The following is a 57,671-nucleotide window of genomic DNA, read 5'->3' on the forward strand; positions in this document are numbered from 1 at the left end:
GCCCTTGAAAAGACTGTAGAGGACACAAAAAAACAGATTTTGGAGGTTGATATGTCCGATTGCAAGTTTGGGCAAGACGAGGACAAGATGATTTATTTCTTCTTGCTATCATCCCTCCGCAAAGAGCATTTCGAAGCGGTAGGTATCGAGGAAAAAAAGCCTTATTCCTACCTTACAGATGAAGAAAAGATAAACATCATTGCCAACCTCACGAGCAAGCAGAAAGCGATTATTCGCAGGGATTTTCTAATTGCTAATTTCAAGAACGCATACGGCAACAATGCCATTGCATCCCTCTTGCTTGACTTCGCACAAAAACATATGCCCGACCTGTTGGCAGACATCAAGAACGGACATAATGAAGTGTATGAGAAGCGTCACCAACGTATCGAAGAGAAAAAAGCCGTTCTTTTGGTGCAGGAACAAGCAAAGCAGGAAGCGGAGCAATCTGACAAACAGCAATCCGAAGTAGGGATGCAGACCGAAGAACAGCCACAAGAGGAAGATATTGCAGCTTAACCATAATCAGTAACCAACGAATAGAGGGTGGAGTAATCTGTCCTCTATTCGTTCCTAATTTGTAATTAGATTAAGGTGAAGATGTTCACGGACAACTGCTCCAAACCGTTGTCGGGCGGCGCGTCTGCCGGGCAAACCCGCCATCCGCGCGATTATGCCTTTTCTATCCCATTTATAGCTACCTCCCGATACCCCGCCGCCACCCGTCTTCATTTATACCTATCAGTTTCCTCCTTTTTATCTTTTCCATCTTATTCCTTCTCCGGTTCCTTCCTGTCCTCGCCGGTTGGTTTTCCAGACGCGAAGGTGGACTGCCGCGCTTGATTCCATCGCTTTGAAGTGCATTTTTATAAAATTCTTCCTTTCTGTGAAAGAGTAATTTTCCAAAAAAAGCGTTGGAAGTAGCTTGTTCGTCAGTCCTGTAAAGCATCTGTAAATCCCAAGCGGTTCAGACAGAATATAGAACCGAACAGAGGGAAGAAAAATAAATCATTAAAATTTCATGACAATGGACAACATCAAAGAAAGCAAAGAGTACAAACTTGCCAAAGAATGGGAAATGGCAGTGAATAGTTTTAGTTTCAATCCCAAGCGTTTTGCAGCCGCTATACCTGATATGCACCCCACACTGCAACAGAGCCTCTATAGATTGTTTAAGGAGTGCATCATTGTGATGGCGGATGAGACACGTCGCTATGATGACCGCAATCGTGCGTCACATGAAGAAGCAAAGTGTCTTATGGAATACCTCAAGACAAATGGAAAGCATATCCCATTAAAATAACAAGCGTATGAAAACACAAGAAGTACAATTTGGCGGCAATAACTATCCTTGCCGTGTGGTGGAATCCAACGAGGGTGAAGAACTCCTTATCGGCTCGATTACCTTGCTTGATGCCCTTCAGCCCGGTAGTTTCAACGATGAAAACGAAGGCTTCGCAAGCAAGGAAGCCGAAAGAATCTATGACGAGGTTTTCTTCTTTACCGACATGGCAAACCTGCGACTGACAGACGTAGAATTGGTTGCCGAACTGAAAAAGGACAACCCGGAATGGTTCGAATAAAAAAACAATAATCATCTTAAAAATAGCATAGTTATGGAAAAAGAGTATGTAATACAAATAGCACAGACCATTCAAGAGCAGTTGATAGGACTTACCCCTATGCCCGTCCTCATGTCATGGGGTATCGCAGAGTTTGCAGCCACCATCTTCAAAGACCTGCCTGCACTTCGTATCAAAGTAAACGGACTGTTACACACCGGATACGTCATTATTGCACTTAATGGGTCGGACTATTATGAGGTATATCTGTTGAAAGGCAAAGATGCAGAGTGTGTCAATGAAGAAGTTTGTTACAACGAGTTAGGGGATGTCATTGACAGGGCAATTGAATGCGGTACTGACAAAGAGGAATACGAAAAAATTGCCATCAGCAACTCACCCAATTATTAAGCAGGTAGCTCACCTGATAAACCAGAAGAAGAGATTAGTTAGTAGTAAACCGCCAGTACGATTGTACTGACGGTTTTTGTTGTTTTTATTTACATTATATGTCAGACAGCCGGATTTTTATTTCGCGTTGCGCTTATTTTGAACGTCTTTTATCATCTCTTTCACATCTTGCCCCACTTGTACGAAGTTTTTATATAGGATGCGCTCCCGTTCCTCTCTCGACTTGAAAGTGTAGAACTTCGGCAGCGGCACATACGCCGCTTCTTCTTTCTTGATTTCTGCCATATCAAAATCTGTTTTGCAGAAGAACTTTGTAGTCTTGAACTCTTCCGATTCTTGAATATTCATTGAACCGCCCATACCTGTTTTCGTCTTCACAAAGTCCCGTGCCGTCTGACCGCATATCCATCCGGTTGCCATATCCGAGATTTTCGAGGCAGGCACAAGGTTGTCCATATTCTCATTGAGATTGATACTTGTTTTGTCCCGGTCAATAGTCACGCCTTTTTTGACCTGGACCACCTTGCCGAAGATGTCATTGGACAACCATTCCAGCGTTTCTTTGGCACGTGCCGAGCCGCTTACCACATTACCTACCGTCGTAATGATCTTTTGCATACCTACCTTACCATAATCGGCTTCCAGTTGCGGTAGTTCCTGAAAGCCGAGCGTTACACTCACCTTATTGCTTCGCGCTGTACCTATCAGACGGTCTATTTTGTGAAAGTAGAGTGTCGGTAACTCGTCCACTATAATACTCACAGGAATATTTTTCCCCTGCCCGGTATTCACACGGGTAACGAGACGGTTTAGGATAAGAGCGTTCAATGCACCGATGATGGATTCCATTTCCGGGTCATTTGCAATCAGCAGGTAACTCGGATTCTTCGGGTCACTCACCTTCAGGTCGAAGTCATCGCCATCCCGGTGGAATATCCAGTAGCTCTCTTTGGTTGCCAGACGCGAGGTATAAACACGTAACGTGCCAATCATACCCTCCAATTGTTCCATTGCCTTATTTTTGAAAGCTGTCTGGAATGGACCAAGCAGCGGAGCAACCTCATTGTCAGTTTCCAGTACCTCGAAAATCGTCTGATAACTTTCATTCAAGAATGACAGAATATGTGGCATGTCCGAATACTTTCCCAGCCAGTAGGCAGGTTCCACGATATTGCCGCCTTCACGGTCGCGCACGATACCTGTCGGTTTCCAGAATTTGGTCTGCGGATCTTGCTGTCTTTCCGCATATAGAGGCTTGCCGTTGGCATCGTAGGGTTCACGTTCATAATTCACGAAGAAGTAGATACAAGCGGCAAGGAAGTTTACCGCCGAGGTTTGGAAGAACTGGTCGCTTCCGCCGCCTCCCTCTTTCTTACCCTTTTGTAGGCTTTCCAATAATGTTTCCGCCGTTTCGCTGGCCGCCGCAAGATTGTTGATGTACTTTGCCTGAATTGGATTCACCCGACGGCTGTACTCCACATCCACAAAATTAATCATGTTGAACTTGCACCCTTGGGGTACTCTGCCCAGTTTCTCGTTCTTCTTGTAATGGTAGTAGAGCTTGGTCGCCAATGTAGGAAACTTGTAGTCATACACCACCATGGCGAAACCTTTGGCCGAATGCTGTCGGATAAACGGCTCTATGATACTGAAAGTCTTACCCGATCCCGGTGTTCCAACTACCCATGTTCCTCGAAAGCAGTTGCTTACAGAAATCCACCCCTTACGGAATTTACCCTTATAGTAGTATCGCATGGGGATATTTACGCTGTATTCATTCTCGACTTTTTCTTCACATTGTTCAAAACTTTCATTCTCGAAGTTGAAACGGTCTTTCATCAATCCCTCCTTGATGAACTTTGAAATGTTGTCTAATGCGATATGTACCAGTACTACGCCAGCAATGGAGGCAATCATATAGAGAATGATATTCAGAGGTAAGGTATAAAGCCTTGTTTCCATCGTATGGCCGAACAGCCATACGGAGAGTACGAGCAGCAATAACCCACTCGTCAATGGATACACCACCTGCCGGCGTGCGTTGAACTCCAGATGCTTCTTGTTCCGCGTTCCGACACAAGTGATGCAGATAAGCAGTACCGTTGCGATTTTGCTGTACACAAGATTGCCGTCGTGGTAAATCATCCATTGTTTGATGCGTCCGTGAATGTCGGTCAGTATGCCGCCCCAGTGGTCAAGCATTGCAGGGTCAATGGCATATTCAAAGAACTCCAGCAGCACGGACACATATACCACTGTGCGGAATATTTTATAGAACCCTTGCAATTCCTTACTTTCTTCCATAAGTCAGTCTGTTATTAGTCCTTGTTTTCTACGATACCAATGATTACCTACTCTGATTACATCCATACCGAACCATGCACCATTCTCGTTCAGTTTTGTTTTTATCTTATCAAGTGTTACCGGACCGATACCCCAGATTTCCATGAGATATTGCTCGTTAAGATGAATCAGGTCTCCGATATATAATATTCCATGAGATTCAAGATGGCTTTTGATGGATGGGGTAATACCCAAACTGAATACCGGTTCCGAGAGATAGTGTACTTCTTCTGCCTGAATGTTATTCAGGGCTATTTCAAGCCCCACTTTGATTCTTTTGAGAGAATCAAGGCGTTCTTGCATCTTTTGGATGACAAGCTCGTCTTGCTGTATCTCATTGCGTAATTGGGTTGCTCTCTTTACAAGTTCGGCATTACTTCTTTTCAACTCTCCGTTAATATCCGCCATTGACAGATTACTTGTTTCAAGCTCGTTTCGTGTGCGGTCTAATTGCGTGACAAGTTCCTCCAGTCTGTCGGCATGACGCTTCAAGATTGAATTTTTTTCATTATCGGCAGTCATTTCGTCCAAAAGGTAGCCGAACCTTTTAATTTGAAAATTAATATCTTCTTTATCCGATGCTATGGAATCTGCGAGTTTTGCCAGTATTTGTCGGCATGAATTACCTTTCATGGACTTATACATGAGGACAATTCCCAATATCATCAATGCTATGCTGAAAAATATATCCGTATCTTTCATATCTTTCTATCTTTTATTCGTTTATGGTAATTATAGGGCGTACTTTGTGCGCCTGTACTTTAGGTGTTTCCTGCATTGCGCCGCTCCCCATGGAATAGAGCCATGCCTTGGCTGTCTGTTGCTTTTCGACTTCTGTGGATGTCCAGTACCAACAGTCGTTTTCATCCAGTGGTAACGGCTCACCGCCACATTGTTCGATGACAGGGTTGATTATCTTTCGCATGGTGTAGAGCAGCCGCATCTCTGCCACGGACGGTACATAGGCACTCTGCCCGTACCGCCATAGGTCGAAAACCGCTTCTGCCATTGGCGAAGCGGTTTCTTGTGTATCATACAGTGCGAATGTATTCTCATTGCCATCATAAGCCATGATGTCAGCCGATGTGCCTTGTGCGATGCCGAGGCTGTCGGCGAATGCCTGTGGAGCAATGTCCCACAGGTAAACTGCATAACCGTCCCCCTCCGTATCTCCGCGTTTTTCGGTATCGAAGACAACCGCTATCGCTTTTTTCCCCGATTGTTCATATTGTGCGTAAGGCAAGGCTGTTCCATCCTCGCAGAGGATATGTCCTGGACGAACTGCTGTATCGGGTACGTCTATATGCGTGTCACAGGCAGCGCAAAGCACGGCAGCCGTTGCCGCTGCCACCAAATGTATCTTTCGTATCATATTGCTTTCTTTTTTGTTTCCCTATTTTATAGGTAGTTTCACACCCAGCACGACACCTGCTCGCAGCACGTCCGCACCTTTTATCATCACATCGCTTTTCACTTGCCAATACAGTGTCCATCCGGCCCGTAGCACATAGTTGTGTTCGTAACCGAAGTGCAGGCCACCGAGGAACTTATTCATGTCGCTTCCGGCTGAAGCTCCGATACGCAGACTGCCATAGTGGTTGCGTCCCCGCGTCATGCACGGCTTGTAGGCCACGCCAAAACCGTAGCTGCGGTAGTTTCGCCAAAATGATTCCGGGCAGATATGCCCGCACGAAGCGCACTCTGCCCATTGTAGATAGCCGTTGACGAAGAACTCCCACGTATGGCGATAGTTCATTTCGTGTTCGTAGGCGAGCGTTATATCCATGCCGTTCTTGTAGAGTAGCCCTGTGCCAAGCGAGAGGCGTCCGCTACCTTGTTGTGCATTTGCACTTGCAGCGATACACACGCAGGTAATTATCACGATGATTGTCTTTTTCATAGTCATTCCTCCTCCAATAAATCTGCATGGAACGAATCTGCCGCCAGTATATCCTCATAGTCGATGTTCAGACTGATGTTACGGCCACTAATCTGTTTCTCCGTCATTTCGATGGTCAGTAGCTTGTCATTGGGAAAGGTCATCTTTTTCACGACAATCACATTCCGATAGCCGTGTCTGAATGTCTTGCCCGATTCCAGAACCAGGGCAGGTGTCAGTTCGATAGTCTGTGCGTTGGTTGCCTTGGCGAGTTTCTTGTCTGTCAGCTTTATCCGTATCTCATCAATGTCAAAACGGATGTTCGTCTTGTTCTCGATGGAAAAGTCTATGAAGAAGTAGTCACCCACCGAGTAGATATTGTTCAGACGCATCACCATGCGGTGTGCTTTGGTAGCTACGTTGCGGATTTTTGCAGGTGAGTTCCAGATGCGCCGTGCATGATGTGTCATGTCGGCAGTGGACATTGAGACTGCCGGATTGTTGTACGCATTACGCTCTTGTAGCAATATCTCCTTATCTGTTACTGCCTCTTTCATCCTTGTGGTATAAATCAGTGCGTATTGTGTGCGGTATCGTTCCGTCACAATGGTGACGATGGCGAGTATTTCACCATCCTCGTGTCCGCTTTCCTTGGGCTTTAGGCGAATGATGTTGTCAATGGGCTGATCGCCCGCCACCTTGTCAGTGGAAATATCCACGAAACGCACCGGTTCCGATGCCGTGATGACAGTTGTTATCTGTTCGTTCACCGTCAGTTGTTCCATTTCTTCGTAGGTAGTTTGTGCGTTAGCTTTCGGTAAAATGGAAATACCTGATAGAAGCATAATGCCAAATAAATTCCTTTTCATTGAAATACAGAGTTATAATTGAAAATTCATGATTGCTTTATTCTCTTGCGAATTGATATTTGCCTTATCTGGGATGTCATCCTGCATACAACTTGGAGATTTGTCCGTAACATCTATCTGTTCGAATATGATTTGTTTCGGAAGTATTTTATGGCAGAAATAGCTGCTGTTGAACGGTACGTTTTTCCCTTTTCCGAACTGAATACGTTTATCGAACATGAGTAATTCCAGATCAGTATTCTGGAAAAGTCGGCAGGGTGCTACGTTGTTCAGCCAATAGTTGGACATCAGCAAGGCGAATGGTTTTCCGAGTTTCAGACAGCGTTCAAAGACTTCCACCTTCCGGCTGAAAGGAGGATTGGATACGAGTATATCCCATTGGGACGGTTCATAGTTGAAAAAATCCTGTCCGTTATAGATATGGGAATACACGACATGGAAACCGGCATCCTTGAATTTCTGCACAAACTCACTGCGCTTCGTATCGAAAGGACACCAGACTATCTTGCCTTCGGGTATATATTTGATAATGGGTAATACACCATATCCCGGTGTATATTTTTCATCTGTCGGATTCCCGTATAATTTTTTTAAGTAGTTTGAAGATTTCATAGGCACATGATTAAAAATATTTATATTGATTTCTTTTCCCTATTTCGCTTCATTTCTTTATCTGCCTGGCACGCGCCCAAGTACAACGTCCCGTCCGGGTCATTTGGATTTCACATTGCCAAAGAGTGCCCTTCTCCACTGTTTTGAAATTAACATTCCCGTATCTTGGTCCGTAAAAACCGGTATGTTTTTGAAAAGCGAATAAGGCAATCCTCCGTCTGTCTTCTGTTCGGAAGTTGCATATTAGGGCAAACTGCCCTCTGTGATGCCACCATTCGGTACTCACAAGTTTTCCGATAAATGTTTCGGCTTTATTGGGGGCTATATAGTCCGCATAATAAAGCCCATCCGTACCTTTGTGATATTCTGATAAATCTGTTTCCATGTCATCATCGTTTTAATTCCTTTTTTCCTGTCCGTTCACTAAATACACGAAAGTTCCGTATTTCAACTTGACTTTGTTTTTCTTGATAGCTTTGCTAATGGCATTGCTTGTTTTCTGGTAGGCATTGTTCACCGCCTGCATCCCCCATTGTGCAAGGCTGTTTCCTGTTGTACTTCCCATACTCATGTTCATATTGCCCGACATTGCCCCGCTTGCTACATCCTTGCTCGTTTCCCGGAATTGGCTGTTGGGCACATACAGCCCCTCCATGCCATCTGTATCATAGAGTGAGAGACTCACTTTCACCAATTCGTCATTCACGAGGATGCTGCTGATATTACCTTTCACGCGCCCGGATGAGAATCCGCTTACCGTAGCGTACAGGTATGTTCCCCTTGCTATCACACACTCGCCGATCTCCACATCGTCAAGCAGGCGCAACCTCACGCGCGAGCCGTCCACCGCTTTGATGTTCTCGTCAATGATGGCTTGGATGAGTTTCGGTTCACGGACATTCTTCGACAGTGTGTTAAAGTAGTCCGAGGTTGTCTTCACCTTGCGTACCACCTCGCTGGGCGGTTCGTCCGCTGATGGCGTTTTCACAGCCCGGCTCTCTTCGTTGATGGTTCCGGAGGCTGCTGCTCCTTGTGGTGGAGCAATGTTGGCCGTGTCCGTTTCTGCCGGGGGTACAGTCGCGTTTTGCCCTCTCAGTCTCGCCTCTGCGAGTGCTTTCTCCAGTTCGGCAAGTGCTTCCTGTTCTCGTGTCTTGGCAGAGGCAATTTCCGCTGCCGCAGCTTTTTCCTGTTGTTCTTCCGTGAGCAGGTCGATGTCGTCCTGCGTGTATTTCGATTCATACTCTTCCTTGTTTTTATCGGGTTCTTCCCGGTCTATGTTATCTACAGCGGAGTAGTCTTGTATCTTACCCCATGATTTCGCCATATTCTCGTATTTGCTGCCTATGCCATCGTCCTTGATCTGTGCCCCCGGCAATTCGGGGTTCAGGAACTCCGTCGTCTGCAACGCCTTGTCTTGTATTTCTATCGTTTCTGTCTGAAACAGGTCGAAGATGAAATAAGACGTGCCGAGCAGGGGGAAATAAAGGATGGCGGGAAGCATATATTTCGGCTGGCGAAAATTGATTTTCTCCAATATCTTCATTATACATCTTTTAATTGAGTTGTACATATTTGCCTTCAATGGCACAATTTCTCAGTATCTCTGCGTTGTCTTCTCCGAAAGCTAATAGGATGCTACCGCGACTGGGAGAGTCACCTCGTGCTCCGCCTGGTCGGTAGAATCGGATGCGGTGGCGTAGGAATTTCATTCCCGTCGCTTTTGGAAAGATGACGTCCTGAAACATTTTGGAATCGCAACGGTTGAATAATAATGCAATGCCGTTGCCATGTTCTGCCAATTTCCGGACGAATAGCTCGATAAGAGGACGCGAATAGGGAGGATTGAGCCACACACGCCCTTCCCATATCTGGGACAACCCATCTATGTTCTGGTCATACATGACCTCGGCAGTCGGCCACAACGGATGGATGGGAGCGCAAGGGTCAAGGTCGAATTTGCCCAATGCGTCCAGTATCTCCTTTGGCGTGTACCATTCGTCTGACGAACGGACTGATTTTTCAAGCCGTGTATTCATAAGTACTCTTTTTACTATGGTTTGTCCCCTCTGTTTTTATGTTCCCTTATTTCGACTTCCTGCAACAGCTTGTGCCGTTCCCGAAGCACTGAATCCTGCTTTTCCGTCGCCGTGCGACTTACCGGACTGTGTCTGTACACAGTTACCAAGCGGTAGGCGTTCCATACGAAAGCTCCGATGACGAATGTAAAGACGATGACCAGAAACAGCGTCCGGTGTGCGTTGGCAAAGCCCTGCACCTTGGCCGCCGCTTGGTCGATGCGTGTCGCCTTGGCGAATTTATGCCCGGCCTGCACCTCTCGCTCGTAGCGTTCCTTGTACTGCGGGTCATCTTTGTCCGGCATCTTCTCGCCGAACAACATCCGTTTGAATCCTTTGATATTCATATCTTTGGTGATTTAATAGTTACTCTTTGTTTTTTGCTCGATATCTTTGTTCAGCAATGTGCGCCAGTTTACTATGAGCAGTCCATGCGGATTATTGTCCGTTCTCGGCACACGTTTAAGTTGCCCTGCCGTAACCAGTTCGCGCATCAGGATATTACTCCGGCGCTCGATTCGCTGCCGACCATAGTAGGTGAACTCCATATTCTTTTTGTCAAAGGAGATACTGTCACAGAATATCGAGAACACCGCGCTCGTACCCAATATATTGGAGTAAAATCCCTTTTCCTTGAGGGTATTGTACTGTGCCAGTCCCGTCTCATCGACCAGGTACATCGCTTTTTCCATCGTATAGCGGATGTATTTGTCGTCCGGTGCGAGAGTAAAAAAGTAATGGTGGAACATTTCTACGTGGCTCTTGGCCTCCACGTCCAGTGTTTCGTCCATCGTCGTGCGGGTTACGAGTATAGGTACATTTCCGTCCAGCACATACACCTTTTTCTGCGCGTCCGTCACCATTGTCCGGGCAGTCCAGATACTTGATACGCTGATGATGATACACCCTGCAAGAAAAGCAGTGCAGATGATGCCCACCAGTCGGATTTTATTCTCCAAATGTTTGATGACCATATACCTTTATTTTTTCTTGTTAGACAATCGTGTGTATTCGTCATGTAACATTGTCATGACTGTATCATGCAACTCCGTCAGAAATTTTTCGAACTTCCCGTCAAAAAGCTGTGTGTAATCTTCCCGCATGATTACATGCACGAATATCCACCAGACACGGCGGTTTCGATTCTTGGCATTTTTCTGCAATTTGACCAGTTGCAGACGATAGGTAAGGTAAGTCATCATAGGGACAATATATCGGTTGTCCCATGTAATGGCTTCGTCCAGTTCTTCATATTCCGGATCAATTCGGTGGTTAGGTGCATAAACGAGTTCTTCGCTTATGCGTTCATTTGCATAGTGCACGAAACGCTCGTTCCTGCACCATTTCTCAATTTTCTGTTGTACATTCATCTTTTGGATATTTAATATTAGGTTTATCATTATCTCATCATCGAGCCGATACCGCCCGTAGCCGTCATTTTGGCCTGCTGCGCCACACCTTCTCCAAAGTTCCGTGTAGAGAAGGCCGTGTCGCCTTCAGGTATCATCCATGCTGCCAAGTCCGGCACGAGGTTTAGGCATTTCAGTGCCACGATACTTGCCGCCATCAAGTAGCCGGCGGAGAAGAAGCTGTTTTGCAAGTAGGCCGCCATTGTCTGTTCGCTTGCTGTGATTGCCGTCAGGTTTTCTACCTGTATGCACAGTACAATGTCGAATAACAGTAGCACATAGAAGCCGACGAAGTAGAGCATTGCACCATAGAAATGTACTGTCAGATACCTTATAAGCCACTTCGCCCATGCACCTTCCCATTTGGGCAACAGCGAGAACGCCCATTGTATAGGTCCGAATATTGTTAACATGCCCAGTAGGATTTGCTGGCAATAGATGGTCGCCCACCATCCGATACGATACACAATCAGAGCGATAAGCATGATGATTTTGTCGATACCTACGATGACTCCTGCCGTCAGTGAGGTAAACCACAGTTCGGCTGCGTCTTTCTCCATCTTCGTCACTTCGTCCACTCCGGTTTGTTCCATGGTCGCTTCTACCAGGTTCGGGTCGGAGGTACCCGTGTGAGCGACATCTGCCTGTGCTTGCAAGCTTTGGTACATCGTGTCACGTACATGGATAAGTTGCTGCACTTCCTCGAATTTGTCCGCTATTTGGGTGGCTTCTGCCTCGTACAGGTCATGCGTGTACGAGCCGATGCAGTTCGGGATGTAAGACAGGAAGTCAAGGAAACACCAACTGCTCCCACTGCCAGCCATACCCGTGTCTGCTGGCGGATACCACCAACAGAGGATGATTGAAACAGCCAAAGGACGGAACAGCTTCAGCACATCCAGTGGCTCATGTTTCACCATCATCTTGTACGCCATTCCCGCTGCCATCACAATAGCGAACAGGGCAGCCAGTGCCATGCACATTTGTAGTATCCACCAGAACGGTCCCTGCGAGCCGGTAAAAGTCGCATCAGTCAGGAACTCGTTCGTTTGAAAAATCACATCGTCAATTTCTTCTTCAAGGATATTAATACCGAAATCCGAGAGTATATTTCCGTCTGCCATACGTTTTTGTTTTTTCAGTTCCCTTTGTTTACTGTTTCATCTCCGTCGCCGCTGCCACCCGTGTTATTGCCTGATTGCGGGCCGCGCACGGCAAAGCGCGATTCGTACCATCGGTTCACCGCATCGCGGACAATACTCTCCTTATCCAGAGTACGGTCAGCGGTAGCATTCAGTAGCGTACTTGTTATCGTAGTATTCTGCCGTTTGGCAAGGTAGCCGACAAGGATTTCGTTCTGTCGAGTTATATCCTCGTAGATGCGCAGATACTCTTTCTTCCGCTGTGCGTTGGGCATATAGGCATCTTTCGTTGCATCAATGGCGCACTGGTAGATATGGTAATATTCCGTCCATCTGTCTTTATCCTCCGGTGTCCCCCCGACAGGCAAGATGCGGTCTATGTTTCGTTTGAGCCGTACCATCTGTCCGTTGACCTTATCGCCTTCAGCGACCCATGCGATGTCCGCTTGACGGTCAGCCACGTTCAAGGCTTCTATCTTTGCCCGGCTCACCAATGCCGAGTCGATGGCTTCAGCTTCGTCCGTTTGGTTGTATAGGTTGACGCCCGCCAGTGTGCGGAATGACAGTTTGTTCTTGACTGCTGCCGACTTCTTATACTTGTTGTGCAGTATGGAATAGTAGAGGTCGGGCGAGAGTGCTCCCGTACCGGTTTCCATTACTGTTACTTGGTTTTGTTTCGGCGAATCGTGGTTATAGGTCACGGATTGTGCCTTTGCCGCCGTGGTTGCAATTATTGTAACCGTCACGAGTAAGAGTATTCTGTCCATATTTACTTTCGGTTATTTGTTATTAATCTTTTAATACTCAATGTGTTTCAATCAGTTAATCACCAGGATTATTCCACATTTCTTTTTATATTATATTCATTTCTAATCCTTTCCTCTCCCCGCAAGAAGTGCATATCATCCTTTTCAATACAAATACATTTTCTATTCGTATGAATACAGGCGATTGCAGTGCTCATGCTTCCAGAGGCAAAATCAAGGACTGTGTCACCCTCTTTCGTGTATGTTTTTATCAGATATTTCAACAATGCGACTGGTTTTTGATTAACATGAATCGTTTTGCCCTCTGATTCCGCAGTTTTAAAATATTTCACACTTCGTGGGTATCTCGTTCCTTTGTTTTCATTTCTGAATGTAGGATTTGGTACCTTGTTTACTCCTGTCCAGTTACTTCCTCTCTTTGTACGATTCTCATAAGGCTCACCTTCCTCCATGATTGGATAATAAGGAGTTCTGCCGTTACAAAAGATACTGATTAGCTCATGCGCTTTTAGAGGTTGCTTTTTAGCAAGAAGGAAATTGCTTGCTTTTGACTTTTCCCATACCCAGTCATATTTAAATTCGGCTAAATTGCCACAGCGTAAAAGGCTGCTGAACGGTTCGCTGCCAAATAAAGCCGTAGGCGCATTATCCTTTCTCACTCTTCTAATCTCCTCCCACATTTTCGAGAATGGTATTATCTTATCCCATTGCGAGGCTGTAATTCCAAAAGGTGGGTCGCATAGAACTAAATCAATACTTGATTCTGGGAGAAGAGGCATTACTTCAAGGCAATCGGCTTTATATAGCGTAATGTCTTTTTCAAAAACGATCTTTTTCATTACATCTTTTATTAATGTCCATTTGCCTCTTGGTTATAGGCCAGATAGACTTGTTTGTACTTAAAGTTTCTTTCTCTGTTTGTACTTCTCCGAACATTCAGGACGAAACGCTTTTCCTGCGTTTTAAGATATTCCTTATCAATTTTGGTACATAGAAGTCATAATCTAACTTGTGGCATTATTTACCTCCTTCCTCTTTTACCGTCAATAATCCAGTCGCCCCGCATTGCGCCATCGTCCGAAAGCACCGTCAATAATTTCCCGTTTGGTACGTTCCCGGTAAATCTTCGATTTCCAGTAGCCGATACGTACCTGTATGTATCTCCATGTCTCGATGTATGCCCGGTTCAAGTGTTGCTCAATGCTGTCCAGCGACTTGTTCACGGACTCCAGTACCATAAGCAGGTCGCTGGTCGAGCAGGCCGCTGCGCCCGTGGCATACAGTACGAGGTCGCTCACCGACTTATAGAGGTGTTCGCCCTCGTTGGCGATGTCCCGTATTGCTTTTTCATTGATAGTCAGTATCAGTGCGTCTGACGGCTCGATGTTCCCATGTTTCAGGATTTTCTCATGGAAAGCCTCCAGCATGGTCTTATAGTCACCGATACGGTCACTTACCGAGCTGTAGGTATCCTTCACGTTCAGCACCGTCCGCAGGGATTGGTACATCACGTCGATGACATCAAAGGCACGGGTATAGCGGTCAAGGTCGATATTTACTTCCTTGTATTTGCCCGTCTCCTCACGGCTGTACTCATGCAGCAGTTGGTTGCTGTATTCCAGCGTGCTTCGGGCCAGCAACAGGCTGCGTTGTTTTTTGTGGTCATTTATGTACGCTTCCACCGACACGATATCGAATGTCCATTGGCCCTTGGCGACATCGGGTAGTAGCGCAAGCAACGTAATGGCTATCAGTATAGTGCGTTTCATGGCCGTACCTCCTTTCTGCCACTTCGGGATGTCCGTGCGTTTTCTACCCAGCGGTCATGGCACTCTTCCACGAGTGTCAGCCTACGACCCTCGTCCGTATCGAGTCCCGGTAGCACATCCTTCAGTACGTCGATGATGTTCCGCTTGTAGTGCATCATCTTCTCCAAGGATACGAGGTCGGCGTATATTTTCGTGATACGTGAATCCACTTCTCGTGCGATTTCGAGGCGGTCACTTGACCAAAGCAGGTGGTACACGTCGCTGTTCGGTACTTCTTCCATAGGTTCTGTACGGGCATACTCGGTAGTGATTTTACAGTTGGGATATTCCCGTGCGATTTCCGATATGCGATTATTCACGATTTTAGTCTTTTCCTCGTTCGGCAGGTTCGGATCGAGTGTCAGTACATCGGCAACGTGCGTGTCTGTGTATGCCGAAGTCAATTCCCAACTGATTTGGATAATGGCACGGTGAATCTTGATACCCAGAAAGTATTTCGGCTTCCGTGCGATAGAAATAGTCGCACGGAACGTAATGATACCATTGATGTTCGGCATCGTCGCCTTACGGACGAACGTATAGCCGCTCCATGTACCTCCGTCCTGCCAAGTGAGGCTATAGGCTGTCTTGCAATCCTGCATGATAGCCGGTAGGCGGTAGTAATCATCTGTCGGCACATCGTTCTCTGCTTCCGCTTCCTGCTTCGCATCTGCGTACTCCTTCTGTTTTTGTTGCCACTCGGCAAGTTCGCTTTTCAGTTCCTCGATACGTGTCCGGTTGGAGTTATATTGTTGCCGATAAGCTGCTGCGTCTTCCACGCTCGCCTCGGCAATTTTTTTCAGAAGGTCGGCGTTTTCCTTTTCCAAGGCACTAATCTGAGATTGAAGAACGGCGACTTGATTGTCCGCTTCCCGTATCAGTGCGTCCAGTTCTGAAAGATCCAGTTCGTTCTCCGTTACCGAGGTCTGCATGACGCACTCTTTGGAATGGGCGTCCAGTGAGCCGCCACACTTGCGACACTTGTATTGTGTCGAGCCTTGTCCCAGCGTCGCCCCGTCTGAACAGGTTACACTGATGGTCACGCTTTCGCATCCCTGCAATTTTGCGGCGTCCGTCGCCTGATAATAGTTCCGTGCATCGGATGCTATGTAATAGACATAGCCTTCCTCGTTGTCATTGAACTCCGAGAGGCGGGCATTGAGTTGCGCTTTGAACGTATTCAAATCCATCGAATAGGAGTCGAAGACATCCTCATAGACCACCTCCGTCCGATTCCAACTCTGTGTCACGTGTATCTCGTAGGCGTATGCCTTCTTTGTCTGTTTGTTACCCTTACTGATGATATAGGCCTGTTGTCGGGTATTGATAGTATAGGTGTAGCCATCGTTGCTATTGTTGAGCTGTTGCACTCGGCTTCTTGACCATCCGGCATACCGTTCTGAATTGGCGAGGGCCTGCTCCCGTTGCGAAGCGTTCGGATAAAATCCCGGATCACTCGTGTTAAAGCGTGTCCATGCGCCCCCATTCAATATGCTGTTGTCGTCTGTCGGTGGGTAGTAGTCGCATAGAGAAATGCTTCCTTGATCACGCCGTGCGATATACCACCGTTGCGTGTAATAGTTCCCGACAGCATTGTCCATATAGTCGGTCATCCACGATGTGAGGTCGTAGTTGCTGAAATTGAACAATGCGGCCACGCTATCCTGACCGCCCACCATGTCGATTAGCAGACTGCCGATGTCATGTTCCGCCTGCTCGAAGAGAGTACCGTAGTGTTCATACAGGTTGCCGATTTCATTGACTTTGCCACCCAACAGGTCATGGAACGCACTACTTTGCAGTAGAGCGTCACCGAGGTTCTCCATACCTGATGTTGCCAGCCCTACGCCCATGTTATAAAGGTTGTCAATGTCGCCCTTTAAGTTCTCAATCGTGAAATTGCCCGGCACTTTGGTAAAGTTGTCCAACATCCGTTGCCAATCGGTACCGCCCAGTTCTGCGAGGTTCAGCAAGGTGGCAATGTCGCGGTCAATTTCCAGAAAAGCGATGTCCGAGAACGACAGCGTGCTGTTTGTCACCACACTTTCGAACTGCATACACAGGCTCTTCGTATCGTCGCACACCTTCATCAGGTAGCTGCCCCAGTGGATTGCTGTTTGTGGTGAGCGCAGCATCAGCTTCGCCACCACCCATATTTTCGGCATGATTTTTTCTGCCACCATGTGGTAAATTCGACGATAGTAGTAATTTTCCGTGCTGCTGCACCAGATGCCAAGGTCGGACAGAGCCTTGTGTTCCAAAAATTTGGAAGAAAATATCCCTGCTGCCGCCACTTCTGCCGCCGTATAGTGTTTCAGAATATCATCCACCTGCTCGCGGTAGTAGCTTTCGGCTACTGCCTCCGTGCCGAATGCTGCGGCCATGGCCGCCACGGTACGAGCGTCATAGTTCACGCTGTAATATTGTGCGTGAACGTGCTGTGTCAGGGCAGGCAATAGGATAACCCAAAAGATAAACAGCCGTTTCATCGTTTCAGACCTCTTTTATGTATTCCGGTTCCTTGTGATTGAAATACCACCGTTCAGATTCGATACAATTCTCCGTGACAAGTCGGCAGAACATATCATGTATGATGGTAGTATCCTTGATGGCCCTTTTGATCCGGGCTTCTTGGGAGCCGAACCATCTCAAAAAGAAAGGCTGGTTTAGATAAGTTTCGCGCACGGTCTGATAACGTAGCCATCCCAAGTCACTTAGTCTTTTTTCACTCATCGGACTACTGTTCAGTTCCCTGAATAGTTCTTCTCGAAACCTGTTTTCATCGAAGACAGGTTTGCTGTTACATAGCCTGTCGCACATATCGTAAAACTCCTTTTCTTTGGGGTTTTCTTCATAATACCGGTTCAAATACGCTTCCAGTTCTACATCGGACATACCCAACCGAAGGGAATACTCTGCCAACAACCGTTCGATGGCGGCTACTTTGTCCGGTGTCATGTCATCCATGCGGAGCAGGTTCTCCTTGGACAGCATACAAAACTCCCGGAGGGACAAAACAGTGAGTTCCGGATTGCTGACAGAGATTTGTTCGCGCGTCAAGCTGCTTTCAAACCCCATCATATTTATCCCGTAGCCCAGTGACAGGGTGATTAAAATCCTTTTCGTTTTCATTATGATGTTATTTTAGTGGTTAAGTTCAGTACACATCCCGCTTCATTAACTTTCTGCGCAAACGGCAATGCCTTGCCGATACCGCTGGTATTCCAGTCGCGGCAATATGCCTCGATAGCCTCTTGGTGGCTGCATTGTAACTCGCGCTTGTAAAGCTTCAGAGCCTCTTTCTCCGCTCGTTCGGTCGTGTAAGTCATGTAGCACTCGCGTGGTTCTTCCACGCCATAAACACCGCTGGTCGTGCCCCGACGGATAAACACCTCGCGGAAGAAGCTGCGTCCTTCCTTGTTTTCAAGGCGGTTAATGGTGAAAATTTTCTTACAGTCCACGTCCGTTAGGCCAAGAATCGTCTTGATGGTGTCGAAACGTTCCTTGAATTTGCTCTGGTCAAGCAGCATCACCACATCCGAGTTATTGATGATGGCCTCTTTCACGATTTCGCTGCCGATGATGTCTTGTATTTCCTGTGTCACCACGCCCACACTGGCCCAGAATTTACGCGCTGTTTTGTACATAAATTTAATGTACTCCGCCATCAGCGGGCTGGCGATGGCTTTCCATGCTTCCTCGATGACAAGGACTTTGCGGTTCTTCTTGATGCGCATTTTTTGCAAGAAAACATCCATGATAATCAGCGTGACCAAAGGAAAAAGCAGCGGGTCATCTTTTATGCTGTCGATTTCGAAGACCACGAACGTCTCGTCGAACAGCGAGCTGTCCATGTTCTCGTTCAGCGTTTTTTCGTGGTTGCCGCCCAAATAGAAGTCCTTCATCATATAGCGGTATGTCGAGAGGTCGATGCCCGTGATACGGTTCTCCTCACAGATATCCGGGATGCGCTGCACGGAATATTCATAGAAAGAGTTGAATGACAGTTCCTCCACTTTCAGTTCCTTGCGTCGGCCCTCTATCTCGTCAATGATACCCTCGATGCGGACCGCGCGTTCCCGTTCGCTTTCGTGCCGCTTCTCACTGCTGTTGCGGTCATCAATAACGAGGCTCTTACGCAAGTCCTCACGCTGTTGGGGTGTGAAGCCCTCGAAACCATTGAAGTAGGCGTCGTAATATTCCGTGATGACGTGCTCTATCAGACGGTCTTCCGTCTTTGTGACCGTTCCCTGCGTACCTTTCCAGATAAGCAAGACGAGGTTTTTCAAGAATCCCGTTTTTTCTACGTTCATCTCTTCCCGATTGATGCGGAACGGATTCATCGTGATGGGCCGTTCCTCGGTATAGCTGATATACTTGCCGCCGAAATACTCGCATAGCCCCTCGTATGAGTTACCCGTATCGACCATTACCACGTCCGTCCCCTGTTCATGCAACTGGCGCACGACGGAGTTCATGTGGAAACTCTTTCCGCTGCCCGAAGGCCCCAGGCAGAAAAAATTCGAGTTGTCGGTCAGCTTGTTCTTTCCCTCTTTTCCCGTGATGTCGATAGCTACCGGAACACCTTGACGGTCAGTATAATAAATTTTTATCGGCGTTTCCTCACTATGCTGCACCCGTTCCTTGTACATCAGGCATACCGCAGCGTCGGAGAGGGTCAGAAAACGGTCATATTCCTCGTTCAGGCTGTAACAGTTGCCCGGAAATGAACTGACGAACAGTTCCAGTTGGTTGTATGCACGCTTACTGATATGTATGCCCATGCGCCCAAAAGCGTTTTCCAAGTGATTCGTGCATTTTTGAAGGTCGGTGTCGGCAGGCACGCCCACCACCATGTTGAAGTGCGTGTACACGAGCAGTTTGCTTTCACGGGCTATTACGTCCTGTACCTGCTTGATGTCCTCTACGGCCATTTGGTTACTCGGATTGGGGATGCTTGCGTGCCGGTTCTTCTTTTTGTCGAGTAATGCCAGTTCACGCTTCTGACTGGGCAGGAAAATAATTTGGTTGTACACCACCGTTTCTGCGTTCGGAATATTATCCACCACCGAGACAAGATCCACTGGCATCTCGGTATTATTCACCTCGATATTGGTATAGGGACGTATCAGCGAGGGGAGTGCGGCGCAGTCCACGTCCACGAGGCTGTACACCTTACAGCGTTTATCACCCATAGATACCGTTTCGTCGTCAGCCTTGACATTCGTCATCGAGACCGTACGGTCTTTGAAGTTCATCGCAAAGTAACGGTCCACATATTCGCTTGCCTCGGCTTTGTTCAGGAATTTCACTTGTACACCGCTGTCGCGTAGTAGGTCTCGAACCTTATAAATCTTCACGAGGAAATCGCGCCATTTCTTGCTATCGTAAGAGAAAAGACGGCTCTTCTTGGCTTCCTGTGTGATAGTCAGATAGCAAAGGCTGTCCGTGTACGGACGCCCATTAAAATAACGGAAGTACGATGCCGAAAGAAATTCTTGATTATGCTCCGGCTCGTTCGCGAACTGTTTTCTCACGAAGATGTCCTGTTTGTGTAAGGCATATCCTTCGCCCAGTGTTTGCGCAAGGGCAGAGAATAGATGCGTGAAATCGTAATAGCTGTCAATGTCTGCCGAATACTTCTGTACTGGATTTTCGATTTTCAAGACGGCGGAATATTCACCCGTCTTGGTGTACAGCACACCCACACCATCTGTATCTTCCACAGAGAAATAGATATTCTGAAAGATGTGCTTGCGCTTGCCGCCCGTACCGAACGTATAGACTGACAAGGCCATACCCGTACATAGGGCGATGAAAAATAAAATGATATATAGGGTCATTCCGATATTCGTTCATTAAATAGGGGCAGGTCTGCCTCGGCTGGAGGCGGACCCGCCCGCGTTCAACAATCAATCAGCCACACACATTGCCGTGATGGTTTTTCTTATAGTCATACTTTGTGCGAATAGGCATACACATACACTCCACGTTTTACATTTTTGCTGTGCAGCCCTTTTCGCTGTTTGAGGATGATAAGCACGATTCCCGCAGATAAGACAGTTGCCAATACGACCAGTCCGGCCACAAAGCCCATAAGACAGTAGGCGGCGATAAAGCCCACAATGGCTCCACCAGCCACGCCTGCCGCCCAATAGATGTAGCGGCCTTGTAATCCCATCAGCTCCAAAGGCCGTTGTAACCCCTTGAACAGCGGATAATCCGGATAACGTCCGTCATTAATCATTTCTTGACTGTTTATGCGTTAATTCCGAAGAACAGAGGTAATGCTTGGGCTGCCGCAATCAAGAAAAGGCACGCCCCAACTACCATCATAATCTTCTTCTTGACATCCTGTTCCTCGTTGTTCATGGCGATATACACCGAAATGGCTCCGATGATGGCCACGACACCAGCAATGGCATAGCAGAGTTTGACCATGACAGGAACGTATTTCACAATTTCCTCCGCTACGGTTGATAGAGCTGTCGTACCGGCCGAGTAATCGCCTGCCGTACTTTGAGCCATAGCAGGTATGCCTCCCAACAGGGCAATGATTAACATTCTTACTTTGGTGGAAACTTGCATGATAGTTTTCTTTGCCTTTCGGCACATTCTTTTAAATTTCTGAAACATATTTATTACATTTTTGTGGTACTCTTGTTTTTGAATTTATTTTACACTTCTATCAGCCACCTATATGCGGTAGCCGAAGAAAGCAGGGAACACGATTGAAGCTCCAATGATGAAGAGGCACGCACCGACAAGTGATACGATAGACTTCACCACGCCGTCCTCGCCTGTGTTCATTTTGATATAGATCTGGAGCGCGGCAACGACTACGAAAACCGAGGCGACAGCGTAGCAGATGTACAGCACGTACAGCATCATCGTCACCACGAAGTCGTGCATCGTTGCCAGTGCGTCTGCACCCCAACTGTAGTTTACGCTGCCACTTTTGGCGAATGCCGCATAAGGGACAAAGCACAGTGCACATAATATTTTTTTTGCTTTCGACATTTTACAATCGGTCTTTGAGAGGTTTCCATACCAGTTTCGGACGGTTGCCCGTCTTTCCTTTGGCAAGCATTGCTTTGTATAGTTCGTCTGCCGTGTATGCGTCCGACAGGTAGGTCTCGGTTTCTTCCATCTGTTCCTCCGCTTGGGCTTTCAGGCGTTTTAGCTTCTCCGCCACGGCTATCTCGCCATTATTGTCTGCGGTTTCCGTCTCCTGTGGTGCAGGCGAAGCGGTAGGGGCAACATCTGTTTCATATTTCTCATTACCCACATTGAATCCCGTATCGCTCTCCGTCACGTACACACTCTGTTCATCTTCTGGCGCACCGAGGTCAAATACCTCTTCTTCCGGCTTGCCATTTCCTTTTTTTCCATAAAGGTCCTGCACGATGATAACTGCATAATAGACGAGATAGGCAACCGTCAGGACAATGGTGAAAATAAAATATGATTTCATATATTTTTGTATAATATGATTTTTATATTTGGTTGTGTGTGCAAAATAAGAATGGATAATTTGAAAGATAAAATTATTGATTATAAAACGTATCGTTTCAATATAATATTTTTTCAAAATCCAAAAATCATATTTCAAAATCATATTCAAATATGATTTTGGATAAGAAAACAGGAAAAGTCGGGATATAAAAAAAGCCCTCCGTGATGAAGGAGGGCTTAGGGAGCGGGTTGTTCATTGTTTCTTCCCACGTAAGTAGTCGTTCAGGTCTTTGTAACCGGCATAACAGTTTGATTCGTTATAGACGCATCTGCCATACATCCCGGCTATGGTTTCCACTGTCTTTTGTCCGGCAAGGTCATTGTCAAGGTAACAGTGAATATACGTGTATTTTTGCAAATACGTCAATGTCCTTTTCAGATTACTGACCGAGTTCATAACAAGGTAGTCACAGGGGGCATTAATGCAAATGGCACTATCGTCCGTCTGTTTTAGGGTTAGATAGGACAGAAAGTCCATGAATCCTTCAAATAGGCAGACACGGCTCTGTGCCTCACCACGCGATTGGGGTATCAAGGAAATGTCCTTGTTCTTGATACATCCTTTGTAATAAGGGTTTCGTACCTCGTATCCACCGGATATATTGCCAAAGGCCAGTGCAAAGTAACGTCTCTGGCGCAGTTCGTAATGGACTTCCTTGCAGAACATTCGTCCGATATCCGAATCAATCATACGTGAATGGAGATATGAGAGCAGTGCGTGGTGTCGCAGCGGCACGATAATCAAATTCTTCATGTCGGCTTCCACTGGTCGAGAGGTTGCGGGCAACGCCCGGGTTCTCGGCAGCGACACACCATTGACATACCGTTTGATGTATGCTAATGCTTCACTCACACTTTTAGTTCCGCAAAGGTACTTACCCAGTTCCACAAGGTCGCCTCCGGTAGCCTCGCCAAAATCATACCATTCATTCAGCCGGTCATTGACTTTGAACGATGGCGTCACCTCTTTCCTGAGAGGCGAAAGATACCAATATTGCTCTGATTTCATATACTGCGCACGGTGGCCGAGCTGGGCCAAAAAGTCCACGATACGCACTCGTTTTGCTTCGTCTATGGTCATATTAAATTTCTTTTCACTTGTTTGTACAAAAGCGGTTTAGTTTAGTTTGCGCCCCTATATATATAAATACTAAATTAAACTGAATTATATAGGCCCGCGCCCGCTCTCATTCTTCATCGAAAAGCATGGTTTCTGCCTGTGTCATGTCATAATAAAAAAGTTTATCTCGTTTGATAACCAGTTTTAAGGTGTCAGTCAGATATTGCAGCAGTTTGACCATTACGTTTCTCCCACGCTTAAACCCGATTGCCTCGTAAGCAGTCATCATGGCTTGCAGCATATTTTCAAACCCACGGATGGGTTTGTCTCCAAATGCAGCGGAAAGGGCTTCACGGTGCTGTTCGATGCTTAGTTCCATAAAACCCGTCCGCTGTTTCGGTTTCTGATGTGGGGCATTCTCAAACAAATGCCCTTCTGCGAGAACCGGGAGCCCGCCCTCATTGACAGTGAAAGCAAAAGGTTTAAACTCTTTCTCACGGATGTGTAACGCATGAACTTCGCTGACGTTGGGACAATCGTTGTTTTTGCTGATGACCAGTACAGTCTCCGCCTTGTTGCTCATTTCCGTACCGATATGCCCGCGCACATTGTTATCTCCTTTATTCAAATGTAGCACACAGTGGATATGCAGGTCATACTTTGATGACCATTCCATCATCTTGTTAATGACTTCCACGGACTCACCGGTACTGTTTATGTCAAGCATCAGGTCACGGATACCGTCGATGATAACAAGTCCGTATCCTTTTCTTTGACGTAAGGCGTAGTCGATGACCCCAATGCGTATTGCCGGAGAGTATTCGCGCAAGCAAATAAAGTCGAGGTTTTCACTGTCGGTTGTAGTGGGCAGTCCGGCAAGCCGCAAGATGCGTTCCAGTACATTGTGACAATGGAAGCGGCTCTGCTCCGTGTCCACGTACAGAATCTTGCGTTTACCTTCCGGGAGGTGCGCCCGGTAGTTCAGCACTTGTTTCCCTGCCAGCGATGCAGCGACAATGGCCGAAACGTTAAATGTTTTTTTTGATTTCGCCTTGCCGGTTGATGCGCTGAAGTTGCCGAGCGTAGCAATGGTCGAGTTGTCTATCCAGATAATCTGTGGCGGCGTTTCATAGGTATCCGTCGCCCGAATCTGCGAGGCGGAGAGGATATCCGATAAGAAATCCTCCTCCGGCCTCATATCCACATTATATTCAGTTCTTCTTTCGTTTTCCATGGCGTCTTTGATTAAAGAAAGGTTGTGTGGCAGCGGCCTCGTTTGCCATACGTGCTGCTTCATCTACGGTTGGTTCATAATTCTGCAAAAGCCATTCGTCCAGATCTTCTTTGGCGAAATATATCATTTTGCCACGTGGCTTGTAGTGCGGAATCTCCTTGCCTGATGTTAGCTTGTACAGCATACTCTCGGATATTCCGATATACATACAAGCCTCTTGGAAGGTAAACACCTGTTTGGTGGTATATATATTTTTTTCCAGCAATGCGATGCGTTCCAACAGACTTTCTATCGGATCTAATTTCTTTAGGATGGCTTCGACGCTTGTAAGCCGTTCACTCAGCCGTTCCATGAATGTCAATCTATTATTTTGCATAAATGAGTTATTATAAATTTAGACAATGAAGTATATCCTCCGTTATGTAGCGCGCTAACGGAGGTCAAAGATAGGGCAACCCAAAAGGTCAGCGTGAGTTTGTACCGTGATAGTAACCACGTATCACGGCAACTGTCACGCTTTTACCTTTCACATACTTCGCTTATTGGCACTTCTTACCACTCTCTCAGTTCATCAATGGCTCGTCTGATACCGTAACCTGTTGATGTCATGTTGTTACGCAAGGCAGACAGAGCGGATGAAAGGCTTGAAGCTGAAACGAATCCTTTTCCATCCTTGGTTTGCAAGAACCGCCCACTACTGAGAACGGACTGCCATTTGGCTTGGATAAACGAGTGCTCAAGGAGTGTATCAAACAGGATGGCCACATGGCGGATATTGTTTACACGAATACAGAATCCTTCTTTACAGGAAAGCAGGGCTTCCATATCTTCAACGTGTAGGGTAGAAACGCAAAACAGATGATAAGCATTGGCACAAGCTGTAATACCTATCATCTGTTTACGAGTGAGATTGCATCCAAAAGAAAGAGGATAAATTCTTGTCGGTCCATCTTTGCAGCACGTGACGGACTGTGATGGTGGCACAAACGTATCATACGTTCGTTTCAGTTCCATACACTTCTCGAACGAGAAGTCTGCTTCGGTAAAAAATGCTCGGATAAGATGGGAGCAATCGTTTAATAGCCCCTTGACGATATGAATGTTCATTTCATGGCAGTTCCGGCAGACCGCATGGTCACAGTCGATATACCGGTGGCTGTTTACGAAATCCTCCACGTAACGGTAGTACTGCTTATTGCCCGTCACGACATCACGGAGATACATTGTTTTTGCTTCAACGAGCAATGCGAATAATTCTTTCGCTACATCCTGTTCTGCAACAAAATGGTGCAGATGTTTTTTCCCTCCAAAAAGAGAGAGAGCCATTGTTAGGTCTTTTCATGATGAAATATTTTAAATTGGATTTATATGATATATTATAAGAGTGTTGCTCCCGAAAGAGAATCCTGTCGGAACAACACCCTTATAAGTGATTACATATCTGATGTTCATTGCATTGTCAATCGAATAAACCGTTGGTCAGATTTACTGCATCGTCTTTTTTCTTATTGACGATTTTGGCATACACTTGGGTCATCTTTACAGATGTATGACCGAGTAATTTAGATACAGTGTACAAATCGGCCCCCAATGTCAGCATCATTGTGGCGAACGTGTGGCGGGCCACGTGCACAATTTAAGCAAAAGCAACGGAAAGTGAAGATGAGAGAAATGAACTGCAAGTGGTTGAGAATGAGCAATATTTCATAATTCTGCCAATTGGCTGCAAAGCAAAGCCGAGCAGGATATTGAGTTATTTCAGTTACCAAACCGTTAGCGGTCAGTTACCGAAACCAACACTGCTAACGAGGTGAAAAACAAATAGTTTGTCACCAGTGTTTGTTGCACTGTTCTGCACAACTTTCAATGACAGAGAATGCTTACTGATTGATTATTTTTGCAAACTAAAAAAGTAAGCAGATGAAAGTTGAAAAATTCAAGGTGCTGCTCTACCTCAAAAAGAGCGGATTGGACAAGAACGGTAAGGCTCCCATCATGGGACGCATCACCCTCAACCGAACAATGGCGCAGTTCGGTTGCAAGTTGTCATGTACGCCAAAGTTATGGAATCCACGTGAGAGCAGACTTGACGGCAAGAGCAAGGAGGCTGTGGAAGTGAACGCCAAGATTGACAAGCTGTTGCTGGCAATAAATTCAGCCTACGAGTCACTTGTGGAGCGCAAGACGGATTTTGACGCAAAGGCGATAAAGGACCTGTTTCAATGCAGTGCAGACACTCAGATGACCTTGTTGAAACAGCTTGATGCCATCATTGCGGACATTGAGTCAAGAATCGGCATCGACTACAAGAAAGGCACGCTGCCAAACTACCACTACACTCGCCTGACATTGGGATTGTTCGTCAAGAAGCGTTATGGAACTGACGATGTGGCATTCGGTGAGCTTGACGAGCTGTTTATCCGTGAGTATATGGACTTTTGCTTGGACGAGAGAGGTCTTGCACTTGATACAGTCCGCCACTATCTCGCCATATTGAAGAAGACCTGCCGAATAGCTTTCAAGGCAGGACACTCCGAGCGTTATCATTTCATGCACTTCAAGCTACCTCAAAAGAAAGAGAATCCACCAAAGGCATTGACACGTGAGGACTTTCTGAAAATTCGTAACCTCGAAATACCAGAGCGAAGAAAATCGTTGGCTTTGACCCGTGACCTTTTTCTTTTCGCCTGCTATACAGGCACGGCTTATGCCGATACGGTTTCCATCACGGAAGAAAACCTCTTTCGTGATGAGGAGGGCAGCCTTTGGCTGAAATACCACAGAAAGAAGAACAAGATGCTTGCACGTGTGAAGTTACTGCCAGAGGCGCTTGCCATGTTGGAGAAATACAAAGACCCGACAAGACCTACTCTTTTACCACCACAGGAATTTCGAGTGCTGAGAGGTAACATGAAAAGTCTCCGAGTACTATCTGGCGTAAGTATGGATTTGGTCTATCATGTTGGACGGCACAGTTTCGCATCGCTCGTTACGCTCGAAGAAGGTGTTCCGATAGAGACTATCAGCAGAATGCTTGGTCACAACAACATTCAGACCACGCAAATCTATGCACGTGTCACCCCGAAAAAGCTATTTGAGGATATGGACAAGTTCATCGAAGCCAACAAGGACTTCAAGTTTGTCCTGTAATATTATCACAAAATTAGAAAGGAACATAACAATGAGAAGTACATACAAGCAGTTTTATTATATCAACCGTGGCAGAGTAAAGGCAGACGGAACAACATCTATATTTTGCCGTATCACGATTGACGGCAAAGTGTCAGCCATAGCAACAGGTCTTTACTGTGCTCCCGAAGAATGGGACACGAAAAAAGGTGAAGCCAAGAATGCAAGAGTGAACGGACAACTGCAAGCGTTCAGACTAAGAATTGACGAAGCCTACGAGCAGGCAACAAAGGAAAAGGGCATCGTTACCGCCGAGATTCTGAAGAATGTTATTGTTGATGCAAATACTATCCCGATGACATTGCTTGCCACTGGCGAGGAGGAGCGTGAACGCCTTAGGCTGCGCTCTATCCGTATTAACTCAACATCTTCTTATCGCCAATCTAAGACATCGCAGCTAAACTTGCGAGAGTTCATCGGGTTACGAGGAATGAATGACATTGCATTTGAAGATTTGACTGAGGAATTTGGCAAATCTTATAAGTTGTTCTTGATTGGCAAAGGGTATAGTGCATCCAATACGAACCATAATCTTTGTTGGCTGCAACGCTTGGTTTATATCGCTGTTGACAGAGGTCTGCTGAAATTCAATCCATTGGAAGATGTCGGATATGAAAAGAAAGGCTCACCAAAGCGTAGACATATATCCAGAAATGACTTGCTGCTCATTATGGAGACTCCTATGGAGGATAAGGCTTTGGAGTTGGCACGCAGAATGTTTGTTTTCTCCAGCCTTACAGGTTTGGCTTATGTCGATTTACGTAACCTGTATCCACACCATATCGGAATGACGGCAGACGGTAGAAAATACATCCGTGAGAAAAGAGCAAAGACCAACAACGAAGCGTTCATTCCCTTGCACCCGATAGCTGAACAAATAATGTCGCTATACAATACAGCGGATGATAGCAAACCTGTTTTCCCTCTTTCTTCACGTGATTCCATGTGGTTTGAATTTCATTCACTCGGTGTGGCTTTGGGTATAACTGAGAACCTTACCGCACACGTTGCAAGACATACATTCGGAGTAAACATGGTTACTTCGGGCATATCAATGGAAAGCATCGCCAAGATGATGGGGCATTCATCATTGTCAAGCACACAGGTCTATGCCGTTATCACCGATGACAAGATATCCAAGGACATGGACAAGCTGATGCATCGCAGAGAAACAAAAGAAACTGACCAAAATAAGAATAAGGAGGACAAGAAATGAACAGAGGGATTATAACTGTCAGCGAGAGCGGAACGGTATCCATGCCGACTGATACTGTATGGATGACCATGCAGGAGATTGCCGACATGTATAATGTATTCGGCTGCTATGTGCGCAAGGCTGTCAAGGCTATATTCAAGGACGGCATCCTGAAAGAGCAGGGTGTACGCCGTCATGTCAGGAAGAACGACCGCATCAGCTATGATGTGTATAGTCTTGAACTCGTCATTGCGGTAGCCTTCCGTATTGACAGCATTGAGAGCAGAGCCTTTCGGGAGTTCATCATGCAGTCCGTCATCGGCAGGCAGACAAGCCGCACTAAACTGGTCTGTATCTTTACAGAGAACGCAATGGCATAGAACAGCCATATAAAGCAACGTTCCTTGGAGGCTTTGCGCCTCCAGCCACTTGGGCGAACCTCCGCAGTGTGTTTTAGCATGGTATTAGATTTTATACAGACCATACGGAGAAACACTCGGCAAACACGACCAACTCGGTATAGCCAATAAAACGAGGCGACAACCTATAACAGCCACGCTCGGTAAGTTATACATTGTCGCCTTGTTCATTTCACCCCACTCATCAAGAACATGTATTTCTCCTACAAGCCCTTCATTCTGTACGCCTCACGATAGTTAGCCATCAGAATCTTCTGAATGTCGGACTCGCGGTAGAGTATCTTTCCGCCAAGCTGGATATACGGGATGACACCGTTGTTTCGGTAGTCCTGCAGGGTTCTTCGGCTCAGTTGCAGCCTGGCGCAAAGCTCCTTGTCCGTCATGAAGCGCTCACCGCCAAGCATGGGGCGGTAGTTCATCACGGCACGTTCAAAATTGTCAACCATTCGGTTGAGGTGGTTCACGATGTGGTTCATCCACTCGCTGTTTCTTGTCATTACTTCATTGCTCATAGTTGTCTCGTTTTATTGTTGATACTTACGTTACTCAATTTACTTGCTGCATTGGATAAAGTGGCTGTTGTATATTGACAGCCTAATCTGTGCGCTTGCGAAAGCGCATGTCCTTTTTCCTGTCCTCCACTACTGCTACGATAGCCATCACGTCCTCCGGCTTGTAGTAGGTCCTGTGGCTGATTTGCGTATAAGCCAAAGTTCCGTTGTCCCGAAGCGTCTGCACTGTCCGTGGGCAGATGTTGAGCGTCTGACACACGTCCTGCGTGTCGAGCCACTTGTTCATGGTCTTGTCCTCACTGCGCTCACGGATTCTGTCCATGCGCTTCACGAAGTTCTCCAACTGGGCATCAAGATAGTTGAATGCCTCTTCCTCGAATACGATGAATCCCATACTTTTCTTTTTTCTAAGTTAATACTATGTTATATGTCGCAAAGCTCCACGCATATGCTGTGCTCCACGTTTGTGAGTGCAAAGATAAGGCACGGCAATCTAAAAACAAGCGCTTTCAATTTCTGTGGCAGTATGTTGCCGGGGTTTGCCGACTTCAACGCCAAAAACAACAAGAAAAACTTGCACGACTGCAACGAATACATGAACAATGATGAGTTGAGAAATACGTTGAAGTTCTCACAACTATCTCGGTATGCAAATAAGCAAGCCACAACTAAATTGCTACGTTACACCCAATCAGTTGCATGGCTGCACTCAGTACACTTACTTTGCACCCGACAATCGGTCAATGGTGCAAACCGTGACCACTATACTAACAAATAAAACAATGTAAGTTATGGCAAAAACAAAAGATGCAGTCTTGACTCCTGGGCAAAAGGAGCTGATGGAAAAAGAGTATTTGGATTTTGTTAAACCATCTACGTATGGCAACAAAGCCAATCCAAGTAGTTGTAATTCTCTCTATGATGATGTAGAGAACCCAGAGTTGAGAGCAATTGTAGAGAAAGTTGCTGCAACAACTCCCTATAGAGAGGAAACATCAACGAACGAGGTTCAATCGCCACCGAATCCGCAGAAGCGCATCAGCGGCAAGCAGCGCAAGGCGACATTGGAGGAGTATCAGCAGACCTTCCTCCAGGTTCCAAGGATTGACGACCGCAAGCCAGTCTTCGTCAGTTCCGATGTACGAGACCGTCTTGACCGTGTCGTCCGCATCCTTGGAGGGAGGCGCATGAGCGTATCGGGCATCATCGAGAACATCGTGCGCCACCACCTAAGCCTTTATGAAGAGGACTTCGAGGCTTGGTGCAAATTGTGAGAATTAAGGTCTGAGACCTTGGACGTGGATAGCTGAAAGGCTGTAGTTCCAACTAACGTGTTCTGAGAGGGAGCGAGGTTATGTTTTGGGAACCCCAAAACGCCTCGCTCCACCATGAGGGCGGAGGAATTTTGCTCCCGACGGTCGCAGAAAGTGAGTGTACCAACTGTAAACAGTATATCGAATGACAAGCATACAGGAACAGAACAGGAGAAAGGGCGGAAGACCGCCCACAGGCAGGGTTCGCAAGCTGTCGAAGTCTGTCACGGTGAAGTTCTCGAAGCCAAGCTACGAGGCATTGAGGCTGAGGGCGAGAAAAGCCAACCGCAAGTTGGCGGAGTACATCCGTGAGTCCGCCTTGAACGGCGAGGTGGTTAGCGGACACAGCGCAGAGACGGTAGCCATCGCCAAGCACCTCATTGGCATGGCGAACAACCTCAACCAACTTACCAAGCTGTCGCATCAGAGAGGTTTCCACGAAACCCATGCGTATGTGGTGGACTTGTTGAGAAGATTGAAAGCAATCCTTGGCGAGTATCGCCAAGCAAGTTATAAACCGAAGCCAAGCAGTATGGGCAGAAAGGAGGATACCACATGATAGGCAAGCTAAAGAAGGGCAGCTCTTTTGCTGGCTGCATCCGCTATGTGACAGGCAAGGACGAGGCGAAAATCCTTGCATCCGATGGAGTGTTACTCGGCACGAATGCCGAGATAGTACAAAGTTTTGAGCTGCAAAGACAGCTAAATCCTAGGATTAAGAAGCCTGTGGGGCACATAGCTTTGAGCTTCAAGCCCGAGGATAAGCCACGTTTGACGGATGATTTCATGACTAAAATAGCCATTGAATACATGCAGATGATGGGGATAATAGATACCCAATTCATCATCGTAAGGCATCACAATACGGACAATCCACATTGTCATATCGTGTATAACCGCATCAACAATGAGAGCAAACTCTTATCAGACAGGAATGATTACAGGCGTAATGAGCAGGTGACCAAGGCTCTAAAATCCAAGTATGGACTGACCTACGGAACGGACAAGAGCAATACTAATACTCGCAAGTTACGCAATGCTGAGCGTGCCAAATACGAGATTCACAATGCCGTCAAGGATGCCTTGAAAGGCGCTGATAGTTGGCAGAAGTTCAAGAATGAACTTGCAAAGCGAGGTGTTCTCTTGGAGTTTGTCTATAAGGACAAGGAGCAAACCAAGGTGCAAGGTATCCGATTCTGTAAAGACGGATATAGCTTCAAGGGTACGCAGATTAGCCGAGGCTATAGCTTTGGCAAGCTGAATGCAAGGTTTGAGGGAATGGAGAACCATGTATCACCAAAATCCAACTCTACTCTGCAATACGAGCAAGGCTATCATAAGAGCAACCATGAGCCATCCATGTCGGATAGCAGCCAAGACCCTTGGGACGGCATTTCTTCCATTGGACTTTTTGCTTCTGCCAACGCTCAGACCTTTGAGTCTTTCCCAGAGGACGAATCATCCAAGAAGAAAAAGAAGAAACGCAGAAAGGGCTTTAGCTTTTGATGCAAGTTACAAACCATTCAAACAACAAAAGTAATATACAATGAAAGAAGAACTATTGGAAGCCATCTACGGCACAGTTGAGAGATTGGAGCAGAAAGTCGATGAACTTTCTGACTCCACAAAGAACGCAGGAGCGGAAACAGTTCTCAGCCCTGCAAGTGTTGACACAAGCAAACTTGAAAAAGCCATCCTTTCTGTATTCGCAAGAGAAGAGGAAACTATTGGCAATTTAGCAAAATTAAGAGAGGCGATATGCGTCTATATCGACCTTACCAAGAAAGAAGTAAGCAAAGAGGAACAGCGAAGTAAACTCTTGTTTGATACCATTAATATGGTGAAACAAGAACTGAATGCCACATCAAAAGTTGTGCAGGACAAACTTCACGCAATAGGTTACACACCTCAAAAGAAGGTTGTCACCCACCGCTTAGAACCAACTTCAAAGTATGTTCTTCTTTTCATTGCAGCCTTGGCTCTATCCCTTGTTATCTCCATTTGGGGCAATCTAACCCAATGGCGAGAGCATCAAGCTTGGGAGGTGGCTGACTTGAAATATCGGGCATTGAAGATGGTTCTTCCATCTGACGACCCCAATGTTCGATACATCGAAAAGAACTTTTCCGTATGCCCAAATAAAGAAGTTATTGAGAATGTGAGAACTCGTGTAAATATTTACGAGGACTCAATTCGCTACCATAACGAAATGATACAGATGGCAGCAATTAAAGATAGCATTGCCAATAACCTATTTAAAGAGGCGAATGAAATTACAAAGAAAATTAATCAGAAATAATAGACAACGACCATCGGGTACAAGCGCATCCTTCGTTTCGACAAGTTTAAGACCAACGGCATTCGCATCGTTTTCGATAGCGCAAGGGCTTGTCCATGCATCAGCAACATAGCAGAATACTGACTTTTCATTAACTCTCAACTGTTCATTCGTGTCCGTGATGCCACTTGCTTGACATTGCGGACACTTTTTCTTTTATGGTAGCTATAAAGAGGAAATTGATAATTATAGCAGTTTTGGTTATCTCACTTGTTGCATCTTATATCTTATGTGAAACGAAACAAAATGATGCCGATATTGATCCTGTAAAAGTCGAAGAATATACGGCAGTCTTAGAAAACAGTGTTGACTTGGATTCCATTGCAGGAACATATTGCGGTGTATTGCCTCCTAATGTTGAAACAATACTCACGCTAAATGCAGATGGCACCTATCGTTTGAAGCGGAAATCTGCAAACGAATCGGATAGTTGTGAAGTGTTGAATGGCATCTTCAAAGTAATTGACGGCAGTATTTTGATGCTTGAACATCCGGCAAGTGGTGACAACATATTTTATAAGGTGAAGAATGACAGCGGTATTATTCTGATAGATTCGTTTGGGAATGAGCCAAAAGCAAGAGACTCTAAATTATATATCTTGAAAAAATAAAATGGACTTCATTTTTGAATTAATATCAGAATATAGTTACATATACATAACTTATATCGTATTATTGCGTTAAAAATTAGCTTTTCCTCAGAAAAATCTTACATAAAATATATTTTTATCAAGGATTTGCTATATTTTTGCGAGCAGATTTAGTAATTAATATAATATGGTGTATATGAAACTTAAAAGATTATTAAAAATCACAGTTTTTGCATGCTTACTATTTTCTGTTGTGAGTTGCCAAAATGATTCGCCAGAAGAAGTGATGTATAGCAAAACTTCAATGGAGCAACAGACAGAACAAAAGTTGCAATGTCTTTATGAAATGTATAAAGACAAGCCTATTCAGTCTCTTTTCAATACAACACGAGCAACTCGAGAAGTATTAAATGGAGAATGTGTTATCGGTGCGATACAATATTGTGGAAATCATTTTAACGAGAACATCTCAAAGAATGAAATTGTGAGATATTTCGGAGACAAGGTTCAAAGAGACAGAAATGGCAACATCACAGGAATAGCCTTAAATACGTCTGATTGGGATGCTGCATTAAACAATTGGTTTACGGCTACATATCCTTATAGCCAAGCTTACCTGATAAACGAAATAGCCAATGGTAAAATAGCTTGCTGTAGATTGGGGAGTGATAGAAGTCATGCCGTTGTTTTATTGGGAGTTGATGCAGATGCGGGGAAATTCATATATTATGATCCTGTTCTTGGTGGCGAAAATAACAAGGCGGCTTTTACTGAAATATATGATCCTAGAATTATTACAAAAAAGTAAGATGTATAGCTTAGAAAGATGCAGTTGAAACTCTATATATTTTAAACCAAAGAGTCATGGATGTTATAAAAATATCCAGGACTCTTTGATTATTTATAAAAATACTTAAACTATTTCATCAATATAGGTATGTCATAACTTCCATAACCAATAATTTCAACATCTGTAAGAGGATGGATCGGGGTCAGTGAACCTTGTATTTTATACTGAAAATAAATGGTGTCTGTTTGTTGAAGTTTATTAATTCGGATATTCTTTACTTTATCAAAAGCCTCCAATGTTGCACTCTTGAATTTTTTATTGTTGCAATCCACAACTTTTCTTTTGACAACATTTCCCTTGTTATCTGTTTTATATTCAATAGCAACAATTGCCTCTTGGTTACTGGCTTGAAGCTTTATAGGATATTTACAGATATGGCTTAATTTTGATACAAGCAACTGCTTATCTTCACAACTGCGATACCCTTGAGCACTGGCTTGTAAAAATAATAATACCGCTATAATAATCAATATTTTTTTCATACCACAATTTTACAATAAGATACTAATTCAATTTTACAAAAATACATAAAATATTTATAAAATAAGAAAAGTTTTCTGTAAAATAGCTTTTTATGTAGAAAAAAAGATATAATATTTAGTATATTTATGAGATTTTATAAATATTTTACATAAATTTCGTGTCAATTTTGTATTTTTGTGTCGTTTTTTGGGTGGTATTGTCTATTGACTTTCCACATTAGTTATGGGACTTCATGAAAAAACGACTATTGTTTCTCTTTTCTTGACAGACCTTTTCCTCTCGTCATTCTCTCCCTTGTGGCAGAGTCTATTCGCATTGTGTTTAGCTTAAAATCTACAAATTGACTACAAAATGAGAAAACTCACCTTGTTATTGTTGTTGGGTGTCTCTCTTGGCACCTCAGCCCAAACGCCAGGCGGAGTTGATGGCAGTCAAGTATGGAATCACCTTGAAAGGCTCGTACCTTGATAGTGAGGGTAACCTGCTATGGGACATTGCGGAGAATGAAGCCTACCACCACCGTGTTATCGCTTTCGGCACAGTTGCAGCGGGCAGTCTCATTCAACCTCTCTCGACAACCTCGTATGAGGAAAGTCACATGTATTCGGCATTGAAGGACAATGGAACCTATTATGACTCCAATCCTTACAACCCTTCATCCGCTTCCCGTCTGCTTGTGATGGGACGTGAGGCAGGAAGCGCAATTCCGGACGAGGGATATACATTCTGGGGTGACGATAACGCATCGCTTGCGACATACACATCTCCTACCGATTCTCTGTGGCATGTTTTGAAGCGCAAGTGGATGATTAAGACTAATGTGCCTTCCTCACCAGACAGCACAATGACACGATGGATAGGAGAAGGACTTGAAGTGTTCAAGAACGGCTTTATCGACAACCTAACACAAGAAGCGGCTGCATCTGGTGCATACGCCGTAACTCCAGCCTTTGCAGAAGGTGGCGGAGCGTTTGAGTTTACTTGTCCGACAAGCCATCCGACCTTGGACATGGGCTTTGCTGGCAATGGCGGAAACACCTGTAAATACGAATTTAGGTTTGGCAACGATGGCAATGTGTATGCCATCACTGACGGAGTTGTTTCAAAAGCAACCACAGCAACAGATGTTGACGGAACAGACATCTCCATACGCAAAGAAGGTAAAGTAATATATCTGCGCATTGACGGCATCGGAAGTGCCACAAGAAGCATCACCATTCCCGAATCAAATTCAACGGATGCAAGCATGGGCATCTTCAGAACCGAAACTTCGGATGTGTCGTTGGATTTATATGGATTGCGTACAGGAGGCATCGGCGATATTGGTAGCTTTGCAGAACTCAGTTACGACCTCATGCCAAGCAAGGAGTTTGCCGATTACAGCCGCAAGCGTACCATCATGCTTATTGACCCAAGCGGAGAAGGTGAATTTGACACAGGCTGTAATAGCAATGTCAGATGCTCCAAACCGGACATTGCCAGAGGAAAGACCGTTTTCTGAAACATATTCTGGGATGCAGACGGCAGCGGAAGCGATGTCTTCACGTTCGCCTATTATGACGGCATTGCCGTAGAAGCCCTTGCCGTCCACATAGTCGTTGTTGTCCTCGCCATTGTACGGCACTGCAAAGGTTGCATGATTATCCTTGATAACCTGCAACTGCTCAGCATATTTAACCTTATAGTCAACAGAAAGTCCATCAGTCTCGCTACCTGCATACTGGATGCGGCGTGGGTCTGAACCGTAAGAGTCAAAGTTTCCAATCTTGCTGACTACACGCTGGCTACCAATATAGATGTGCTTGGTATAGCGTCCGCCTTGGTTGGCAACCAAATATGGACTAACGTAAAGAGAGAACTTGGCTGTATTTGTGCGACCACCAGCAAACTCGGAGTTTACATAGACTTGGTTACTCTCGCCCGATGTCTTCACCGTGCGCTCTCCGTCTGCGTCATACCAATAATTGGTTACGAAACCGTTATCATCAGAAGCAAGGAGTCTGTTCTCCTCATCCCATTTCAGCTTGCGCTCTGCGGCTTTCTCGTCAGCAATTCCGTCCTTTTTGTGCGGCTTGTGTTGACATAAACAAGGTTGCCGTTGGCATCATACTCGTAAGCATGGCTGTTGTTCACATTCTCGCTCTCAGATGGAGTCTCCTCTGTACGATAGTTCACATCCTTAACGTTGGCGAGTTGGAACTTCTTTCCAGTGTCTGTGCCGTATGTATAAGTAAGGTCATAGCCTGCATTCAAAGTGCCGTCAAACTGCACGTTGTTTTGCGTGAGGATTTGACGCTTAGAGGTGATGCGGTGCATATTGTCATAGCCCATTGCAAGAGTGTAGCTTGCGGTCTTGTTGTCCGCACCTGTATAAGTGCCAGTTGCGCTGACAAGACGATAGAGTGCATCGTATGTATAGGCATGAGCCATCTGTCTGCCAGCCTTTCCACTCTGTGGAACTGACGCACCATTTACCACGCTGAGCACATTGCTCACCGCATCGTAAGTGTAGGCATTGTCCATGGTGGTATTGCCACCACTGTTCACGGTGAGATTCTGCAATCTGCGACGCTGTGGGTCGTAGGTGTAGAAAGTCTCCGCACCGTTGCAGTACTTCAGGTTGGTGCGCTGCTCGAATTTGTCATAGCCGATACGGTTCACGTAGTCATAGCCGTAAGACTTTCAATATTTCATAATCAGGTTTGCTATCTTATAACAACTCAAACGATTTCTTTTTATAGCATTATGCTAAAAAACATCAGATTTTTGAATCGTATTTATGTGATAAACGAGTCTTTTATTTATGGAGCAGAAGGAAGATATCTGTAATTTCTGTATCCCCTTCTGCTCAACTGTTTACTTTAAAACATGCATTATATCATGTAATATAATATCACCATTATCCCATAGAATATAAAACCAATACCGCCATAGTAGCCCTTAAGAACTGAAGGATGAGGAATTGTTATTTTGAAATAAGTCCTATTAACAGGACTCTTTTTCTGTTCCATATATGTATCAATAAATATTTCTATACCAAATAATATTGCACAAAATGCATGACAGATGTAATAAAAAAAACTTATCACACCTAAGAACAGTCCTATCAATGAAGCTATTCCATATATATATGTGGAAAAACTTTTTTTACTCCTATTTCTGTATAAATATATAAGTATCCATACACTACTCAAGAGCGTTATGCAATTAATAAATATTATGCACCATAGAGGTATCGTATCCATTATTTATTATCTTTTGTATTATTATTTTTAGAGTCCTTTTCTTCTATTACCTTATCGGTGATTTTTTCTGCTCCAGAGATTTTAAGTTGGCGATTTTGATCTAATATTTCAGTTCCTAAGTCAAAACCTTCTTCACCGATTTTTTTGTCATGACTAGGCAAATATTTATGAAATAATTTTCCTGTTGCTTTGTCAATAAGTACAAAAACACCACTCTTAAGCACATCAGCCCAATCACCATTTACTGCATCAATGAGCATTCCTGTAATACCTGCAGCACCAGAAATTGTGTTTCCAATACCAGCCAAAGGTACACCAACTTCAGCACCAGCAACAGACAGTGTTAATGCATAGCCAGCTATAGCAGCAGCATCTCCGACATTCTGGGCTGCATTGACAAATTCTTTACCGACTTTGTAATGAAGAGTTACAACAAATTCACCATTTTCATAAGAACATACCTGATAAGAATATCTAAGACTGGGATTCTTTGTATCTCTGTTCTCAATTACTTCAGAAGCTTTGTTCTTGTGCCATAGATTGTACCATTTACGCGAGGCTTCAGCTAAAGCTTTCCATCTGAAATTTCCATCAGGATCTATATATATGATGGGATTGTTATCTGTATAAATATACGGTGATACATTTGGAGTTTTTTCCTTTAATGCATCCGTAGAAATCCACAAACTCAACCTCGGGTCATAATACCTCGCTCCAAAGTAGTACAATCCTGTCTCCTCATCGAATTCCTTCGCATTGAAAAGATAAGGCGTATTCCAAATGTTATTGCGCTCCTCAACGAACACTTCACCGAAAGGAACATATTCAATATGCTGCACCACCTCGCCATCAAGGTTGGTGATGTAACTACTGCTACCCAAATGGTCTGGGTGGTAGTAGAACTGCATCTTCTCGTATGCATCGCCCTCTTGGAAATTGTTCATCATTGCTCTTGCCATTACACGTGCCTGCGCAGCCTCCAAGCTGCCGTCATTGCAGCAGAAGCCCTTGCCGTCCACATAGTCGTTGTTGTCCTCGCCATTGTACGGCACTGCAAAGGTTGCATAATTATCCTTGATAGCCTGCAACTGCCCGGTATATTTAGCTTTATAATCAACAGACAAGCCATCTGTCTCACTACCTGCATACTGGATGCGGCGTGGGTCTGAGCCGTAAGAGTCGAAGTCTCCAATCTTGGAAACGACACGCTGACTACCTATATAGATATGCTTTGTATAGCGTCCGCCTTGGTTAGCAACGAGATAAGGTGATACATAGAGTGAGAACTTGGCGGTGTTCGTGCGACCTCCTGCAAACTCAGAGTTCACATAAACCTGGTCACTCTCACCTGATGTCTTCACCGTACGCTCACCGTCAGCATCATACCAATAGTTGGTAACAAAGCCGTTGTCATCAGAAGCAAGGAGGCGGTTCTCTTCATCCCACTTGAGTTTGCGTTCCGTGGTCTTCTCGTCAGCCACGCCATCCTTCTTGGTACGGCTTGTGTTGACATAAATGAGGTTTCCGTTGGCATCATACTCATAGGCATGATTGTTGTTCACATTCTCGCTTTCTGAAGGTGTCTCTTCCGTGCGATAATTCACATCCTTCACATTGGCAAGCTGGAATTTCTTGCCTGTGTCAGTTCCATAATTGTACGACAAATCATAACCTGCATTCAATGTGCCGTTGAACTGTACATTGTTCTGCGTGAGAATCTGACGCTTTGATGTGATACGGTGCATATTGTCGTAACCCATCGCAAGAGTATAACTTGCGGTCTTGTTGTCAGCACCAGTATATGTACCTGTTGCACTGACAAGACGGTAGAGGGCATCGTATGTATAGGTATGTGCCATCTGTCCGCCAGCCTTTCCACTCTGTGGAACTGACGCACCGTTTACCACGCTGAGCACATTGCTCACCGCATCGTATGTATAGGCATTGTCCATAATGGTGTTGCCACCACTATTCACCGTGAGGTTCTGCAATCTGCGACGCTGTGGGTCGTAAGTGTAGAAAGTCTCCGCACCGTTGCAATACTTCAAATATGTGCGCTGCTCAAACTTGTCATAGCCGATCTTGCTCACATAGTCGTAGCCGTATGACTTGTAGCCATGAACCTTTTCAAGCTGACCACCGAGATTGTAAGAATAGGTGATTTTCTCCTCATCAGGATAAATCATCTCCAACAGACGGTTGTGGCTGTCATAAGTCCATTGCGTCACATAGGTTGCTATCGCCTGATTAGGCACAATCATCGTGCGGCGGGTCTTTGTCACCTCGCCCATCTTGCCATAGAAGTATTCAATGGCACCTGTTCCATCCTCGCGGAGCATCAATCTGCCGATACGGTTCTGAGAAGCGTTGCGACCACCGTAGTAATACTTCACGTTGTTCTCCGGATGATCTGGGTAGTTGATACCCGTCAGACGCTGATAGTCGTAATCGTAAGTAATGAACTTGCCTTCCTTTGCAAGATTGGCAGTCTGCTTGGTCAGCACATTGCCGAGTGCATCGTAAGTGAAACTGGTGATGCCGCTTGCTGGATGGTTCACCTCTGTACGGCGGTCGCCCATGTCGTAAGTGGAGGTCGTCACGTTGCCCTCCGTGTCGGTGACACGAACAAGGCGCTGTATGCCGTCATACTCAAACGAGGTGGTAATCTCACCGTCAGGACCGCTCTTCTGGATGGTCTTCAAGGTCTTGCCACTGCCATTGGTATGGGTAGCCTGCACATTATGGAGTGCGTCTGTTACGGTTGTAACAAGTGCATGACTGCCGTTGTCAACAGTATATGCCGTAGTTGTCGTAGAGTTGTCCGGCAATGTCACTGAGGCAGCACGGTCGAGCACGTCATAAACAGTAACCGTTGGAGATACATTGTCAAATGACTTGCTGAATGTGGACTTCGATCCGGTTCCTTCCGTTGTAGGATAGAATGCCTTTGCCACACGTCCGAAAGCGTCATACACGTTTCTTCCGCTGACTATCATCACGTTCTCGTCCTTGGCAGAGTTCCCCTTGGATGCACTTGTCACAACACCGTCCTTCTTCACCTGCACGGCTCTTCCGAAACCGTCAACGAACGTAATGGTCTCCAAGTCATCGTTAGGGTGCTGGATGTCGTAGTGCTTGGTCACTGCGTAAGCAGGTGCGGTAATGCCACTCTCACCAAAGGTAGCCAAAGGCTGATATTCAAAGGCGATGGCATAAGGCACGCCCGTAGCCAACTCATTTGGACCACGCACGCCAGTAATGCGACCGAGGTCGTCAACATCAGTCTCATAGTAGAAGTTGTTGAGGTCACGATGCTCCTTGGCAATGCCATAGCGATAGTCAAAATTGCCTTGCTCGCTGCGGTAGCCCCACGCATCGTCAATGCGCTCAACATACATGTTCATCTCAGGCTCATAGCGGTACTTGTACCACATACGCTGTCCCTTGCCGTTGGCAGGGAGAGTCTTCTGGATGATGTTGCCGTAAGAGTCGTACTTGTAATCCGTAACAGCCTCGCCATCATTCAACTGCTGTGTAATCTGCGTGATGTGGTTGGCGTAGTTGGTATTATACTTCGCCGTCACATGGTGATAGAGTGAGCCGTCACCGCCTGTAACAGTAACATCAACAGGAAGTCCGAAGATGTGCTTGCTTGCATTGTCCGTGTATTTAATGGCGGTTGCATAGTCAAACTTTCCGTTTCCGTCCTCGCCAAGGCTTCCCTTGTCGCTGTACTTGTAGGACTTCAACTCACCATGATAGCCATTGAGGTAGTATTCATTCCATGCTTCGGATGTAACCACACCGTTTGCAGCACCCTCATACTGCAAGTTTGCCGTATAGCGGAGAGGGACGAATGCAGAGGCACGGTCGCTCCAAAGGTTCACGTCACGCTTTGCGAACGTGTACTTGTCACCGTCGGCAGTCAGATAGTAGCTGTCGTAACGGTTCTTTGTCTCGGTGTACTTGTTGCCGTTGGCATCCTCTACGGATGTGGCGGTAACATTGCCCTGCGTGTAGTAGTTGGCAACATCGTAGTTCTCAACAGCCTGTCTGTAAACAGAATTGCCTTTCTCCGTGTCAAGGTTCTTGGTGATGACCTCACCGAAACCGAGGAACTCACGTTCATGGCGGTCACGCTTGCCGTCCTTATACTCAAAGGCGGTAGTCATGACAGGTCCATCGTCATGGATACCATCATCAACGGTAAGGGCAGCCATTACCCACTTGCCACCAGGAAGTCCGTAGGTAGGAGTGGTATGCGCATAGTCGAGCGTGAAAGTACCGCCCAAGGAATTGGTGACAGACTTCAACATGTTTGTTCTGCCAATGGCAGAGCGTGTAACCTTCAACTCGCTTTCCTTCTCAGACTCAACGATGTCAAGATAACCGTCACCATCAACATCCTGCAAAGAGTAGGTAGGACGATTGATACTGTGCGAGGTTGATGCACCAGGGTTGGTTGAAATCTTGATGCTTATGACAGGAATGTTGATGGTCAAAGTGAACGCTGCATTTGCAGACTCTGATGTAGAGGCAGATTCACTAAGCGCACTTGCACCCTTCCAACTGATAGGCTCGTCAAAGCCATTGCCTGTATTGAGGGCAACAGTTATACCGTCACCATCCTTCCATACCTTATCAGGAAGACCGTCAGAGTTGATGTCGATAAGGTTGTATTCCTCTTCACTTTCAGAGGTTACGATACCGAAACCTGCTGAGAAACTACCAGAAGCCTTGTTTATATCCTTATACTTTTCATCTTGAAATTTACCCCAACCTGCCTCAGGAGTATTACCACTTGCACCAATATTATAAGAAAGACTCTTACCGTCTTGAACACGGTCAAGTTCCCAATCTATAGGCTCAGTGAAAGCATAGCCAAGATTCAGTTTTACTTTCTTGTCTGAAAGAATCTTGTCGGGAAGTCCATCGCCATTGATGTCAATGAAAGATTCAACTGCCTCATCCGTATTCTTTGGCGCACTGCCAGAAATGGAGAATTGAGCCAGCCATGCAGTCTGCTGGTTCAGTATGGTTGCTTTGCCCTTGGAGATTAGATTTGTGATGCTTGACGCTGAAGCCACAGGGTTGCCGCCATATCCCCATGCCTGTGAAGCATTGTCGGAGTTGCTGGAGCCGATGCCCTTATAGATTTCGCCGCTCAGTCCACCAAGAGAGTTGGTGTATTGAATCGTACCACCAGCGATGATGTCAGGGAATCCGTCACCATTCATGTCCATCATGGTGACCTCTGTCTTGGCATTACCGCTCGCATCGTTGTGTGTGATACCAAGCGCACCGCCTTGCACTACCGTGCTCTTGCTGGACATCACTTGGCTTACTGCCGCAGCACCAGTACCTTGCAAATACTCACCTGCAAGTCCTGCTACCTCGGTATCGTTCTCCAACGGATTGGAGAGAAGAACATCCTGCTCGGTCAGTCGGGCTGTACTTGCCTCGGTTGCAGTAAGATAGATGTCCTGTCGCTGACCGACCCACTTGTCCATGGAGGTCTGGTCGGTACCCAATGGGGTGAATGCCATCGTGAGCGGATCAACCTTGTCGTCCTCGTTCTCTGGCAATTTCAGCAATGACTCGTCAATAGGCTTGGCGTATCTGCCCTCTGCCGCATTATAGACAAAGCCGCCCCAACCTCGGTAGAGCATACCGAAGCCATTGTTATCGCTTTCTGCATAGAATCCAGCAGGAACACTTTCAACAACAAGTCCCGCAGCATCTTTCTGAACAGAAACAGAAGCAGAGGTCAACGCTCCGTCAGAAATGGTTGAAGGATAACTGTATTCAAACCAAATCTTCTTTCCGCCAAAGTTTGAAAGGCGTAAGGTATCGCTCTGTAAAATACCGTTCTGTATCTTGAATATCTTCTTGCCGACAAGGGCATCAACAGTCTTTGCCGTCAATACCACCTCACCATTGAGGGCATTGTCAGAAAGTGCGAGTACAGGAGATACTACCAAAGCAGTGTCTGCCGCTGTGGTTAGATATGGCTTACCCTCCTTCAAGGCATTGGCGAATATCTTGTAATGTGCAGGAACTGCCATGGTCTGCTCAACATTGGCAGAATCCTTGTAAGTTACAGACGCTTGCCAACCGATATTCTTTCCAATCAACATTTGAGGTAGATGAAATCTCAAAGCTGAAGTTGGTCAGCTTTTCTGTATTCTCCAGACTGATGTTGAGAGAATCGCCACCAAAAGCCTCATTAGCCTTCAATGTACGAGCAAAGACAGTCTTCTCGATATAGTTCGGGTTGTCGTTTCCGTCACTGTCTTTCTTTTCATTGCTGCCGATGATGCAGAGAACAACATCGTCGGTTGTTACAGGCTTGTGGAAGGCACTGCGAACTTCCACGCTTGAACCATTCTCCACATTGGCAGAGGTGTTCACATCATAGATGGCACCATCCTCAGGCTTGTACTCTGTTGAAGAAAGCCCGTTAGGCAAGATATTTGACTCGCCAGCGTATGTAATGGTAGGCGACCAGCTCACCTTGTCAAAAGAACCGTTGCTTGTTTCCTCAGAGCCAGACTGGACACGGAAATAGATTCTGTCACCACGCTTGACGGCAACAGATGATACGGCTGCGCTGTATGGACTGTTGTCACCCTTGGCTATCGTCTTGTTCCAAAGTTCATTGCCTCCCTTTTGGATGGCAATTCTTACGCCGTCTGCCTTCTGATACTCGTCAGCATCATAGTCATCTGTTGGTGCAATGAGGCTTACTTGACCAGTTACGCTGACAGTTCCGTCCTTAGGAGCCTGCCATACACGCACAATATCCTCCATCGGTGAGTTCTTGATGGCTTCCGCCTGCTCATCCTTACTGACCTCCATGACAGAAGTGTCAACCTTGCCACCATAGATAATTGGGCTTGGCGTGTCGGCACTGCTCAATGTAAACGTAGGCACGGCATTGCCAGACTGATCAAACTCCAAATGGTTGAAATATACCTTGCCATTGGAAACGAGGTCAACAAGTCCGTCACCGTTGATGTCGCTGAAATACTGAGTGGTCTTTGTCTTAGTGGTTGACTTGTCCGTTCCGACAACGGCAGTCAGAACATTCCAACCGACAACGGCTTTCGCACCGAAAGAGTTCGTAGAACTTTTGGTTGTCGAGAAGTTACTGATACCCTTTACCTTGACAGGCTCACCATATACTACTTCTCCGTTGTCAGTCTTGACCTGTGGACGATAATATACGGAACCACCAGACTTGTATACCTTGTCAGGAAGTCCGTCACCGTTCAAGTCAACGAATGCGGAAAGTCCCTTGCTGGTATCGCTGGAGTAGCTGTAAGAACCTCCTATTGTATTGCTTTTCCATTTGCTTCCGTCCCAAGGTCCCACACCTGCATAGAACGAACCGCTTACAGAAGAACTTGTCGTTCCGCCAAGTGCAGTTGGCTTGTCGCTGAAGCGCTTGCTGACAGTCTTCAATGGATTGACAAAACCAGCGTCAAGTCCATCATCGTGCGTGTTCCATTTCTCGGAATCGTCCTTGAAAGGAACATAACCCTTGTCTGCCTGCACATCATCATAATAGTCGAAGTTCTGGAAAGCCACTTCCTTTCCGGTGTTGTCATACTGTCTGACACCTGTGAGCATTTCCTTGTGGAATGCACCTTCCTTGTAGTCAAAGGCATAGCTGCGCAATGTCTCGCCCTGGAAATTCACGGTCACTTTCTCCAACAGCCTGTTGGAGGAGGCGAGGAATCCATAACGGGCATTGTTGGTCTTTACCTGCTTTACCTTGTTGCCATCAAAGAGTACAACGGTGTGCGGTTCCTGTCCTGCATTACCTGCGTGAACCTCCTTCAGATATGCAGCCTTGGCCTTCAAGCCGCCACGCACATCCTCATCCACGATGTCATACACATATTCTATATAGTCACCGTGGAGTTCCTCGACACGTTTCAGCTTCCATTCGGCAATCACCTCACGGGTATTGCCCGAAGCATCGGTGACATTGCCCTTTACAACAGCTCCGTCACCACCATAGATGTACTTGACACCCTGCTTGTCTGTAACCTCCCAATAATAGTTGGCAGGACTGTCACCCTTGCGGATGATACGGTTGAAATCACCGCCTTGGCGGGTGTAGAACTGGCGGTCCGCCTTTCTGTTCATCTTCTCGCCACGGTGTGCGACTCCCATCTGTCCGTTGTCGTCCATGGTGGAGAGCATTGAACCGGACAAGAGATAAGTCTCCGTCTCTTTTGACAGGTCATAACGAGGCACGCCCCACCGGGTGTCAAGCGTAATGCTTGGCACGCTGACGTTCCAACCCTCGCCAAGCCAACCGCTACCGCCCTCGCTGCTGTACTGCAAACCAAGGCTTGGCTGCATACCGTTTCGTGCTGGCGGCATCTCGAACGGATACTGCAGGTTGGCAGAGCCACGGTTGTTTGCGCTTGGAGGCGCAATGACATTGAGCTTCGCCGTAGGGTCTGCCGCCTTGATGTCGTTCATCATCGTCGGGGCAAAGCCTTCGGTCTGCGGAGACTCCGGTGCCTGTATCACACCGTTGATCATGTCGGTGAAGTGGGTCGTCTTTGAAACGACACACTCTTCCTTCTTGTCCACACGCACACGCTCCAACGCAACCCAATGCTTCTCGGCCGGGTCGTAGTAATAGGTACGGATGTCGTCCTCGGTATAGCCGCTTGGTATCCTCGTGCGGTCATACTTTATCTTGACAGTCGCGCCCTCGCCTGTGAAGTGTGTTCCGTGAGGGAGAAAACGGTAGCCATGTCCTCCTGCCGTGACATTGGTCATGGCAAAGTCAAGCTCAGGGACATTCTCCTCTCCGATAGAGTTCACGGAAAGGCTTCTGTTCCGAATGAGGTCTTTCTGAAGAACGACCAGTTTGCTACCTCCTACGGAGATACTGTCAGAGACACCCTTCTTGAAGAGCTTTCTCACGGCTGTCCCGTCCTTTGCCGAAAGGGACAGTGTGGCGGCAAGCAGTAAAACCAATGCCCACGCCACCTTCTGTATATAATTCTTCATGCGTATCTTCCTTTAAGTTACTTTACTGAGATTTTCCTTGTATGCTCCCCATTCTCGGAGATTGCCTTCACGACATACACACCCGATGCGGGAACCTTGAAGTCGGCCTGCTTGACGCTTTCGCCTGTCATTTGGCGTGACACTACCAGTTTGCCTGATACGTCAAACACCATCAATGTGGCTGCAGAAGGCTTGTCCTGTGTGAGTTTAGCCTCGTAGATGCCTGTCGTAGAACCGTTGCCATTGACAGTGAAATCCTCGTCTTCTCCAGAAATGAAGGAGTTGTCAGCCTGTCTGTCCGAGCTGCCCACATGGCTCTCCCTTGCCTGTGTTCCGTTAGGCATACTTGCATCACACTCGCTGCCGACATAGACGGTCATCGTTGTCGTACACTTCTTGGGTGTTTCTATCTGCACGTTGCCCCTTGTGGTGAATGAGGTTACAGGCGTACCGTTTACGGTAAGGTCGGTGATATGCGTCTCGCCCTTTCCGTACTTGATGCAGAACCGCCATGCACGAAGTGACCAGACATATTCATGATGCATGGTCTGTCCGTTCAACTTGTATGTGACCTGCATATTGCGGACTGTAACACTGAGCACATCGCCAGGCTTGATGGTGACATATTTGGTTAGGCTTGTATATCCACCGGTTATGATATGCGCCTTGTCGCCCCGCACGTCGAAGCCATATTGGGTGATCTCGTCCGTGAGGCTTGGCTCCAATCCCACACGGTAGTTTGATTTTGTATCGTTCACCGTCCATGAGATGTCGCCAGACAGATAGGTCCTGGTGTCATGCGAGTATGAGGTGTAGAGTGCGTTGCCAGTGGCATAAATCTCGTTGCCTCCACCTTGTGATACGGACAGCGCATAGGCGCCGGGGGCAAGATTCGTGATTCTATGCGTGTCACCGAAGAATGTTCCTCTGGCAATGGTTTCTCCTTTTACTTTTCCTGCAACGGTGTCAACGCTGAGCACATAGGAATAGACTGGTGTACCGATGTTGATGCCGATGTCGATATACCCGTCATTGCGTGGAACTCCATTCTCGCAACTTGACGGCGTAGGAGTGGCATCATAGGAAATGCCGTCATAATAGGCGAATGTGAACACATCGCTTCCGCTTCCGTCTGCATCCCATAGGATATTGCGGAATATGGTCTTGCCCCTTGTCATATCAGGCTTGGAGCATCTTATGTTGCTATTGCTGTTGATGTCGAAATCACCTTCACCGCTTGGGTCTATGAGCATGACGGTACGCTTGCGGCAATAGTCCGAGAACTCCCTGTCCGGTGTGAGGTCATAGCTCAGCTCTGCCATATAACCGACATCATCTATTCCTCCTGTCCTCAAGCCTGCCATATTCAAGGCGGACTCTGCTCCTTCCGTTCGGATAATGCCCACATTTGTGTCTGTGTCAGTTGCATCCGAAAGGGATATGGTTCTTGTCGCACTTCCTGTTCCGTCAACACGCAGATAGATGTTTTTGCCTTCCTTGCGGATAGAGATGTCCGTTCCGTCAACATCCGTGGCGATGTATGAATTTGAGACCGCTCCGTTGATGATCGGATAAACAACTCCAGCATTGGTGAACCGGAATCCATACTTGCATGTGCTGCCACCGATGCTTCCGAAGCCAACGTCAAAAGTCGGGTGACTTGTCGGACAGGTGAACTCAAAAGCACCGCCACCTCCAACAAGGGCTGGGGTCGTGGCATAAGCTCCGGAAACGGCTTTCTCTTGGATGATATTGTCAGTAAAGCCATTCCTTGACACTTCAAGTCCTTGCGCAGTCCATCTTGCCACTGTACTGTCGGGCTTTGACGGCACGTTGGTCTTGACCATCCATGTACGTTTCATGACATGCCACAGGGAATCTGTAGGTGAGGTATATGTTGCAAGTGCCACATCATCGTCGCCCCAGAAAGTAAAGCCTCTGTCCGGCATCGGATTGCCGTTTTCACGTCCCATGACAAGCAGACGGGAAGCGGATGAAAGGTTGTATGGATTTGCGTCATGATAAGTTCCGTTCTCCTTCAAGGCCGAATATACCGGACTTTCCTCATATGATGTTGCGGAAAGCGGTTGGGAGAGACTTCCTGCCATGTCTGTTCCAACAGCTGTGACCCTATGGTGGTAGGCTTGGTTCTCCGCCATATCCCAAGTCAGGTTTCCGTCGCTGTCAAGATACGAGCCTTTGAGGGTGATGCCGTACTTTACCGCCAGATAGCTCTCCACTTTTCTGCGCTCATCGGGTGTAAGCATCCTGCTGAAAACAATAAGTTCAGGGGCATATCCCCGGATGGAAGCATTACCGAAGAGCGAGGTCGGGATATCCGTACCGAAACTGCCCGAGGTGGAAGGTGTTCCTATGAATAAGGTGGTGTTGGAGTTGTCTCCCCACAATGTTGTTGAAGGATTGCTTACCTTGAAGTAGGACACAACGCGCAGAGCGCTTTCCTTAAAACCGTTCTCGGACAAAGAATCGCTTGATTGATAAAGCAGGTCTTCACCCGATGCTGAACCATAGTCCAGTGGTTCAACGCCTCTACCCCTTACGGCTTTGTCCTTGCTCAGAATGGCTCCGTCGCCCTTGCGGCCGTCAAGAGCATAGACAACCATATCCTTGCCGATGGTTGCCAGTTCCGGTGCAAAGACACCGATGACGGTAGCCTGCGAGAGGTTGCCGTGTTTGAGTTTGGCACTCAGACTACGAAATCCGTCTGCGAGCCAGAGACTCGGATTGAAGTTGAAGTAATGGACTGAACTGTTCGGAAGAGTAAGTTCAGACTTGACGCCACGGCTGTCCAATAGCATCAGCCGTATGGAATCCCCAGAGAAATCCTGCCAACAGTAATAACCTTGCAGGTCTGAGTTCAAAGGCGCAGTCTTGAACCATAGTTCGCTTCCGCTGACTCCTCCGGGCGTTTGCGCGAAACTGCCGAGAGCGAAGCCTAACAGTAACAAAGAAGTAAACTTTCTCATGCGCTGTCAATTTGGAGTGTTTGAAAAATATAAAAACGTATGCCTCTGCCGCGCAGGGAGAGACCAATGAGAGAGAACGGACTGTTACTACGGAGAAGAATTGTGATATAGGCTTGCTCCGTAAAGTCCTATTGTCACGTGGCTGGCCAATAGGCTTTACCACCAAACTAATGCTGCAAATATACAAAAATAATCTTAATAAACGGATATAATCTTTAAGAAATTTGCTGGTTTGGTGTTTTTTTTTATGATTTCGGTCGATTTTGCAGAAATCTTTTACATCTGTTGTATGTACTGGAGTTAGTTTGGCAAAAATACACAAATGGTCACGGATTCAGTTTCTTATGTTAGAATGTGAATCATGGTTTGAAACTGTACACACTCGGGGTACAAATGAAAACACTATATGCTTGTGTCGGAAAGGTATATATGAGCTGATGGTAGAGTCGTCATCAACAACAATGCTCCCTGATGTGATAAAATCAGCAGGAATACTTGCTATTCATTTTACGATGGGGTTATGTTCACAAGTTTGAGATTTCATGTAAAAAAGTCCTAATTTCCATATTTCTCTTCTTGTAAATTATGGGATATTAAGAAAAATATCGTATCTTTGCCCCCGAATTGAGGCGTTCTTTGTATATTGCAAGGTTGTGAAAGAAAAAGAATATAGCTCGTTTCTAAATCGTTAGCAGTAACATTCTTTAAAGTACTTAACTTACTGATATTCAATCAATAAAAGATTTTGTTGTGACTCGCGGTATGAAAGGTGAATCGCTTGGAAATTCCGGCGGCTTTGGCCCATGGTTTGATAAGCTGGTTGATACCAGAAGGCAAATCGAACACATGGTCGTCTGCTGTCTTGTCCCCACGTTCCGGCATCCACTTCAACGCTTCATTGGAGAGCGGAAGGTAAATCGGTTCTTTCGTCTTCTGCATGGCTACTGCCAAGCGGTATTGGCCGTTGTCAATAAACACATCTTTCCATTGCAATCCGATAATGTCACTGATACGTAGTCCACAGAAGCAGGAGAACAGGTAGGCACTTTTTACCCCTTCGTTCTGCATTGGTGTAGCGATTAATGATCTCACTTCTTCAATAGTCATATACGAACGCACACTTTCCGGCATCTTGGGCTTCTCCGATTTTTCCATTTCGTTGAATGGATTCTTTAAGATCCGTTTCGCACGGACAGCGGCATTTAACGCACCGTTGAAAATCTGGTAATAGGTATTACGCGTAGAAGCCGAGATGGGTTTTCCTTTGGGACGGTAGTTTGTCAGCATATAGTCGATATAGCCGTGGCAAAAAGTGAGGTCAATCTGATTTAATGTGAATCTTTCTCCTGCATACTCTTTCAAGATATCGGTAACAGATTTTATCTGGCCTATGTTTTTCTTACCACGTTTCTTCTGTTCCTCTTTATAGAGTTGCATCCAGTCCAGCAGATAAACCTTATCCTTGTGATTCATGATACCGGCTTCACCACTTGTCAACTCTATGATACGCTTCGATTTGATTGCATTTGCGGCAGCCATTGTCGTTTCGTTCTGTTGGCGGGCATTACGATCCGTTTCCGGAATAAGATACATTTTCAGATACTCGTATGTCCGCTTACCATTTCGGTATATATCCAGATACAAACTCTTGCTGCCATTGGCCAACTCCTTCGTCCGAAGACGAATCGGCTCCTTTACTTTTATTGGCTTTCTGGTCCTTGGCATATTTGTGTCCTTTTATTCGTTATTTCCTATCACAAAGGTACAAATAAAAAACGAAATCAAGAAACAAACAAGAAACAAAAATGCACCTAAAAAAAGCAAAGCAACAGAAAACGTAGAAAACAACTGAAAATAAAAACTCGTATATAAATTATTGATATATAGATGATTTATCTATATTTATTTGGAACTTGTTTTCATTTTATATATGTCTTTATGATTATTGGAAATATAATGCTCATGTCTACAATTTTGCAAATTCGTTGTTGTACTCACCTAAAATAGCTCAGGATATAACTCAGAATGTATTCTTGAAAATATGGGAAAAGCGTCACGAAATAAATCCGGAGCAGAATTTTAATGCCTATCTCTTCACGATAGCCCGAAACATGGTCTATAAGGAAACTGAGCAGAAGCTGTTGGCTGAACAATCACTCAGGCAACTGCAGGAAGAGGAGGATGTTCTCGATATGAGTACCATACAGACATTGGATTATCATTTTACAGAAGAACTTTGTCGCAGTCTTGTAGAGGAATTGCCTCCTGCACGTCGGGAGATCTTTAAATTAAGCCGGTTTGAGAGGTTGTCAAACAAAGAAATAGCTTTGCGCCTGTCTATTTCAGAAAGAACCGTTGAAACTCAATTGTATAGAGCTACTCGTTTTTTGAAGCGGAAACTTCTTTCAGATGAAGGATTAGGACTTTTAATCTTACTATTTATCATTCAAAGTAATTAAGCATGCTTGGTTGAGCATGCTTTTTAATTATTAATTAACGTTAAATACTTATTTTCTTTTAATAGCTTGTAAGTGATTTGAAGCTTTAAAGGATATACAATACAGAAGGAGGATAAAATGGACTATATTGAATTGTTGGAAAAATATATGCAGGGGCTGACAACTCCTGAAGAAGAAAAGGCATTGCTTGATTGGATACAGCATGATGGTGATGCTCGCAGTACTATTTCTGCGTTCTATGAAAAGCGATGGAAAGAAACACCGGATACCGGTGTCTCTGCCGAATTGCAATATAAGATGTTGATGAATATAAAACAGAATATTTGTCAGCATGAAATAGAAAATCAATCGGCTGCAGGTAGAAAGATTGTATGGATGAATGTAATGAAGTATGCAGCTGCGATATTGGCTACAATGGTCGTTTCTGTATTTTCTGCTTATTATTTTTATTCCTCCGAAAGTGATGTGAAAAACTTTGTAGTTTATGCAGATAAAGGACAGCGGAGTAATCTGGTATTGCCGGATGGTACAAAAGTATGGCTGAATTCAGATTCAAAGCTGGAATATGATAATACTTACGGTGTAAAAGAACGTAAGATAAGATTGACAGGTGAAGCGTATTTTGAGGTTGCCAAGGATAAGGAACACCGTTTTCTGGTAAGTACCGGACTTATGGATGTTGAGGCTCTAGGTACTGCCTTTAATGTACAGTCTTATCCGAACGAAGATGAAATAACTACAACTTTGCTGGAAGGAAAGGTGAAAATTTCCACTCCCGGACAAGAGGCTATTCTGTTGCCCAATCAACAAGCCTGTTTTGGCAAAAGCAGTAATGGACTGAGTGTGATTGAAGTTGAAAATGCAAAATACTCCAATAGCTGGACAAAAGGTGAATTTGCTTTTAATGGAGCAACCCTGGAAGAAATAGCAAAGGAGCTGAGCCGTATGTACAATATGGAAATAAAGTTTGATTCTGACGAAATTAAAGAATATAATTTTTCGGGAGTCATTAAAAATAATAGTCTTACAAATGTGCTGGAGATTATTAGCCTGACTTCTCCGGTAGTTTATGAGGTAGTAAATGATTCAATAATACTAGATAAACAAAAATGATTTAAATTATTAATCTTATTGAGAAATGAAAGCACAGGAAGGACCTTAAAAAGAATGAGGATGTATCCGTTCTGACACATCCTCATCGTAAGTAAAGAGATTTAGTAAAATCAGATAAATAAAAGATTGGATTACTTGGCGGTTTCTTTTCTTTTATATAAACTGATTTTGCTTGTAAAATTACGTATAACTAATGAAAACACATTCAAAAAGCATGAAAAATGTAAGTAATTTCAAGCATTATTTATCAAAGTCTTGCTTATTGAGCATTATGCTTGCTGCAAGCCTTAATTCTTACTCACAAATAACGCTAAACGTAAACGGCAGTTCTGTTAAATCTGTGATTCATCAGATTGAGAAGCAGTCAGAGTATCGTTTCTTTTATGACAATAATTTGTCTGGACTGTCTAAGAAAGTGAATATCAATGTGAAAGACCAGCCGATTGATGAGGTACTGAATACAATTTGTAGTCAGGCTGGTATAGCTTATACAATAAAGGGTGATAAGCAGGTTGTTATCCATTCTGATAAAGCAGATGTTGCCCAGCAGTCTGTTACAAAGAAAATTACAGGTATTGTAAGTGATGAGCAGGGAATGCCTATTATCGGAGCGAATATCAGAGTCAAGGGTACAACCGTAGGAACAATTACGGATCTGGATGGTAAGTTTGCATTGGATGTCAATTCAGATGTTTCGATTCTGGAGATTTCCTATATTGGTTATAAAACTCAAAATGTCTCATTTAAAGGTAAAACTGATATCGCGGTAGTTCTGAAGGAAGATTCTGAAATTCTTGATGAAGTCGTTGTTGTCGGATATGGTTCTACAACCAAAAGAGCGATGGTCGCATCTGTTTCTTCTGTTAAGACTGAAGAAATAGGAGATTTGCCTGTTTCCAATATTACCCAGGGTATGGCTGGTAGAGCTGCCGGTCTGATTGTTCAGGGTGCAGGTGGTGGTATTGACAAGACACCTACTATCAGTATTCGTGGTGGAGGAACTCCTCTGGTCGTTATTGATGGTGTTATCAGAAATTATGATGACTTTGTACTCTTGTCTCCTGATGATATTGAAGCTTTGTCTGTTTTGAAGGATGCATCGGCAACTGCAGTGTATGGTTCGCGTGCAGCAGATGGTATTATTCAGGTTACGACCAAAAAGGGTAAGGAAGGCAAACCACGTATTGATTATTCATTCAACTATAGTATAGCACAACCGGCCAACTGGGCTGAACCTTTGGATTCATGGACTCGTGCTGAATATGCCAATATCGCCAAACGCAATGACGGGCTTCCTGATGCGTTTAGTGAAGACCGCATTCAAAAGATGAAAGACGGATCGGATCCTATTCAGAATAATAATACGAACTGGAGAGACCTGGTTTTGCGCGAATTTGCTCCGCAGTCCAAACATCAGGTAACAATGACTGGCGGTACAGATATTAATAACTATTATATGAGTCTTGGTCATATAAATCAGGGATCATTGTATGAAAACAACAGTTATAATATGCAGCGTACCAATTTCCGCCTCAGTCAGAGTTCTTTAATAAAGACTATCGGTCTGAAAGTAACTACGACTCTGGATGGATATATCAAGAAAACAACGCATCCGTATACTTCCACCAGCGATGGTCCTTATTATGTTTTCAGTCATATTCAAAATAAATCACCTCTGATCCCTGGTGTCAATAAGTATGGCTTACCCTATAATGTAAATGATAACCCTGTTGCAGAAATTGCAGATGATGCAGGATATAATAATGAAGACAGAAAACTGATTAATGGTAATTTGCAATTTGAATGGGCTGTACCCTGGGTTGACGGATTGAAATTGCGTGCTGCAGGAAACTACAGATATGCAATGGTAGCTAATAAAAAGTGGAGAAAAGATTCTGCAAAATATAATTATGATTCAGAAGAGCCGATATATAGTGCAAAACCATTATTCTATAATTCAACGAATTATGGACATACATATACACTTCAGTTCTTTGCCAACTATGACAAGACATTCGGTAAACATTCTATCTCGTTGTTAGGAGGTTATGAAGCAACTTATGGCTTTGCAAGTACATACTGGGTTCAACGTGAAAACTATGATTTCCCGATAGATCAGATTAATCCGGGTCCGGAAAGTTCACAGAAAAACGGTGGTAGTGAAGGTGAAAACGGGCGTGCAGGCTTTATCGGACAAATAAAGTATAATTACAATAATAAATACTTTGTTGAAGGAAGTATCCGTTATGACGGTTCTGATAATTTCCCGAAAAACCGCCGCTGGGGAACTTTTTACTCTGGTTCGGTAGGATGGAGCATTGCTGACGAAGCTTTCATGGAAGATTTGGTTGAGAAAGATGTTTTCAACCAGTTGAAGTTGCGTGCATCTTATGGACAGGTTGGTCTGGATAACTGGGGAAGTGATACTGATGTTTTTCATATTGGACGATTTGAATATATGAGTTCTTACAACTTGAACAATCAGGCCTGGGTCTTAAATGGTGCTTATGTACCTGGTTTTTCAGAAGGAGATATTCCTTCCTCTGATATATCATGGTTTACAACAGATCAGTTTGATATGGGTATTGATTTCTCTTCTTTAAAAAATAGATTATATGGTTCTATCGACTATTTCTATTACAAGACAAAAGGATTCTTATATGCTCCTAATCAAATTGATGTAGGTTATACAGCACCGCTGGGTATGTCCTTGCCGAGAGTTTCAACAAATGGTGAACATAGAAGAGCCGGTTTTGACTTTACTTTGGGCTGGAGAGATAATATTGGTAAATTCTCTTATGACATCTCTGCTAACTTTACTAAGTTTGATCAGTTGTGGGCAAACAATCCGTCTGAATCAGTAAGTGATTTGATGAATCCCTACAAACGTGCTACTCAGCAAACCGGATATTATGGAAACTTATATGAATGTTTAGGTTTCTATAAAGATGCACAGGATGTTTATAACAGTGTCAAGCGTTTAGGCTCTTATGATCTGACTGCTGGAGACTTGAAATATTCGGACTTCAATGGTGATGGTAAGATTGACGACTCAGATATGGTACGTACTGGAAAAAGCAGTTTCCCGAGAGGTAACTATGGTATTAATATTAAATTACAGTACGAAGGATTCTTCCTGTCAGCTTTGTTCCAGGGAGCTACCAGATTTGATATGTATTTGACCGGTACAGCTCAGATGAATGGTGGTCAAGCAGGTGAATTACCTGTTATTTATGATTATCATACCGACTTCTGG

General features: G+C 45.4%; 50 protein-coding genes and 3 pseudogenes (1 of these 53 only partly in view). 17 read left to right on the forward strand and 36 right to left on the reverse strand.

Going from position 1 to position 57,671, the window contains the following annotated elements:
* The 4 genes and pseudogenes from BACCOPRO_RS16235 to BACCOPRO_RS16255 form a co-directional block, all read left to right on the forward strand.
* Positions 1-519, forward strand: a pseudogene (locus BACCOPRO_RS16235) (ParB/RepB/Spo0J family partition protein); the annotation flags it as partial.
* A gap of 508 nt (positions 520-1,027) precedes the next feature.
* A complete protein-coding gene (locus BACCOPRO_RS16245) occupies positions 1,028-1,303 on the forward strand; it encodes a hypothetical protein (RefSeq protein ID WP_004322070.1) in 276 nt (91 codons plus the stop codon).
* A gap of 7 nt (positions 1,304-1,310) precedes the next feature.
* A complete protein-coding gene (locus BACCOPRO_RS18130; protein WP_004310164.1) occupies positions 1,311-1,583 on the forward strand; it encodes a hypothetical protein in 273 nt (90 codons plus the stop codon).
* A gap of 33 nt (positions 1,584-1,616) precedes the next feature.
* Entirely contained in the window at positions 1,617-1,973 is a 357-nt protein-coding gene (locus BACCOPRO_RS16255) for a hypothetical protein (protein WP_004310165.1), read from the forward strand.
* A 117-nt stretch (positions 1,974-2,090) separates the two neighbouring features.
* Here BACCOPRO_RS16255 and BACCOPRO_RS16260 read toward each other — a convergent pair whose 3' ends face one another.
* The 28 genes and pseudogenes from BACCOPRO_RS16260 to BACCOPRO_RS17685 all read right to left on the reverse strand — a co-directional run.
* A complete protein-coding gene (locus tag BACCOPRO_RS16260; RefSeq protein WP_004310166.1) occupies positions 2,091-4,277 on the reverse strand; it encodes a type IV secretory system conjugative DNA transfer family protein in 2,187 nt (728 codons plus the stop codon).
* A gap of 3 nt (positions 4,278-4,280) precedes the next feature.
* Positions 4,281-5,018: a DNA-directed RNA polymerase subunit alpha C-terminal domain-containing protein gene (locus tag BACCOPRO_RS16265; protein WP_004310167.1), complete on the reverse strand. Its 738-nt coding sequence runs from the start codon at positions 5,016-5,018 to the stop codon at positions 4,281-4,283.
* A gap of 13 nt (positions 5,019-5,031) precedes the next feature.
* Positions 5,032-5,688 (reverse strand): Lcl C-terminal domain-containing protein, encoded by a 657-nt coding sequence (locus BACCOPRO_RS16270; RefSeq protein ID WP_004310168.1) that lies wholly within the window; start codon positions 5,686-5,688, stop codon positions 5,032-5,034.
* A gap of 21 nt (positions 5,689-5,709) precedes the next feature.
* Positions 5,710-6,222 (reverse strand): hypothetical protein, encoded by a 513-nt coding sequence (locus BACCOPRO_RS16275; RefSeq protein ID WP_004310169.1) that lies wholly within the window; start codon positions 6,220-6,222, stop codon positions 5,710-5,712.
* Entirely contained in the window at positions 6,219-7,064 is an 846-nt protein-coding gene (gene traN, locus BACCOPRO_RS16280; RefSeq protein ID WP_007218152.1) for a conjugative transposon protein TraN, read from the reverse strand. The genes BACCOPRO_RS16275 and traN overlap by 4 nt, the downstream gene beginning before the upstream one ends.
* 12 nt (positions 7,065-7,076) lie before the next feature.
* Positions 7,077-7,676, reverse strand: coding sequence for a hypothetical protein (locus tag BACCOPRO_RS16285; RefSeq protein ID WP_007218153.1), 600 nt, complete (start codon positions 7,674-7,676; stop codon positions 7,077-7,079).
* Between the two features lie 49 nt (positions 7,677-7,725).
* The gene (locus BACCOPRO_RS16290) at positions 7,726-8,061 is read right to left on the reverse strand and encodes a hypothetical protein (RefSeq protein WP_004322067.1); all 336 of its coding nucleotides are present in this window, start codon (positions 8,059-8,061) and stop codon (positions 7,726-7,728) included.
* Positions 8,062-8,073: 12 nt separating this feature from the next.
* Entirely contained in the window at positions 8,074-9,219 is a 1,146-nt protein-coding gene (gene traM, locus BACCOPRO_RS16295; RefSeq protein ID WP_004310172.1) for a conjugative transposon protein TraM, read from the reverse strand.
* Between the two features lie 10 nt (positions 9,220-9,229).
* Positions 9,230-9,712, reverse strand: a complete 483-nt coding sequence (locus BACCOPRO_RS16300) for a DNA N-6-adenine-methyltransferase (RefSeq protein WP_004310173.1) — start codon at positions 9,710-9,712, stop codon at positions 9,230-9,232.
* A gap of 14 nt (positions 9,713-9,726) precedes the next feature.
* On the reverse strand, positions 9,727-10,098 hold the full coding sequence (locus BACCOPRO_RS16305; RefSeq protein ID WP_004310174.1) for a hypothetical protein: 372 nt from the start codon (positions 10,096-10,098) through the stop codon (positions 9,727-9,729).
* A 12-nt stretch (positions 10,099-10,110) separates the two neighbouring features.
* Positions 10,111-10,725: a conjugative transposon protein TraK gene (gene traK, locus BACCOPRO_RS16310; protein WP_004310175.1), complete on the reverse strand. Its 615-nt coding sequence runs from the start codon at positions 10,723-10,725 to the stop codon at positions 10,111-10,113.
* Positions 10,726-10,731: 6 nt separating this feature from the next.
* Entirely contained in the window at positions 10,732-11,121 is a 390-nt protein-coding gene (locus BACCOPRO_RS16315) for a hypothetical protein (protein ID WP_004310176.1), read from the reverse strand.
* Positions 11,122-11,150: 29 nt separating this feature from the next.
* The gene (locus BACCOPRO_RS16320) at positions 11,151-12,284 is read right to left on the reverse strand and encodes a hypothetical protein (protein WP_004310177.1); all 1,134 of its coding nucleotides are present in this window, start codon (positions 12,282-12,284) and stop codon (positions 11,151-11,153) included.
* A 14-nt stretch (positions 12,285-12,298) separates the two neighbouring features.
* Positions 12,299-13,069 carry a DUF5045 domain-containing protein gene (locus BACCOPRO_RS16325; protein WP_008145351.1) on the reverse strand — a complete coding sequence of 257 codons (771 nt, stop codon included), beginning with the start codon at positions 13,067-13,069 and terminating at the stop codon, positions 12,299-12,301.
* Between the two features lie 68 nt (positions 13,070-13,137).
* Positions 13,138-13,908, reverse strand: a complete 771-nt coding sequence (locus BACCOPRO_RS16330) for a DNA-methyltransferase (protein WP_004310179.1) — start codon at positions 13,906-13,908, stop codon at positions 13,138-13,140.
* 204 nt (positions 13,909-14,112) lie between these two features.
* Positions 14,113-14,838 carry a hypothetical protein gene (locus tag BACCOPRO_RS16335; protein ID WP_004322064.1) on the reverse strand — a complete coding sequence of 242 codons (726 nt, stop codon included), beginning with the start codon at positions 14,836-14,838 and terminating at the stop codon, positions 14,113-14,115.
* The gene (locus tag BACCOPRO_RS16340) at positions 14,835-17,366 is read right to left on the reverse strand and encodes a hypothetical protein (RefSeq protein WP_008145354.1); all 2,532 of its coding nucleotides are present in this window, start codon (positions 17,364-17,366) and stop codon (positions 14,835-14,837) included. The genes BACCOPRO_RS16335 and BACCOPRO_RS16340 overlap by 4 nt, the downstream gene beginning before the upstream one ends.
* A 4-nt stretch (positions 17,367-17,370) precedes the next feature.
* A complete protein-coding gene (locus tag BACCOPRO_RS16345; protein ID WP_004322062.1) occupies positions 17,371-18,009 on the reverse strand; it encodes a hypothetical protein in 639 nt (212 codons plus the stop codon).
* A complete protein-coding gene (locus BACCOPRO_RS16350; RefSeq protein WP_004322061.1) occupies positions 18,009-20,720 on the reverse strand; it encodes a TraG/VirB4 family ATPase in 2,712 nt (903 codons plus the stop codon). Before BACCOPRO_RS16350 ends, BACCOPRO_RS16345 begins: the two co-directional genes overlap by 1 nt.
* 110 nt (positions 20,721-20,830) lie before the next feature.
* Positions 20,831-21,124, reverse strand: a complete 294-nt coding sequence (locus tag BACCOPRO_RS16355; RefSeq protein WP_004310185.1) for a hypothetical protein — start codon at positions 21,122-21,124, stop codon at positions 20,831-20,833.
* An 11-nt stretch (positions 21,125-21,135) separates the two neighbouring features.
* Entirely contained in the window at positions 21,136-21,513 is a 378-nt protein-coding gene (locus BACCOPRO_RS16360; RefSeq protein ID WP_004322059.1) for a DUF4134 domain-containing protein, read from the reverse strand.
* A 60-nt stretch (positions 21,514-21,573) separates the two neighbouring features.
* Positions 21,574-21,897: a DUF4134 domain-containing protein gene (locus tag BACCOPRO_RS16365; RefSeq protein ID WP_004310187.1), complete on the reverse strand. Its 324-nt coding sequence runs from the start codon at positions 21,895-21,897 to the stop codon at positions 21,574-21,576.
* A gap of 1 nt (position 21,898) precedes the next feature.
* Positions 21,899-22,351 carry a hypothetical protein gene (locus tag BACCOPRO_RS16370; protein WP_008640351.1) on the reverse strand — a complete coding sequence of 151 codons (453 nt, stop codon included), beginning with the start codon at positions 22,349-22,351 and terminating at the stop codon, positions 21,899-21,901.
* Positions 22,352-22,585: 234 nt separating this feature from the next.
* A complete protein-coding gene (locus tag BACCOPRO_RS16375) occupies positions 22,586-23,473 on the reverse strand; it encodes a DUF8464 domain-containing protein (protein ID WP_007901068.1) in 888 nt (295 codons plus the stop codon).
* Positions 23,474-23,579: 106 nt separating this feature from the next.
* Positions 23,580-24,686 (reverse strand): AAA family ATPase, encoded by a 1,107-nt coding sequence (locus BACCOPRO_RS16380; protein ID WP_004310190.1) that lies wholly within the window; start codon positions 24,684-24,686, stop codon positions 23,580-23,582.
* Positions 24,664-25,062: a helix-turn-helix domain-containing protein gene (locus BACCOPRO_RS16385; RefSeq protein ID WP_004322056.1), complete on the reverse strand. Its 399-nt coding sequence runs from the start codon at positions 25,060-25,062 to the stop codon at positions 24,664-24,666. The genes BACCOPRO_RS16380 and BACCOPRO_RS16385 overlap by 23 nt, the downstream gene beginning before the upstream one ends.
* Before the next feature lie 176 nt (positions 25,063-25,238).
* The gene (locus tag BACCOPRO_RS16390) at positions 25,239-26,012 is read right to left on the reverse strand and encodes a hypothetical protein (protein ID WP_004310192.1); all 774 of its coding nucleotides are present in this window, start codon (positions 26,010-26,012) and stop codon (positions 25,239-25,241) included.
* Positions 26,013-26,145: 133 nt separating this feature from the next.
* Positions 26,146-26,316, reverse strand: a pseudogene (locus BACCOPRO_RS17685) (tyrosine-type recombinase/integrase); the annotation flags it as partial.
* Positions 26,317-26,606: 290 nt separating this feature from the next.
* Between BACCOPRO_RS17685 and BACCOPRO_RS16395 the strand changes: the two are divergent.
* Genes BACCOPRO_RS16395 through BACCOPRO_RS16405 form a run of 3 tightly spaced genes read left to right on the forward strand, consistent with a single transcriptional unit; the run spans position 26,607 to position 29,450 of the window.
* The gene (locus BACCOPRO_RS16395) at positions 26,607-27,836 is read left to right on the forward strand and encodes a site-specific integrase (RefSeq protein WP_008145360.1); all 1,230 of its coding nucleotides are present in this window, start codon (positions 26,607-26,609) and stop codon (positions 27,834-27,836) included.
* 31 nt (positions 27,837-27,867) lie between these two features.
* Positions 27,868-29,091, forward strand: coding sequence for a site-specific integrase (locus tag BACCOPRO_RS16400; RefSeq protein WP_008145362.1), 1,224 nt, complete (start codon positions 27,868-27,870; stop codon positions 29,089-29,091).
* Entirely contained in the window at positions 29,088-29,450 is a 363-nt protein-coding gene (locus BACCOPRO_RS16405) for a virulence RhuM family protein (protein ID WP_008145364.1), read from the forward strand. Before BACCOPRO_RS16400 ends, BACCOPRO_RS16405 begins: the two co-directional genes overlap by 4 nt.
* Positions 29,451-29,692: 242 nt before the next feature.
* Here the strand turns inward: BACCOPRO_RS16405 and BACCOPRO_RS16410 are convergent, their stop codons facing one another.
* Complete coding sequence (locus BACCOPRO_RS16410) at positions 29,693-30,001, reverse strand: helix-turn-helix domain-containing protein (protein WP_008145366.1); 309 nt, start codon at positions 29,999-30,001, stop codon at positions 29,693-29,695.
* An 82-nt stretch (positions 30,002-30,083) separates the two neighbouring features.
* The gene (locus BACCOPRO_RS16415; RefSeq protein WP_008145368.1) at positions 30,084-30,395 is read right to left on the reverse strand and encodes a helix-turn-helix domain-containing protein; all 312 of its coding nucleotides are present in this window, start codon (positions 30,393-30,395) and stop codon (positions 30,084-30,086) included.
* Between the two features lie 397 nt (positions 30,396-30,792).
* On the opposite strand from BACCOPRO_RS16415, the gene BACCOPRO_RS16425 reads away from it, so the two are divergent.
* The 6 genes from BACCOPRO_RS16425 (at position 30,793) to BACCOPRO_RS16450 (ending at position 35,050) form a co-directional block, all read left to right on the forward strand.
* Positions 30,793-31,275 carry a DUF3408 domain-containing protein gene (locus tag BACCOPRO_RS16425; RefSeq protein ID WP_008145372.1) on the forward strand — a complete coding sequence of 161 codons (483 nt, stop codon included), beginning with the start codon at positions 30,793-30,795 and terminating at the stop codon, positions 31,273-31,275.
* 184 nt (positions 31,276-31,459) lie between these two features.
* Positions 31,460-31,873, forward strand: coding sequence for a plasmid mobilization protein (locus tag BACCOPRO_RS16430; protein ID WP_008145374.1), 414 nt, complete (start codon positions 31,460-31,462; stop codon positions 31,871-31,873).
* The gene (locus tag BACCOPRO_RS16435) at positions 31,870-32,820 is read left to right on the forward strand and encodes a relaxase/mobilization nuclease domain-containing protein (protein ID WP_008145377.1); all 951 of its coding nucleotides are present in this window, start codon (positions 31,870-31,872) and stop codon (positions 32,818-32,820) included. Before BACCOPRO_RS16430 ends, BACCOPRO_RS16435 begins: the two co-directional genes overlap by 4 nt.
* 40 nt (positions 32,821-32,860) lie before the next feature.
* The gene (locus tag BACCOPRO_RS16440) at positions 32,861-33,613 is read left to right on the forward strand and encodes a hypothetical protein (protein WP_007900057.1); all 753 of its coding nucleotides are present in this window, start codon (positions 32,861-32,863) and stop codon (positions 33,611-33,613) included.
* Between the two features lie 197 nt (positions 33,614-33,810).
* Positions 33,811-34,263, forward strand: coding sequence for a copper resistance protein NlpE N-terminal domain-containing protein (locus BACCOPRO_RS16445; protein ID WP_007900060.1), 453 nt, complete (start codon positions 33,811-33,813; stop codon positions 34,261-34,263).
* A 175-nt stretch (positions 34,264-34,438) separates the two neighbouring features.
* Entirely contained in the window at positions 34,439-35,050 is a 612-nt protein-coding gene (locus tag BACCOPRO_RS16450; protein ID WP_228115526.1) for a C39 family peptidase, read from the forward strand.
* Positions 35,051-35,160: 110 nt separating this feature from the next.
* Here the strand turns inward: BACCOPRO_RS16450 and BACCOPRO_RS16455 are convergent, their stop codons facing one another.
* Positions 35,161-35,574: a hypothetical protein gene (locus BACCOPRO_RS16455; protein ID WP_007900069.1), complete on the reverse strand. Its 414-nt coding sequence runs from the start codon at positions 35,572-35,574 to the stop codon at positions 35,161-35,163.
* 425 nt (positions 35,575-35,999) lie between these two features.
* Here BACCOPRO_RS16455 and BACCOPRO_RS16460 point away from each other — a divergent pair, with 425 nt between their 5' ends.
* On the forward strand, positions 36,000-37,076 hold the full coding sequence (locus tag BACCOPRO_RS16460; protein WP_007900073.1) for a DUF8202 domain-containing protein: 1,077 nt from the start codon (positions 36,000-36,002) through the stop codon (positions 37,074-37,076).
* A gap of 63 nt (positions 37,077-37,139) precedes the next feature.
* Here BACCOPRO_RS16460 and BACCOPRO_RS18225 read toward each other — a convergent pair.
* From BACCOPRO_RS18225 to BACCOPRO_RS16490, 5 genes and pseudogenes are all read right to left on the reverse strand, one after another.
* A pseudogene (locus BACCOPRO_RS18225) lies at positions 37,140-38,098 on the reverse strand (hypothetical protein); the annotation flags it as partial.
* Positions 38,099-38,819: 721 nt separating this feature from the next.
* The gene (locus BACCOPRO_RS18135; RefSeq protein ID WP_008145383.1) at positions 38,820-44,957 is read right to left on the reverse strand and encodes an RHS repeat-associated core domain-containing protein; all 6,138 of its coding nucleotides are present in this window, start codon (positions 44,955-44,957) and stop codon (positions 38,820-38,822) included.
* The gene (locus tag BACCOPRO_RS18610; protein WP_008145385.1) at positions 44,893-47,856 is read right to left on the reverse strand and encodes a SpvB/TcaC N-terminal domain-containing protein; all 2,964 of its coding nucleotides are present in this window, start codon (positions 47,854-47,856) and stop codon (positions 44,893-44,895) included. Before BACCOPRO_RS18610 ends, BACCOPRO_RS18135 begins: the two co-directional genes overlap by 65 nt.
* Before the next feature lie 17 nt (positions 47,857-47,873).
* The gene (locus BACCOPRO_RS16485; protein WP_007900085.1) at positions 47,874-50,843 is read right to left on the reverse strand and encodes a T9SS type A sorting domain-containing protein; all 2,970 of its coding nucleotides are present in this window, start codon (positions 50,841-50,843) and stop codon (positions 47,874-47,876) included.
* Positions 50,844-51,575: 732 nt separating this feature from the next.
* On the reverse strand, positions 51,576-52,568 hold the full coding sequence (locus tag BACCOPRO_RS16490; protein ID WP_008145387.1) for a site-specific integrase: 993 nt from the start codon (positions 52,566-52,568) through the stop codon (positions 51,576-51,578).
* Between the two features lie 263 nt (positions 52,569-52,831).
* On the opposite strand from BACCOPRO_RS16490, the gene BACCOPRO_RS16495 reads away from it, so the two are divergent.
* The 3 genes from BACCOPRO_RS16495 to BACCOPRO_RS16505 form a co-directional block, all read left to right on the forward strand.
* The gene (locus tag BACCOPRO_RS16495) at positions 52,832-53,302 is read left to right on the forward strand and encodes a sigma-70 family RNA polymerase sigma factor (RefSeq protein WP_008145388.1); all 471 of its coding nucleotides are present in this window, start codon (positions 52,832-52,834) and stop codon (positions 53,300-53,302) included.
* Between the two features lie 117 nt (positions 53,303-53,419).
* Positions 53,420-54,415, forward strand: a complete 996-nt coding sequence (locus tag BACCOPRO_RS16500) for a FecR family protein (protein ID WP_008145390.1) — start codon at positions 53,420-53,422, stop codon at positions 54,413-54,415.
* Between the two features lie 214 nt (positions 54,416-54,629).
* Positions 54,630-57,671, forward strand: partial view of a SusC/RagA family TonB-linked outer membrane protein gene (locus BACCOPRO_RS16505; protein ID WP_169306518.1) — the 5' portion only. It continues 327 nt past the right edge of the window; the window shows 3,042 of its 3,369 coding nt (coding positions 1-3,042); the start codon lies at positions 54,630-54,632; its stop codon lies beyond the right edge, outside the window.

Origin of the sequence: Phocaeicola coprophilus DSM 18228 = JCM 13818 (assembly GCF_000157915.1) — a bacterium.
Classification (GTDB): Bacteria; Bacteroidota; Bacteroidia; order Bacteroidales; family Bacteroidaceae; genus Phocaeicola; species Phocaeicola coprophilus.

Bases quoted from the DNA above. Each gene is read 5' to 3' on its own strand.
- BACCOPRO_RS16245 (WP_004322070.1), top strand. From the start codon at position 1,028: ATGGACAACATCAAAGAAAGCAAAGAGTACAAACTTGCCAAAGAATGG.
- BACCOPRO_RS18130 (WP_004310164.1), top strand. From the start codon at position 1,311: ATGAAAACACAAGAAGTACAATTTGGCGGCAATAACTATCCTTGCCGT.
- BACCOPRO_RS16255 (WP_004310165.1), top strand. From the start codon at position 1,617: ATGGAAAAAGAGTATGTAATACAAATAGCACAGACCATTCAAGAGCAG.
- BACCOPRO_RS16260 (WP_004310166.1), bottom strand. From the start codon at position 4,277: ATGGAAGAAAGTAAGGAATTGCAAGGGTTCTATAAAATATTCCGCACA.
- BACCOPRO_RS16265 (WP_004310167.1), bottom strand. From the start codon at position 5,018: ATGAAAGATACGGATATATTTTTCAGCATAGCATTGATGATATTGGGA.
- BACCOPRO_RS16270 (WP_004310168.1), bottom strand. From the start codon at position 5,688: ATGATACGAAAGATACATTTGGTGGCAGCGGCAACGGCTGCCGTGCTT.
- BACCOPRO_RS16275 (WP_004310169.1), bottom strand. From the start codon at position 6,222: ATGACTATGAAAAAGACAATCATCGTGATAATTACCTGCGTGTGTATC.
- traN (WP_007218152.1), bottom strand. From the start codon at position 7,064: ATGAAAAGGAATTTATTTGGCATTATGCTTCTATCAGGTATTTCCATT.
- BACCOPRO_RS16285 (WP_007218153.1), bottom strand. From the start codon at position 7,676: ATGAAATCTTCAAACTACTTAAAAAAATTATACGGGAATCCGACAGAT.
- BACCOPRO_RS16290 (WP_004322067.1), bottom strand. From the start codon at position 8,061: ATGGAAACAGATTTATCAGAATATCACAAAGGTACGGATGGGCTTTAT.
- traM (WP_004310172.1), bottom strand. From the start codon at position 9,219: ATGAAGATATTGGAGAAAATCAATTTTCGCCAGCCGAAATATATGCTT.
- BACCOPRO_RS16300 (WP_004310173.1), bottom strand. From the start codon at position 9,712: ATGAATACACGGCTTGAAAAATCAGTCCGTTCGTCAGACGAATGGTAC.
- BACCOPRO_RS16305 (WP_004310174.1), bottom strand. From the start codon at position 10,098: ATGAATATCAAAGGATTCAAACGGATGTTGTTCGGCGAGAAGATGCCG.
- traK (WP_004310175.1), bottom strand. From the start codon at position 10,725: ATGGTCATCAAACATTTGGAGAATAAAATCCGACTGGTGGGCATCATC.
- BACCOPRO_RS16315 (WP_004310176.1), bottom strand. From the start codon at position 11,121: ATGAATGTACAACAGAAAATTGAGAAATGGTGCAGGAACGAGCGTTTC.
- BACCOPRO_RS16320 (WP_004310177.1), bottom strand. From the start codon at position 12,284: ATGGCAGACGGAAATATACTCTCGGATTTCGGTATTAATATCCTTGAA.
- BACCOPRO_RS16325 (WP_008145351.1), bottom strand. From the start codon at position 13,069: ATGGACAGAATACTCTTACTCGTGACGGTTACAATAATTGCAACCACG.
- BACCOPRO_RS16330 (WP_004310179.1), bottom strand. From the start codon at position 13,908: ATGAAAAAGATCGTTTTTGAAAAAGACATTACGCTATATAAAGCCGAT.
- BACCOPRO_RS16335 (WP_004322064.1), bottom strand. From the start codon at position 14,838: ATGAAACGCACTATACTGATAGCCATTACGTTGCTTGCGCTACTACCC.
- BACCOPRO_RS16340 (WP_008145354.1), bottom strand. From the start codon at position 17,366: ATGAAACGGCTGTTTATCTTTTGGGTTATCCTATTGCCTGCCCTGACA.
- BACCOPRO_RS16345 (WP_004322062.1), bottom strand. From the start codon at position 18,009: ATGAAAACGAAAAGGATTTTAATCACCCTGTCACTGGGCTACGGGATA.
- BACCOPRO_RS16350 (WP_004322061.1), bottom strand. From the start codon at position 20,720: ATGACCCTATATATCATTTTATTTTTCATCGCCCTATGTACGGGTATG.
- BACCOPRO_RS16355 (WP_004310185.1), bottom strand. From the start codon at position 21,124: ATGATTAATGACGGACGTTATCCGGATTATCCGCTGTTCAAGGGGTTA.
- BACCOPRO_RS16360 (WP_004322059.1), bottom strand. From the start codon at position 21,513: ATGTTTCAGAAATTTAAAAGAATGTGCCGAAAGGCAAAGAAAACTATC.
- BACCOPRO_RS16365 (WP_004310187.1), bottom strand. From the start codon at position 21,897: ATGTCGAAAGCAAAAAAAATATTATGTGCACTGTGCTTTGTCCCTTAT.
- BACCOPRO_RS16370 (WP_008640351.1), bottom strand. From the start codon at position 22,351: ATGAAATCATATTTTATTTTCACCATTGTCCTGACGGTTGCCTATCTC.
- BACCOPRO_RS16375 (WP_007901068.1), bottom strand. From the start codon at position 23,473: ATGACCATAGACGAAGCAAAACGAGTGCGTATCGTGGACTTTTTGGCC.
- BACCOPRO_RS16380 (WP_004310190.1), bottom strand. From the start codon at position 24,686: ATGGAAAACGAAAGAAGAACTGAATATAATGTGGATATGAGGCCGGAG.
- BACCOPRO_RS16385 (WP_004322056.1), bottom strand. From the start codon at position 25,062: ATGCAAAATAATAGATTGACATTCATGGAACGGCTGAGTGAACGGCTT.
- BACCOPRO_RS16390 (WP_004310192.1), bottom strand. From the start codon at position 26,012: ATGGCTCTCTCTCTTTTTGGAGGGAAAAAACATCTGCACCATTTTGTT.
- BACCOPRO_RS16395 (WP_008145360.1), top strand. From the start codon at position 26,607: ATGAAAGTTGAAAAATTCAAGGTGCTGCTCTACCTCAAAAAGAGCGGA.
- BACCOPRO_RS16400 (WP_008145362.1), top strand. From the start codon at position 27,868: ATGAGAAGTACATACAAGCAGTTTTATTATATCAACCGTGGCAGAGTA.
- BACCOPRO_RS16405 (WP_008145364.1), top strand. From the start codon at position 29,088: ATGAACAGAGGGATTATAACTGTCAGCGAGAGCGGAACGGTATCCATG.
- BACCOPRO_RS16410 (WP_008145366.1), bottom strand. From the start codon at position 30,001: ATGAGCAATGAAGTAATGACAAGAAACAGCGAGTGGATGAACCACATC.
- BACCOPRO_RS16415 (WP_008145368.1), bottom strand. From the start codon at position 30,395: ATGGGATTCATCGTATTCGAGGAAGAGGCATTCAACTATCTTGATGCC.
- BACCOPRO_RS16425 (WP_008145372.1), top strand. From the start codon at position 30,793: ATGGCAAAAACAAAAGATGCAGTCTTGACTCCTGGGCAAAAGGAGCTG.
- BACCOPRO_RS16430 (WP_008145374.1), top strand. From the start codon at position 31,460: ATGACAAGCATACAGGAACAGAACAGGAGAAAGGGCGGAAGACCGCCC.
- BACCOPRO_RS16435 (WP_008145377.1), top strand. From the start codon at position 31,870: ATGATAGGCAAGCTAAAGAAGGGCAGCTCTTTTGCTGGCTGCATCCGC.
- BACCOPRO_RS16440 (WP_007900057.1), top strand. From the start codon at position 32,861: ATGAAAGAAGAACTATTGGAAGCCATCTACGGCACAGTTGAGAGATTG.
- BACCOPRO_RS16445 (WP_007900060.1), top strand. From the start codon at position 33,811: ATGGTAGCTATAAAGAGGAAATTGATAATTATAGCAGTTTTGGTTATC.
- BACCOPRO_RS16450 (WP_228115526.1), top strand. From the start codon at position 34,439: ATGAAACTTAAAAGATTATTAAAAATCACAGTTTTTGCATGCTTACTA.
- BACCOPRO_RS16455 (WP_007900069.1), bottom strand. From the start codon at position 35,574: ATGAAAAAAATATTGATTATTATAGCGGTATTATTATTTTTACAAGCC.
- BACCOPRO_RS16460 (WP_007900073.1), top strand. From the start codon at position 36,000: ATGGCAGTCAAGTATGGAATCACCTTGAAAGGCTCGTACCTTGATAGT.
- BACCOPRO_RS18135 (WP_008145383.1), bottom strand. From the start codon at position 44,957: ATGTTGATTGGAAAGAATATCGGTTGGCAAGCGTCTGTAACTTACAAG.
- BACCOPRO_RS18610 (WP_008145385.1), bottom strand. From the start codon at position 47,856: ATGAAGAATTATATACAGAAGGTGGCGTGGGCATTGGTTTTACTGCTT.
- BACCOPRO_RS16485 (WP_007900085.1), bottom strand. From the start codon at position 50,843: ATGAGAAAGTTTACTTCTTTGTTACTGTTAGGCTTCGCTCTCGGCAGT.
- BACCOPRO_RS16490 (WP_008145387.1), bottom strand. From the start codon at position 52,568: ATGCCAAGGACCAGAAAGCCAATAAAAGTAAAGGAGCCGATTCGTCTT.
- BACCOPRO_RS16500 (WP_008145390.1), top strand. From the start codon at position 53,420: ATGGACTATATTGAATTGTTGGAAAAATATATGCAGGGGCTGACAACT.